This window comes from Nonomuraea sp. NPDC049646 (genome assembly GCF_044465525.1).
Classification (GTDB): Bacteria; Actinomycetota; Actinomycetes; order Streptosporangiales; family Streptosporangiaceae; genus Nonomuraea.
In genome coordinates this window covers 55705-111022 of sequence record NZ_JBITLU010000022.1, presented here as the reverse complement: position 1 = coordinate 111022, position 55318 = coordinate 55705, and the positions used below count along the sequence as shown (strand labels likewise).

Genomic DNA, 55318 nt, shown 5'->3' with positions numbered 1-55318 from the left:
CGGGTTCTCCTACCAGAACGCCCTGCCGGTGTGGGACCTGCTGATCGACCGGCTCGGCGCCAGCGCGTCCCTGGCGGTCGGCGCGGCCCTGCTGTGGCTGGCCGTGGGCGTCACGGTCGGGGTGGTCTCGGCGCTGCGCCGGGGGAGCGCCCTGGACCGGACGCTGATGATCGCCACGCTGACCAGCGCGTCCCTGCCGGTCTACTTCGTGGCGATGGTGCTGCTCCTGCTGGCGGTACGGGTGACCGGGCTGCTGCCGTACCCGGCGTACGTGCCGCTCACCGACGACCCCGCCGCCTGGGCCGGCAACCTGATCCTGCCCTGGGTCACGCTGGCCGCCCTCTACGCCGCCATGTACGCCCGGCTCACCCGGGCGCAGATGATCGAGACGATGGCCGAGCCGTACATCAGGACGGCCCGCGCCAAGGGCCTGCACGAGCGGACGGTCGTCGCCAAGCACGGCATGCGCGCGGCCATGACTCCGGTCGTCACCGTCTTCGGCATGGACCTGGGCGGCCTGCTGGCCGGCGCGATGATCACCGAGACCGTGTACGGCCTGCCCGGCGTCGGCCGGCTCGCCTACGACGGCATCGTCAAGTCCGACCAGCCCGTGATCCTCGGCACGACGCTGCTCGCGGCCTTCTTCATCGTGCTGGCCAACCTGCTCGTGGACCTGGTCTACGCGGTCATCGACCCCAGGGTGAGGTACTCGTGATCCTTTCCGTGCGCGACCTGTCGGTGAGCTTCGGCGACGTCCGGATCGTGGACGGCGTGTCGTTCGGCGTCGAGCGGGGGCGGACCCTGGGCGTCGTCGGCGAGTCGGGGTCCGGCAAGTCCGTGACCGCGCTGTCGCTGCTGGGGCTGCACCGCCGGGCGACCGTCGCCGGGTCGATCGAGCTCGACGGGGAGGAGCTCGTCGGGGCGCCGGCCGAACGGCTGCGCCGGCTGCGCGGCAGCGCGGTGTCGATGATCTTTCAGGATCCGTTGTCGTCGCTGCATCCCTTCTTCACCGTGGGGGAGCAGATCGCCGAGGCGTACCGGCTGCACCGCGGGGCCGGCCGGCGGGCGGCCCGGGAGCGGGCGGTCGAGATGCTGGCCGAGGTGGGCATCCCGGAGCCGCGGCGGCGCGCCGGGGAGCATCCGCACCGCTTCTCGGGCGGCATGCGGCAGCGGGCGATGATCGCCATGGCACTGGCCTGCGAGCCGGGCGTGCTGATCGCCGACGAGCCGACGACGGCGCTCGACGTGACCGTCCAGGCGCAGATCCTCGACCTGATCGCGCGCATCCAGCGCGAGCGGGGGCTCGCGGTCGTCCTGATCACCCACGACCTGGGCGTGGTGGCGCGCATGGCCGACGACGTCCTGGTCATGTACGGCGGCCGGACCGTGGAGCACGCGCCCGCCAGGGAGATCTTCAAACGGCCGCTGCACCCGTACACGCGGGCCCTGCTGGACTCGGTGCCGGGCGCGGCGCCGCCGGACCTGGCGGACATGACGGCGGCGCCGGGCCGGGCGCGGCTGCGGGCGATCGCGGGGGCGCCGCCCTCGCTGCTCGCGCCACCGCCCGGCTGCCGGTTCCACCCGCGCTGCCCGGCCGCCCTGGACGTCTGCGCGACCGCGCGCCCGCCGCTCACCGGCGACCCCCACCGGGTCGCCTGCCACCTGGAAGGAGCCGACCACTGATGCTCTCCGTGCGCGACCTGCGGATGACCTTCTCCGGACGCCGCGGGCAACGGGTCCGGGCGGTGGACGGCGTGAGCTTCGACGTGCCGGAGGGCCAGGCGCTCGGCCTGGTCGGAGAGTCGGGCTGCGGCAAGTCCACCACCGGGCGCATGATCGTGCGGCTGCTGGAGCCCACCGGCGGGACCGTCACCTTCGACGGCCACGACATCACCCATCTGGGCCCCCGGGCCCTGCTGCCGATGCGTGGCCGGCTCCAGATGATCTTCCAGGACCCGTACGCGTCGCTCAACCCGCGCCACACCGTCCGGCAGATCGTCGCCGGGCCGCGCCGGACGGTGGACCGGGACGGCGTCGTCGAGCTGCTCCGGCTCGTCGGCCTGGACGCCGAGCACGCCGACCGCTACCCCCACGAGTTCTCCGGCGGCCAGGCGCAGCGGATCGGCATCGCCCGCGCGCTCGCCTCCCGGCCGCGTCTGGTCGTCTGCGACGAGCCGGTCTCGGCGCTGGACGTGTCCATCCAGGCCCAGATCGTCAACCTGCTCGCCGACCTGCGGGCCGACCTCGGGCTCGGCTACCTGTTCATCGCCCACGACCTGTCGGTGGTGCGGCACATGTGCGAGACGGTCGCCGTCATGTACCTGGGCCGGATCGTGGAGACCGGCTCGTCGGACACCGTCTACGCCGATCCCGCCCACCCCTACACGCGCACGCTCCTGTCGGCCGTGCCGGTGCCCGATCCGGAGGTGGAGGCCGCGCGGGAGCGCATCGTCCTGCAGGGCGACCCGCCCAGCCCGCTCGCGCCGCCGCCCGGCTGCACCTTCCATCCCCGCTGCCCGAAGGCGCAGCCGTTGTGCCGGACCGAGCCGCCCGTGCTCACGACGGTCAGGGGGCGGCAGGTGAGCTGCCACTTCCCGGAGGAGTGAGCAGGCTCGCGTAGAGATCCCGGAAGGCGGCGACGGCCAGAGCGGTCGTCGCCGCCAGTACTTTCCTCTCATCGTGAACCGCCGGAGCGGAGGGACGCGACAGAGAGGCATGACACCGATGAACGGGCTCCCGTGAGCGAGCACGAGACGTGGCAGGACGCCCGGCTGCTGGCCGCCGTGGCCGACGGCGACCGGCGTGCGCTGGAAGTCCTCTATGCCCGGCACGCGCCCTGGCTGCTCCTCCGGCTCACCCGCCGCTGCGCCGACCCGGCCGTGGTGGACGAGGCGGTCCAGGACACCTTCGTCGCGGTCTGGCGTACCGCGCGCAAATGGAACGGTCGGGGCGAGGTCGCGGCCTGGATCTGGGGGATCGGCGTGCGCCGCCTGCTCGACCAGCTGCGCCGCCGCCCCGCGGCGGCGCTGCCCGCCCACGAGCAGGTCATGGTCTCCGCCGAGGAGCAGGTGCTGCACGGCATCGAGTACGGCGAGCTCGGCCGGGCGCTCAACCAGCTCTCCCCGGAGCTGCGCGCCGTGGTCCAGGCGACCGTCCTGGACGGCCTGACCACCCGCGAGGCCGGGCGCCTGCTCGGCATCCCGGCCGGCACGGTCAAGACCCGGATGATGCGCGCCCGCGCGCTGCTGAGGGAGGAACTGGCGTGAGCGCCTGGCACATGGACGACGGCATGGCCGCGGCGTACGCGGCGGGCGAGCTGGCCGCGACGCCCGCCGCCTCCGTCGAGGCCCACCTGCTGGCCTGCGAGCAGTGCCGGCTCCTGCTGGCCCCGCGGGTGCCGCAGGCCCGCCTGGACCGGGTCTGGGACGACATCGCCGACGCCGTGGACGCGCCCGCGCCCCGCCCGGTCGAACGGCTGCTGCGGGCCGCCGGGATGCGCGAGCACACCGCCCGCCTGCTGGGCGCCACGACCTCGCTGCGGCTGCCGTGGCTGGCCGCGAGCGCCGTGGCGCTGTTCTTCGCCGCGCTGGCCTCGAGGGAGACGACCCGGTGGGGGCTGCTGACGTTCCTCACGCTGGCGCCCGTCGTGCCGGTGGCCGGGGTCGCCGTGGCCTTCGGGCGGGACGGCGATCCGGCGTACGAGATCGGGCTGGCCGCGCCGTACTCGACGTTCCGGCTGATGCTGATGCGGGCCGCCGCCGTGGTGGCGACGTCGTCGGCGCTGGCGCTGGCGGCCGGGCTGACCCTGCCGGGCGGCGGCTGGGCGACGGCCGCGTGGCTGCTGCCCTCGCTCGCCCTGACCTCGCTGACCCTGGCGCTGTCCAGCCGGTACGACCCGCGCCGCTGCGCCGTCGCGGTGACCGTGCCCTGGGTGGCCGCGGTCGTCGCCACGAACGTGCGCGAGCCGGACCTGGCCATGTTCGGGGCCGCCGGGCAGGCCGGCTACCTGGCCGTCATCGTGCTGTCCGTCGTGCTGCTCGCCGTCCGCCGCAGGGAGTTCTCATGATCGAGGCAGTCGGCCTGGTGAAGACCTACGGCCGCCACCGGGCCCTGGACGGGCTCACCCTCAGCGCGGGCAAGGGCGTCACCGGCCTGCTCGGCCCGAACGGCGCGGGCAAGAGCACCCTCGTACGGGTCATGGCGACCGTCCTCGCGCCGGACGGCGGCGAGCTGCGGCTGCTCGGCCGCGACCCGGGCACGGGCCGGCTGGAGATCCGGCGGCGGCTCGGCTACCTGCCGCAGGAACTGGGCTTCCAGCGCGGACTCACCGCCTTCGAGTTCGTCGACTACGTGGCGGTGCTGAAGGAGATGACACACCGCCGGTCCAGGCACGACGAGGTGCGCCGGGTGATCGAGGAGGTCGGGCTCACGCCCGTGAGCGGCAGGCGCGTCCGTACGCTGTCGGGCGGCATGCGGCGGCGGCTCGGCATCGCGCAGGCCCTGCTCGGCGAGCCCGAGCTGATCCTCCTGGACGAGCCCGCCGCCGGCCTCGACCCGGAGCAGCGGCTGCTGTTCGGCGAGCTGGTCGCCCGGCTCGGCCAGGACCGCGCGGTCGTGCTGTCCACCCACCAGACGGAGGACGTCGCCGCCCTCTGCGACCGGGTGGTCGTGCTCAAGGGCGGCCGGTGCGCGTTCACCGGCACCCCCGCCGAGCTCCGGGCGCTGGCCGACGGGCAGGTCTGGGTGTCGGCGGAGAAGGTCGGCGGCCGCTCGCGACGGACCGGCGACGGCCTGTACCGCGGCCTCGGCCCCGCCCCCGGGGACGCCCGCCCCGCCGACCCCACCCTGGAGGACGGCTACCTGCTGCTCCTCACCGGCGCGACCACGGAGACGACGGCATGACCCGCCACGTGAGCCCGGTCGCACCGGGCGGATCCGACGAGCTGGAGAACGGCGGGGGCGCCGCGCACCTGCTGCCCTCGCTCGCGCTGGCCGAGACCCGGCGGCTGATGCTGCACCCGCTCGCGATCACGGGCCTGGCCCTGTACCTGGTCGGCCTGGCCACCACGGAATGGGCGCCCCGGCCCGCCTACAGCGCGCTCACCAACGAACTCGTCCTGCCGCTGGGCGTGCCGGTGTTCTTCGCCGCGACGCTCACGGCCTCGGCGACCAGACGCGCGGGCACCGACGAGCTGCTGGCCGCCACCCCCGCCGGACGCGACCTGCGCACCGCGGCCTCCTGCCTGGCCGCGCTGGGGCCGTTCCTGCTGGCCTGCGCGATGCAGGCCGTCCTGGCGACGGTCTGCGCGGTCGCCGGCGTCGAGCTGGAGCGCTTCCCGAGCCCGTACGAGATCGCGGCCGGGCCGCTGTGCGTGCTCGGGGCCGGCACGCTGGGGGTCGCGGTGGCCCGGTGGCTGCCGTGGCCGGGGGCGTCCGTCCTGGTGATGCTGGCGCTGGTCGCCGTCAACGGGGTGGTGGAGCCGCTGCACTCGACGCTGACCATGCTGGGCTTCTACGTCGAGTTCGCGCGGTGGGGGCCGCCGCCGTACCTGGAGGCCGTGGGGTTCGTGTCCGGTTCGCCCGACTGGCACGCCCTCTACCTGCTGGCGCTGAGCCTGGGGGCCGGGGCGCTGGCGATGACCCGCGACTCCGCCCGGCGCGGGCTCTGGCTCGGCGTCGGGGCCGTCCTGCTCGCGACCGCGGCCGTCGCCGCCACCAGGCAACTCCCATGACCCTCGTGCGGGCGCCCGGCGCGCGGGGCCGGCCGCGTGCGCTGCTCGTGCCGGTGTCTGGTGTGCGGGGCCGGGCGCGTGCGCTGCTCGTGCCGGTGTCCGGTGTGCGGGGCCGGGTGTTCGCGTTGCTGGTCCGGGTGCCCGGGGTGCGTGGCTGGGCGGGGGCGTCGCTGGTCCGGCGGCTGCGGCGGGCCGTCGCCTCCACCGGGCCGCAGGCCGCGCTGGCCGCCGTGGTCGAGCTGGTACGGGACGGGCTGCCGGCCGCCGGGGTCGCCGTGGAGCTGCCCGGCGTCCGGATCGCGGCGGGCGAGCCAGGACCGGTGGCCTGCGACGTGCCGCTCGTATGGCACGGCCGGGCGGTGGGCCGCCTGCTGATCACCCCGTCCGCCGACCCGCGGGCGGTCGCCGCGATCACCCCGTACGTCGCCGGCGCCGCCCACAGCATGGCCGTCACCGCGGACCTGCGCCGGGCCGGGGAACGCGTGCTCGCCATCCGCGAGGAGGAACGTCGCCGCCTCCACCACGACCTGCGCGAAGGGCTCGGCCGGGCCCTGCGCGACCTGGCCGGGACGGTCGACGCCGCCGCCACCGGCCACCGCACCGACCCGGCGGCGGCCGACCGGCTCCTGCACGACCTGAGCGCCGCCATGAACACGATCAGCCAGGAGATCAGAGCCCTCCTCCAGGACCCGGGCCCGCGCCCCTGGGTGCCGTCGCCGCGGCCGGTGACCGTGGCCCGCGCGCCGAGCGCCCGTACCGAGACGGCCAGGGCCCACCCGTCGCTGACCGCGATCAGCACGATCACCAGGTAGCGTCGGCCGCCCGCTCATGCCCGCCCGACCGGCCGGCCGGCGGTCATCGCTTCGGGGTCACCCGTACGACGGCGCGGCCGCGGTCGAAGGAGAGGAAGCGCAGGACGACGTCGTTCAGGGTGAGCGTGGTGACGCCCCGGATGTAGCCCGAGCAGCCCCCGCCCTCGTCGAACTTGCAGGTGGACGCGCCGCCCTGCTCGCCCTGGGAGCTCATGTCCCCGCCCCCGGTGAAGTCCGCCTCCCACGTGACCTTGTCGCCCTGGACGCTCCCGACGGCGAACCGCGAGACCCCGTGACGCTGCCCGAACTTCAGGACGTCGCCGGCCCGGAGGGTGACCTCGCACCGGGCGTCCGCGCACCCGCCGACCTCCCGCCCGCCATCGCCCGCGGCGGCACCGGAAGACGACCCGTCCGGCGCGGACCCGTCCGGCGCGGATTCGGACGCGGCGGATCCGGGCGGCGCGGACGCGGACGGCGACGTGCGCCCGGTCGTACCGACGGGACCGGCGCATCCGGTCAGCGAGCAAGCCAGCAGGAGTACAAGCCACTTGACCATGGCAAACACCCTAGGCTCCGGGACGGACCTGGCCCCGGAGCCTCGCCCGGCGCGCCGCCGCACGACCTCAACGAGTGACGCGCAGGGCCCACTCGACCGAGTCCGGGGCCTGGACCCGTACCGTCATGGTCTTCCTGCGGCCCAGGTCGAGGCGGTTCATGACGGGGCTGATCAGGTCGTCGAGGCAGGTGAAGGGCATGTCGACGCCCGGCTCCAGGATGATCTCGGCCTTGCCCGCGCCCCGGCAGCGGAACAGCACCCACAGCTCGTCCCTGCCGGGCGGCACGTCCCCCACGACCATGCTGCCCTTCCTCGGCCCCGCCTTGAGCACGGTCGTGGTGCCGGCCTCCACCCCCGGCAGGCGCACGGCCTCGCGACGGGGTGAGGGCGTGCTCGACGGGGTGGTGTCCGGCCGCACCGCCGCAGGACCGGCCGGCGGCGCGGCCGTGCAGGCCGTCGCCAGCCACAGCAGGCAGCAGGAACCGACGAGAGAAGCCGTTTTGCGGATCGTCATGCCGAGCTCCCTCTTGTCTGGCGCACCGGCCGGCGCACGCGCGGGCCGGTGCGGATGGAACTGGGGCGGAACGGGATGGAACGCCCTGATTTACGTGAGGCATTCGTCGAAGTACTCGATACCCGCCGGCCGCACCGGCCACGTCACCGGGCGGCGCCGTTCTCCGGTGTCGCCGCTGGCGTTGCTCATCGCCGGTCAGGGGTTCTCCGGCTTCGGCGACCAGTTCTTCGTCGTCGCCCTTCCCGGGATCGTGCTGCTGCGGCACGGCACCGCGACCCTCGGCACGGTGCTGACGGTCTACGGGGTCTTCCGGCTGGCCGGGCTCGTGCTCGGCGGCCCGCTCGCGGACCGCTGGACGCCCAGGCCGGTCATGCTGGCGGCCGACGTCGTGCGGGCCCCGGCCGCCGGGCTGCTGTGCGCCCTGGCCTGGGACGGCGCGGACCGGCTCTGGGCGCTGGCGGCGGCCACGGCGGTGCTCGGCCTGGCCGGGGGCGCCTTCCTGCCGGCGAACTTCGCCGTCATCCCCGACGTCGTCGAGGAGTCGCGGGTCCAGAGCGCCAACAGCCGCAACTACGCGACCGCGCAGGCCGTCGCGCTGACCGGGCCGGTGGTCGCGGGCGTGTTCGTCGCCCGTCTGGGCCCCGGGCCGGCGCTCGCCGTGGACGCGGTCTCGTTCGTCGTGTCGGTGGCCACCTTGTGGTTCGTCCGGCCGCGCCCTGACCGGGTGCGTCCGGAGCGGGGCCGCGGCGGGCCCGGCATGTGGGCCGTCGTGCGCGGGTTCCCGCTGTTCAGGGTCATCCTGACGCTGGCCGCCGTCGGCAATCTCGGGTTCGCCGGGATCCTGGAGGTCGGGCTGCCGGCGCTGCTGCACGAGAGCGCGCCGGCCACGTTCTCCACCGCGTACGGGATCGTGCTGGGCGCCTTCGGCCTCGGCGCGCTCGCGGGCAGCGTCACGGCGGGCCTGCTGCGCGCCCCGCGCAACCCGGTACGGGCGGCGGTCCTGCTGATGCTCCCGCAGGCCGCGCTGCTCGGCGCGGTCGGCCTGGTCGAGGGCCGGGTCTGGCCCGCGGCGCTCTTCCTCGGCGCGGGCGCGGCGAACGCGGCGGGCAACGTGCTGCTGATCACCGTCGTGCACACCACGCTGCCCGCGGAGGTCCGCGGGCGCGTGTCCGGGGCGCTGCTGGTGGCCTCGTTCGGGCTCTTCCCCGTGGGCGCGCTGCTCGCGGGACTCCTGGCTTCCGCGGCCGGTCCGAGGTCGGTGTTCCTCTTCGGCGCCGCCCTCGTGGCCGCGGCAGGTGTGGCCGGTCTCGTCTCCGGGCCGGTCCGGGCATTCGCGAGAGGGGGTGAATCGCATGACGTACGAGATGAACGACCTGGGCACTGAGGCGCCGGTCGAGGTGAGCTGGATCATTTTCTGATCCCGGCGACAGGCCGCGGCAAGCGGCAGTCAGCACGAGGGCATCCGGGGGGAACGGCCGGCCCCCGGATGCCCGTCCGGCCGTTTCCGGCCCCACAGCGCAGAAGGACGAAGGAAGATGCCCGTTTCGCTCGACAGACTCATCCGCGTCAAACCCATCTACCCGGTGTACCGCCTGGACGGCGCCCGCTTCCGGATCGGCGCCCAGGCGGGCGTCACCGTCGACTTCACCGACCCGTACGGACAACTCTGGACCCTCGTCGAAGCGCTCGACGGCACCCGGACGCTCGGCGAGGTCGCCGCGGCGGTGGGCCGGGCGCACCCCGGCATCGGCGTCGAGGACGTGCTCGACGCGGTACGCGACCTGGACGGCCGCGGCTTCCTGGAGGACGCCCGCCCCAGCCCGTACGACGGCGGCGACGCCCGCCGCTACCAGGGCAACGTCAACTACTTCAGCCACTACGCCGGCCTGTCCGCCGCCCGCGAGCAGCCGCAGGACCGGCTGCGCGGCGCCCACTGCGTGCTGCTCGGCCTGGGCGGCGGCGGCTCGTACATCCTGCCCATGCTGCTGGCGGCCGGGTTCGGCCGGATCACGGCCGTCGACTACGACCGGGTCGAGCTGAGCAACCTGAACCGGCAGTTCCTCTACCGGGAGAGCGACCTCGGCGCGTACAAGACCGCGGTGGCCGCGCGGATGGCCAAGGAGGTGAACCCCGACGTCGAGTTCGCCGCCGTGCAGCGCAGGATCGGGTCGGCCAGCGACGTCGCCCGGCTCGTCCGGGGCGCCGACGTCGCGATCTGCGCGATCGACGAGCCGCCGTTCGTGGCGCAGCGCCGGGTGAACGCGGGCTGCGTGCAGGAGGGGGTGCCGTACGTGTGCGGCGGCTCGTTCGTCACCCGCGGCCGGCTGTTCTCGGTGCGTCCGCACGAGACGGGCTGCATGGACTGCCTGCACCTGTACTACTCGCGCGCCGACCCCAGCTACCTCGCCCAGCTCGCCGGGGCGCTGCGGGCCGAGCACGGCCGGGTGACCCTCGCCTTCGCCCCGCACATCGCGCTGGTCGCGTCGCTGATCACCGGCGAGGCGATCCGGCTGGTCACCGGCCACGCCGAGCCGATCGCCCTGGGCCGCCAGCTCGACGTGCACTTCGAGACCGGCGAGCTGGAGGTCATGTCCCAGTGGCCGCGCGACCCGGACGGCTGCCCGGTCTGCGGCGACGGCGCCGACGCGGCCTCGTTCGCGGTGTGGGCGGAGGCGGAGAGCGGCTCGCCTATGCTTCGATAGATGGACGTCATCCATCCCCCCAAACTCAAAGCGGGCGACGTCGTCCGCGTGATCGCGCCGGCCTGCTCGCGCGCGATGGTCATGGAGCACGACCACACCGCGATCATCGATGCCCGCTTCGCCGAGCTCGGCCTGACCCTCACCTACGGCCGCCACGTCGACGAGCAGGACGCCTTCAACTCCAGCAGCGTCGCCTCCCGCGTCGCCGACCTGCACGACGCCTTCGCCGACCCGTCGGTGGCGGCGATCCTGACGGTCATCGGCGGCTACAACAGCAACGAGCTCCTGCCGCACCTCGACTGGGAGCTGATCCGGGCCAACCCCAAGATCCTGTGCGGCTACTCCGACATCACCGCCCTGCAGAACGCCGTCCTGGCCCGCGCCGGGCTGGTCACGTACTCGGGGCCCCACTGGTCGACGTTCGGGATGCGCGACCACTTCGAGCAGACCCTGGAGTGGTTCGCCGCCGTCCTGTTCGGTGACGCGCCGGTCGAGCTGGAGGCGTCGAAGTTCTGGACCGACGACCCGTGGTTCCTCGACCAGGACGGGCGCGAGCCGATGCCCAACGAGGGCTGGTGGCCGCTGCGGCCCGGCGCCGCCGAGGGCCGCGTCGTCGGCGGCAACCTCTGCACCCTGAACCTGCTGCAGGGCACGCCGTACATGCCGTCGCTCGACGGCGCGCTGCTGATCGTCGAGGACGACCTGGAGTCGCACCCGGCGATCTTCGCCCGCAACCTCACCTCGCTGCTCCAGGTCCCGGGCGCCGAGACCGTCCGCGGCCTGGTGATCGGGCGGTTCCAGCAGGCCAGCCGGATGACCCGGGCCCTGCTCGAGCAGATCGTCGAGACGCAGCCGGGGCTGCGGGACGTCCCCGTCCTGGCCAACGTCGACGTCGGCCACACCAACCCGCTGGCCACCTTCCCGGTCGGCGGCCGGGCCCGCCTGACGGTCGGCCCCGAACCGTCGCTGACCCTCACCAGCCACTGACCTCGACCGGCCACTGACCCTCGACCGGCCACTGACCCTCGACCGGGCGGTGACCCTCGACCGGGCGGTGACCCGCCGCCGCTAGGACGCGGCGGCGGGCTCGCGGCGTGGGGCCGTGGCCTCGGCCAGGGCCTTGCGCTCGGCCTCGACCAGGGTGCGGCATTGCGCCGCCTCGGCCTCCACCCGGGCCTCGTCCCAGCCGAGCAGCCCCGCCATCAGCCGGGCCACCACCGGGGCCGCGTCGAGCGCGGCGGGGATCGCCTCGATGAGCATCCTGGTCCGGCGCGACAGGACGTCCTCGGCGTGCAGCGCGCCCTCGTGCGTGACGGCGTACACCACCTCGGCCCTGATCCACGGGCAGCCCTCCACCAGCGGCTCGCCGAGCGAGCGGTCGTCGTCGACCAGGGCGAGCACCTCCATCGCGAGCGCGCCGTAGCGCTGGACGAGGTGCTCCACGACATCGGCGTCCACGTCATGGTCCTCGGCCAGCCGCCGTACGGACGCGCGCACCGCCGGCAGCCCGTCCGCGCCGATCAGCGGCAGCCGGTCGGTGACCGACCCCGGCACGTCGAAGCCCTCCAGCGCCGCGTCGACCACGTCCTTGGCCATGACCCGGTACGTGGTGAACTTGCCCCCGGCGATCGTGGCCAGGCCCGGCGCCGGCACGTCCACGACGTGCTCGCGGGACAGCTTCGTGGTCGCCGAGCTCTCGTCGGCCGCCACCAGCGGGCGCAGGCCGACGTAGACGCCCACCACGTCGTCGCGGGTCAGCGGCCGGGCCAGCACGGCGTTGGCGTGGTCGAGGATGTAGTCGATGTCCTCGCCGGTGGCGGCCGGCTCCTCGCGGTCGCCGTCGTACTCGGTGTCGGTGGTGCCGACGATCCACCGCCGCCGGGTCCACGGGATGATGAACAGCACGCTCTTCTCGGTCGGGATGATCATGCCGGTGGACGAGGCGATGGCCTCGCCCGGCACCATGACGTGCACGCCCTTCGACATCCTGACCTTGAAACCGGCCGGAGCCGAGCCGGGCAGCCCGTTGATCGGGTCGGTCCACACGCCCGCGCACACCACCACGGCGTCGGCCCTGACGTCCAGGTCGCGGCCGGTCTCCTCGTCGTGCACGCGGGCCCCGACGACGCGCTCGCTGACCTGGTCGCGCAGCATCTCGACGACCCGCGTCCGGGTGGCGACCACGGCGCCGTGCGCGGCGGCCGTCCTGGCCAGGGTGAGGGTGAAGCGCGCGTCGTCCACCTGGGCGTCGAAGTAGATCATGCTGCCCGACACCGCGTCCGCGCGCAGGCCGGGCGCCATCCGGCGCGACTCCTTGACCGACAGGTACCGGTGCCGGGGCATCGGCCGGCGCATGCCCTCCAGCGTGTCGTACAGGGTCAGCCCGGCCCCCACGTACGGCCGCTCGATGATCCCGTGCTGCAGCGGGTACAGGAACGTGACCGGCTTGACCAGGTGCGGGGCCAGCCGCGAGACCAGCAGGTCGCGCTCCTTCAGCGCCTCGCGGACCAGCTTGAAGTCGAACTGCTCCAGGTAGCGCAGGCCGCCGTGGATGAGCTTGCTCGACCTGCTCGACGTGCCGGCGGCCAGGTCGCGGCTCTCCACCAGCGCGACCCGCAGCCCGCGGGAGGCGGCGTCCAGCGCGGCGCCCGCGCCGGTCACGCCGCCGCCGATCACCAGCACGTCGAAGGACTGCTCCGCCAGCCGGTCGATGGCTGCCTGACGGTTCCTGGCGTCCATCGCCCCGGTCATGTTCATTGATCCCCCGAACAACACTTTGTGCTCATACGCTCACGATCCGTATACCTTTCCCCGATCGGGGAATGGCACACAACGCCGACACCACGAAAGCGGGGGCAGCGGTGGTCGAACGTGTCAAACGACTGGAACTGGCCGGTGAGCTCATCGCCGAGTTCGCCGGCACGATGGTGCTCATCCTGTTCGGGGTGGGCGTCGTCGCCCAGGTGGTCGCGGCCGGCATCGGCAATCACGACAGCATCGCCTGGGCGTGGGGGATCGGCGTCGCGCTCGGCGTCTACGTCGCAGGCCGCGTCACCGGCGCCCATCTCAACCCGGCCGTCACGCTCGCGTTCGCGGCCTTCCGCGGGTTCCCGTGGGCCAAGGTGCTGCCGTACTCGCTGGCGCAGACCGCAGGGGCGTTCGCCGGGGCGCTGCTGGTGCGCTGGAACTACACCGAGGTGCTGAACAAGGTGGACCCCGGGCACACGCTGAAGACCCAGACCGTCTTCTCCACCCTGCCCGGCAACGGCTCGCTCCCGGTCGGCGCCTGGGGCGGGTTCCGCGACCAGGTCATCGGCACCGCCATCCTGATGTTCGTCCTGTACGCCCTGTCCGACTCGCACAACCTCGCGCCCGGCGCCAACCTCGGCCCGGTGGTCATCGGCCTGCTCATCGTCGGCATCGGCATGGCGTGGGGCGCCGACGCCGGCTACGCGATCAACCCGGCGCGCGACTTCGGGCCGCGCCTGGCCAGCTTCCTCACCGGCTACTCCGGCGCCTGGCGCGACCAGTACGGCGACCTGTACTTCTGGGTGCCCATCGTCGGCCCCCTGCTCGGCGGCCTGGCCGGCGCGGGGCTCTACCAGCTCATGATCGCCCGGTTCCTCCCCGAGCCCGAGCCCGACATCGAGGACGCGGGCCGCGTCTGACCCGAACGGAGGAGAACGACCATGCCCGATTTCGTGGGGGCCGTCGACCAGGGCACCACCAGCACCAGGTTCATGATCTTCAATCACAGCGGCCTGGAGGTGTGCAAGTTCCAGCTCGAACACGAGCAGATCCTCCCCAGGGCGGGCTGGGTGGAGCACAACCCGATCGAGATCTCGACCAGGACCTCCGCGGTGATCGAGACCGCCCTCCAGCGCACCGGGCTGCACGACACCGACCTGGCCGCCGTGGGCATCACCAACCAGCGCGAGACCACGGTCGTGTGGAACCCGCGCACCGGACGCCCGTACTGCAACGCCATCGTGTGGCAGGACACCCGCAGCGCCAGGATCGCCGCGCAGCTCGAACGGGACGGCCGCGGCGAGGTCATCCGCAGGAAGACGGGCCTGCGGCCGGACGCCTACTTCTCCGGCGGCAAGATCCAGTGGATCCTGGAGAACGTCGAGGGCGTGCGCCAGGCGGCCGGGCGGGGCGAGGCGGTCTTCGGCAACACCGACACCTGGACCCTGTGGAACCTGACCGGCGGCTCCCGCGGCGGCGTGCACGTCACCGACGTGACCAACGCCAGCCGCACCATGCTGATGGACCTGGAGACGCTGGAGTGGGACGACGAGCTGCTGTCCTTCTTCGGCATCCCGCGCGAGATGCTGCCGGAGATCCGCCCGTCCTCCGAGCCCGCCTCCTACGGCACGACCAGCCGGTACGGCGCGTTCGGCGGCGAGGTGCCGATCACCGGCATCCTCGGCGACCAGCAGGCGGCCACCGTCGGCCAGGTGTGCTTCGCGCCGGGCGAGGCCAAGAACACCTACGGCACCGGCAACTTCATGCTCCTCAACACCGGCACCGACCTCGTACGCTCCGATCGCGGCCTGCTCACCACCGTCGCCTACAAGTTCGCCGGCCGGCCGGCCGTGTTCGCGCTGGAGGGCTCGATCGCCGTGACCGGGTCGGCCGTGCAGTGGCTGCGCGACCAGTTGCACATCATCCGCTCCTCCGCGCAGAGCGAGGACCTGGCCCGGCAGGTGGACGACAACGGCGGGATCTACTTCGTCCCGGCGTTCTCGGGGTTGTTCGCGCCGTACTGGCGGCCCGACGCGCGCGGCGCGATCGTCGGCCTGTCCCGCTACAACAGGGACGCCCACCTGGCGCGCGCCACGCTGGAGGCCATCTGCTACCAGAGCCGGGACGTCGTGGAGGCCATGCAGCAGGACTCCGGCGTGGTGCTGGACGTGCTCAAGGTCGACGGCGGCGTCACCGCGAACAATCTGTGCATGCAGCTCCAGTCCGACATCCTGGGCGTGCCGGTCAGCCGTCCCGTGGTGGCCGAGACGACCGCGCTGGGCGCCGCGTACGCCGCCGGGCTGGCCGTCGGCTACTGGAAGGACACCGACGAGCTGCGCGCCAACTGGGCCGAGGACCGGCGCTGGAACCCGGAGTGGAGCGACGAGCAGCGCGAGAAGGGGTACGAGGGCTGGAAACGGGCGGTGAGCCGCACCCTCGACTGGGAGTCCTGACCGCCCCCGAAGGCGCGTGACGCCCTTACCGTGCGCTTACCGGGGCCGCGCCCAGAATGGGGTCTCCAGCGGAAGGAGACAGCGTGCGATTACCGTCCCATGCCGGCCGGACCCCTGGTGGCCACGCTCCGCCCGGCAGGGCCGCGGCGCTGTTCGGAAAGCTGGGCATCCGCGCCCGCCTGACGTTCACCTACGGATCCATGCTGTTCGTCGGCGGGACGCTCCTCCTCACCGTCGCCTACCTGCTGCTGCGCGCGGTGCTCGACGGCGTGGAGTTCTCGCTGGACGTGCCGCCGGGCACCCCCGACGAGCTGGTGACGGTCTGGCGGCACCAGATCGAGATCCAGGCCGTCAAGCTGGACGAGCAGATCCTGCGCCGCATGGTCCAGCAGTCCGTGCTGATCCTGCTGGGCGTCGGCCTGTTCGCGCTCGTCTTCGGCTACCTGGTCGCCGACCGGGCGTTGCGGCCCGTCGCCAAGATGACCGCGACGGCCCGCAAACTGTCCGAGAGCACGCTGGCCCACCAGCGCATCGACCTCCAGGGCCCGGACGACGAGCTCAAGGAGCTGGCCGACACGTTCGACTCGATGCTGACCCGGCTCAACAGCGCCTTCAACTCCCAGCGCCGCTTCGTCGCCAACGCCTCACACCAGCTCCGCACGCCCCTGACCATCAACCGCACGGTCCTGGAGATCGCGCTCTCCGACCCGGCGGCCTCGCCCGACCTCAAGGCCCTCGCCCGCACCCTGCTGGAGGTCAACGCGCGCAACGAGAAGCTCATCGAAGGGCTGCTGCTCCTGGCCAGGAGCGAACGGGAGCTCGCCCGCAGGAAGCCGGTGGACATCGACGACGTGGCGCTGACGGCGGTGGAACAGCTCACGCCCGTCGCCGACCAGCGGGGCGTGACCGTCGTCTCCCGCCTCGGCGGCACCACCATGGCGGGCGACCCCGTCCTGCTGGAACACGCCGTGGGGAACCTGGTGGACAACGCCATCAAGTACAACCTCCCGCAGGACGGGCAGGTCTGGATCAGCACGGAGGAGACGCTGAGCGGCGAGGTCGTCGTCAGGGTGGCCAACACCGGGCAACCCGTGCCGGCGTACGAGGTGGGCAGCCTGTTCGAGCCGTTCCGGCGGCTCAACGCCGATCGGGTGGACTCGGCGAACGGCTCGGGGCTCGGGCTGTCGATCGTCCGCGCGGTCGTCCAGGCCCACGGCGGCGAGGTGACCGCGACCCCGCGCGAGGGCGGCGGCCTGACCGTGACGATAAGCCTTCCCGGCCGCTGAGGCGGCCCCGCCCGGCCCCCGATCCGGGCGCGGGCCGCCCCGCGGGCGGGTCGATCACATGCCGGACGGCGGGTACGCCTCCGGGTGCTCCTTCGGGTCGGGCATCTGGTCCCAGGACGGGTCGTCGATCACCTTGCAGGGCTTGGCCGGCCCGTCGACCAGGAAGCCGCTGAACTGCCACAGCACCCTGGGCTTCTCGGGGCCGGAGGTCTGGTCGGCGTTCTCGGTGAACTCCAGAACGGCGGTCTGCCCCGCCTTGATCCGCTTGGGGTCGATCCGCACCCGGCCGTCGCCCATCCGGAACGTCTTCGCGTTGGGGCTGTTGTCGAACGCGTCCTTGATCTTCTTGCGGACCGCGGGGTCCTTGCTCTGGAGCTCTTCCTTGGTGAAGGACGGGCCGGCGTCGGCGGGGGCGCGGTCGGGGGCGCAGCGGGTGCCGGGCTTGAGGTAGGAGACGTCGGCGGGCACGCCGAGCGCCGCCAGGTCCTTCTCCACCTGGGCGGGGTCGCGGAACTCGTTGATCTGCAACGTGATCGTGCCGTCGGTGTTCTTGGTGAGCGCGTAGGCGGGGGCGTCCGAGCCGTTGAGGAACGGCGTCACGACCGCCGCGGCGGCCGCGACGGCGGCCACCGCCGCGCCGGTGAGCAGGCGCCCCCTGGTGCGCCGGCGCCGTACCCCGTTGCGGGCCTCGATCTCGGCTTTCAGTTCCATCAGTACGTGCTCCTTGAAGTTCATCGCATTCCTTCCATGACGAAGGGAGCCATCTCCGGCACGTCCATGAGCGCGTGGCGGGCGCGGTGCAACCTGGCCCGGGCGGCTCCCTGCCGGATGCCCAGGGCGGCGGCGGCCTCGCTGATCGTGAGCTGGTCGATGACGACCAGTTCGAGCATCGCGCGGTCACCGTCGGGCAGTCCGGCCATGGCCTGGAAGGCCCGTCTGGCCAGGTTCTCGGCGTCTATCCGCGCCACGAGCTCGGCCACGTCGTCGGAGTCGAGATGCCGTCGGCCGCCGACGCGATCGGCCAGCCTCAACTCCTTGTACGCCCGCCGCCGCTCGGCCGAGAGCGTGTTGCGCGCGACGCCGTACAGCCAGGCGATCTCACTGCCGCGGCCGGGCCGGTAGGTGTGGGCGGAGTCGAGCACCGCCATGAACACCTCCGCCACCAGGTCGGCGGCGGTGTGGGGATCATCGACCCGGCGGGCGAGGAACGAGGTGACCGCATCGACGTGGCGCCGGTAGAAGGCCTCGAAAGCGTCCGGATCTGTAGCGATATCCGGCTGTTTGCGACGCACCGGCCGTGCTCCCTTCGTCGATTACACCCCTTCTTGGTCAGTAGCCGAGAAAACGTTATGAGAGCCAACAGAACAGACGTCTCGCCCCGGCTCTGACGACGCCGGGCGCGGTCTTGCTACGTTGCCCGGCATGGGCCACGGAACGAGATCACTGAGCCGCGCGGACGTCACCACGGCGCTGGTCACCACCCTCGACGCCGCCGTCGCCGTTCCGCTGCCTGCACGCTCCCGCCTGGCTCCCGGGGAGCGACCAGTACTTCGCCAGGTTCGCGGTGAACGGGGTGGAGGTCGAGCTCAGCACCGTCGAACGGCAGGCCGGCTCGGACGCCCTGGAATGCGTCGGCGAGGGGCCGTGGCGGCATCACGTCCTGGTCGCGTGCGGTCCGCACCAGGTGCCGGCGGTACGGCTGGAGATCCGGCTGGCCACCGAGCTCCTGCGCGAGCGCGCCGACCGGTACGGGCCGCTCGTCGGCCACCTGCGCACCCACGGCTTCGACCCCGCCCTGCTGCGCCGCGCGATGGACGCCGCCGGCGTCCCGGACGCGCGGCGGCGTCAGATCCTGGAGGGCCTCCGGGCTCAGGACCGCGAGAACTTCTTGAACAGGAAGAAATAGAGCTTGATGTACTGCCCGACGAGGATGCCGTTGATGATGGTCCCCTCGCGGATGAACTGCGGGCCGCCCAGGAAGATCAGCCCGATCGCCGCGGAGACCACCAGCAGCGTGCAGTCGAAGCCGGTCTTGAGGTTGCCCCACTTGAAGCCGGTGCGCTTGAAGACCGTGTTGACGAACATGTCGACCGGCATGAGCACCAGATTGGCGCGGATCATCAGGAACAGGCCGAACGCCAGCGTCGCGTCCGCGACCACCAGGAGCACGAACTTGGCGGCGTACGCGTCCAGCGCGATCCAGCTCGTCAGCATCAGGTTCAGATCGAGGAACGTGGCCAGCACCAGGGCCGGGATCAACGACAGGAAGTTCCTGAGCTTGAAGTCCTTCGGCAGGACGAGATAGGTCAGCAGCAGCATCAGCAGCTCAAGGGCGAAGTTGAACGTCCCCTGGCTGATCGAGGGAAAGACCAGGGTCATCGTCCGGGTGAGGCTGCTCTGCGGCGAGATGCCGATCCCCGCCCTGATGGCCAGGCTGACCCCCAGGGTCAGCAGGTAGATGCCGGCGCCGTAGGTGATCCAACGCCGCACCAGACTTCCGGTGTCGACGACTCCGGCCTCTTTTTCATGCTGTAGCACAGTTGCCTCCTTGACTGTTGGCTGTTCCGGCCGGAGCCTGCCGGACGACGTGGTGCCCGCTTCTCAGAGCAAGGCTCAGACCATGAACCCGAAGCGGTCGAGTGAGATGAACAGGGTCAGGAGCTTGTTGACGACCGGCTCGCCCTCGTTGTGGTTGCCCAGCTTCTCCAGGGCGGCGTCGATCGACCGGGTCGCCTCCACCAGCTCGGCCAGGCTCATGTCGGCCATCACGCCGTAGATGTCGAGCGGCAGCGCGGCCCGCACCTGCCCGTCCTCGGTCACGAGGCAGCCGCCGACGAAGGCGTCGAGCTGCCGGAGGTTGTCGCACATCTCGGCGCTGTCGCTGCCGACCACCACGAAGTAGGCGAACGGCGCGGGCCAGAACGTCGACACGGCGCCCCGGTCGATCGAGACCCCCTTGAACAGCCCGTTGACGACGTGCCGGGTGCCGTCCGCGTAACGCTGGACGACGGAGATGCGGTTCAGCCTGACACCGTCCACCTCGGGCACGACGGCGCCGTCCGCGTACGGCACCCAGACCTCCTGGGAGAACTTCAGGTGGCCGCGTCCGTAGACGTCGAAGAGCAGGACCTTCGCCCTGGTCCCGTCCTCGGAGAGCTCGATGGGCGTGAGGTCGAGCTGGTCGGGGGCCAGGTCGGCGAGGCCGGGCCGGGGCTCCTGCACCATGACCGAATAGTCCAGATCGACCGGCTTGAGGAGCTTGCGGTCCTTGGCGACCAGCTCGCCGCCCTTGAACACGTACAGCGGGTTGATCTTCGACAGGCTGTCGGTCAGCACGATGTCGGCGAAGCGGCCCGGGGCGAGGGAGCCGAAGTCGTGATCCATGCCGAAGGAGCGCGCCGAGTACAGCGTGCCCATCTTGATCGCCTGGATCGGGTTGAGGCCCATCTCGACGGCCAGGGAGATCACCCAGTCGATGTGCCCCTTGGTCAGCACCCGGTCGACCGAGATGTTGTCGGCGCACATCTGGAAGTTCTCGGCCGGCCAGCGGCGCCTGACGATGGCCCGCAGCATGGTCCTGATCACCTCGGGGCTGCCGACGCCGAACTTGATCTGGGTCTGGAAGCCGTACCGGATGCTCTTCTCGATGTCGTCCTCGTTCCAGACATCGTGGTTGTTGTGCGCGCCGATCGCGGGCATGTAGTTCAGCAGCATGTCGGGCAGCGCCGTCACGCCCCAGTGGCTGTTGACGAAGCCGCCGTTGGCGCGGCCCAGCGCCGACTTGCGGAAGTCGTCCTCGTTGCCCGTCATGTAGGACAGGTGGGCGAGCTCGCCCAGCCCGATCACCGGGTCCATCTTCAGCATGGCGTCGGTGACCTCGACCGACGTCTTCTTGCCCGGCGCGAAGGCGTAGATCCGGTAGGGCAGCTTCTCGTAGTCCTTGAACAGCGCCGCGGCGGCCTCGACGGCCTCGTCCCCGGCCGCGCTGGCGAAGTCCAGGGTCTCGGCGAAGATGGTGGTCGTGCCGCTCGGGACGATCGCCTCCCCGAACGCCGCCGGATGGGCCAGCTGGGCGTCGAAGTGCAGGTGCGCGTCGATCAGCCCCGGGATCGCGTACAGGCCCTGGCCGTCGAACACCTCGCGGACCCGCACGATCGACTCGTCCGGGTTCAGCGCGATGATCCGCTCGTCGTAGACGAGGATCGAACCCTGGAAGACGCTCTCGCTGTGCACATCCAGCACGCTGAGGTTGCGCAGCAGCAGGTCCGCCTCCCTCTCCCCGCTCAGGATGTCGAAGACCGCCCGCACGTGGTCGTAGTGGACCGAGACCCGGTCCGTCCCACCGGCCTGGCCCGTCTTCTCCTGCTGGAGCATGATTTTTCCTCGCTTCATTGCTCGGCTGTTGGATTCCGCTCGCGGAACGAGACCCGAGGACGCGGCTCCGGGATGCCGGCGGCCGGTCGCGGAGTTTCATCAGAGGGCCGCCGTGGCCGTGTCGCTCGTACGCGCTGTGGCTATGAAATGGCACAGCACCGTTGCTGACAAGCAGCCGTTTTCGCACGGACTGTACTCTTTTCGCGCACGGTCCAGCCCAGGGAGGCCCCATGCTCCACTCACGCGTGCTGCACTACATCGACGAGGTCGCGCGGTACGGCTCCATCCGGGCCGCCGGGGCGCGGCTCCACGTCGCCCCGTCGGCCATCAACCGGCAGATCCTGATGCTTGAGGAGGAGCTCGGCGAGCCCCTGTTCGAACGCCTGCCGCGCGGCATGCGGCCCACCCCGGCGGGCGAGGTCCTCCTCGCCCACGTGCGCAGGACCCTCCAGGAGTACCGCGAGGCCGTGACGGAGATCCGCGACCTGCAGTCACTGCCGAGCGGCGAGGTGGTGATCGCCACGATGACCGGCCTGGCCAGCAGCATCGTCTCCACCGCCACCGTGAACTTCCACGCCCGCCACCCCGAGGTGCGCATCTCCATCCGCGCCCTGTCCACCCACGAGATCCTCCGCGCGGTGGCCGACAGCGAGGCCGACCTGGGCCTCGGATTCAACGTCCCGTCTTCGCCGCAGCTCGAACTGTGCTGGCAGATGGACACCCGGCTCGGCGCGGTCATCGCCCCCGCCCACCCGCTGGCCCGCCTGGAGTCCATCCCCCTGGCCCAGTGCGCGGCCTACCCGCTCATCTTCGCCGACCGCTCGATGGTGATCCACGGCATCATCGCCGACACCTTCGCCGAGGCCGGCCTGAAGGTCGAGCCCGCCTTCCACACCAATTCGATCGAGACGATGAAACGCCTGGCCGCCGCGGGCGAGGCCATCGCCTTCCTCAGCCGGTTCGACATGGCCGAGGACCACCACAACGGAACCCTCGCCTTCCGGCCGGTCCGCGACCGCGCCTTCAGCAACAACATCCTGTCGCTCGTCCGCCGCGAGAAACACGGCCCCGGCCCCGCCGCCCTCCTGTTCGCCGAGGAAATCATCCAAACCCTGGAATCCGTGGCCCAACCCTCCGACGAACTCGTCAGGGACGTTCGGCGGGCGTGAACTCGTCCATGAAGCGGCCGAATTCGAGGTCGTAATAGACCCGTGCGATGGGCTCCTTTGTCTTCACGTCGGCCCGGCGGAGGTGCACGGTCCCGAAGGCGTTCAGCCGGCCCACGAGACTGCGGTACTCGCCGGCCATCAACCCGTCGATTCCGCGAAAAGGGTCAGCGTACGATCACGCCGGGATGTGCGGCCTCGAAGGCGGCGAGGCCGTCGGCGGTGAGCCGGAGGTGCAGGCCGCCGGCGACGTCCACCGTCAGGGGCTTGTCCTTGCCGTAGAACACCAGCGAGACATCCAGCTCCAGGTAGGTGTTGTCGTGCGTCTCCTCCATGAAGTTGCGCTCGACGATGTTGGCGTTCCGCGACGCGGCCTCGTCCGCCGTCTTCACGCTGCCGCCGACGCCGCCGAAGCCGAGACCACCGTCCTGCGCCCCGGCGGACCCGCCTGCCCGCGCCGCCACGCCCCGGCCCTGCTCCTGGCCGTGCCCGACCGTGCTCATGGTCTGGGCGTAGACACGCTGCTTGACCAGCGCGGTGGTGATCTCGCGGGCTCCGGTGACGTCGATGCCCACCCTGCCGATCCCCGGGATCTCGTACTCGTGCGCCAGCAACTGCTCCAGGTGGGCGCGCATGGTCCGTTCCTTGGCGGCCTCGGCGAGTGACATGCCGGCCGGACGGGAGAGCTCGAACCCGTCGGGCCGGTCGGCCAGGGACGGGACCTCCTCCCGCAGCCTCGGCGGCACCGCGCTCACCGGCGCCCATTCCTCGACCAGCGAGGCGGCCGGGAACGCGACCTGGCTGACGTCCCCCCTGGGCACGCCGTCGCCCAGGGTGGCGGACATCCGGTTGGGCCCCGCCGCGTCCGTCCAGCGCGGATCCGCCGCGACGACCGGCGTACGCCCCGCGACCGGCGTGCCCTGCGGCACCTCCGTGGTGAGGTGGCCCGGCACCAGGACGCCGACCTCGCCGTCCACGACCGCCCGGGACGTCGAGGTGACCCCGGCGTGCCGGTCGAACAGCCTCCCGGCGCCGTCGTGCCCGGTCACCTCGCCCACCTTGAGCAGCACGTTGCGGGCCACGTTCTGCACGGGCTCCAGGAGCGGGCGGACCGGGACGTGTTCGATCGTGATCTCGTACCGGACCGGATGCCTGAACTCCTGCGGGGCCTCGCGCGTCTGGTAGCGGTTGATCTCCTTCGCGATCGTCCCCTGCCCGTCCACGGTGTGGGAGTCGCGGGAGTTGGCGAACCCCACCTCGCCTCCCCGGAGCTCGCCGTCCGAGGACTCCATGTAACGTCCTATCGCCTCCGCGCCACGGTCCGTCCCCGACTCGCGCACGCTCAGGTCGCCGCTCAGGCGCTCGTTGCGCAGCATGAGGCCGGCGTCCGGACGCTCGCCGACGTGCACGCCCTCGCCGACCTCGGCCGTGACCCGGATGCCCACGCGTTCGGTGACCCGGCCGTTCTCGTCCGTGACGAACAACCAGGAGGACACGCCGTTCCCGCGAAGCTCGCCCAGTTTGGTGCCGAGCGCGCCCTGGCCGTAGTTGCCGCGCAGGTGCTCGGCCACCGGGTGGTTCGTGAGCTCCTGGCCGGGCGGGAGGAGGCCGTCGCGGCGCAGCAGCTCCACGATCTGCGGCAGCACGCCGTCCGCGTCGAGGTGCTGGACGTAGGCGGTGTTCAACGCCGCCTCGGGCGCCGCGTAGGCCCGCGTCGTGTCCCCGGCCGGCCTGGGCTCCACGGTCTCCGGGCCGTCGAGCCCGTGCCGGCGGGCCACCTCGTCGGGCAGCACGAGGTCCATGATGTCCTCCACCCGGACGTACGTGGTCGGGCCCTGCTCGACCGTTCCTCCGCTGGTCCGGCTGGGGGTGACCTCCAGGACCAGGTCCGCGCGGTACCAGTGGGAGGTGCTGCCGTCGGAGTAGGTGACCCGGGCCACGTCGCTGCTGCCCAGGTAGGAGCTCTCCACGGCACTGCGCTTGGCGGCGCCGTGCACCCCGGCTCGCGCCACGACCTTGCGCTCGGTGCCGCCGGCTTCCCCGGCTCCGTGCGCGGTCCCCGCGGCCTCGCCGTCGCTCAGGGTGACGCGCAGGCCGGTCCTGGCGTGGCCGCCGACCGAACGCCTGCCGCGTTCGCCGTCCAGCGCCCTGGAGTTGCTGCTGGTGTAGCTCTCGTGCTCCACGCCGGTCTCCGACTTGACGTGCCGCACCCCGGCCACATGGGCCTTGACGTGCACGTCGTGCCGCGAGCCCGCACGGTCCGACACGGTGTAGTGCAGGCCGTCGGGATGAGACGTGATCATGGTCTCCAGGTTGATCACGTCCGTGGCGGTCTCGAACACCGGCGGCACGTCCAGCCGCTCCGCGGCCGCCGGCAGTCCCGCCCACCGGTTGTAGGCCCCGGCCAGCGTCGCGGGAAGGTCGGGCATGGCCCCCATCCGGACGATGGCCGACAACTCGTCCGCGCCGGGCCGCCACAGGTCGGCGGGCCGCTCGGCCGACGACTCGACCCGTCCCAGATGGGCGACGTCCTGCGCGAGCACCGGCCGCTGCGGCAGGTGGACGTCCGGCACCAGGACCTCCGCCCTGCTGCCGTGCACCTCCCACGAGCTGTTCATCGTCTCCGTGCCGTCCCGCGAGATCCTCATCCTGACGTCGAAGGACAGATCCCGCGTGATCGTGAAGCCGCCGCTGGTCTCCGTGCGGTCGTACCTCGTGTGACCCGAGGAGAAGCCGGTGCTCTCCGACTTCGTGCCGCTCCCGCTCAGTGACAGGTTCACGGGGTCGATCTTCAGCCGTTCCGTCACGTCGAGGCGCGCGACACCACGCACCTCCGCACGGCCCGTGCGGGAGCTCTCCCGCTGGCTGGTGTCGGTGCGCGAGGTGATCCGGCGTTCGTTGACCGTCAGGTCGGACGCGCCGACCTCGTGCCGCCGGCCCAGCGTGCCCTCGGCCAGGATCTCGAAGGTGTAGCCGCCGATCGTCTTGTCGTACCTGATGCCGTGCAGGGCGTGCGTCAGGTCGGCCTCCAGCGCCACGCCGCCGAAGCGGCTCTCGACGTCCCGCATGACCTGCCGCCGGATCTCCGGCGGGAGGTCGGGCAGCGCCTGGTCGACCGCCTGGCGGATCTGCGCGCTGAGCAGCGTCTCGTCATGGACCCGGACGCCGCTGCCGAGCCCCGTGCCCCGGCCGGCCGCCAGCGTCTCCGGCTCCAGGACGTGCGGGTCGTAGCCGCGGTTCGGATGCTCGCCCCTGGCCGGGTACTCGCCGACCGGTTCGGTCAGCGCGAACTCCGTCCGCACGTCGTCGATCTCCCGGTGGAGATCGGCGAGTTTGCGCTGGATGTCGTTGAACTCGCCCAGCGGGCGCAGATCGTGCCCGAAGACGTCCTGCTCCATCCGGGACGCGTCGCGGGTCGGGACGATCAGCTCGGCGTTCACCTCCACCTCGAAGGCGCCGAGCCTCTCGGTCTCGACCTGCAGCCGCATCCGGGCGTCGTACATGGTGACGTCACCGAGCCGGGTCAGGACGGTGTGGTTGCCGTGCGCCCGGTTGGTGGAGGTGACGTGGTCCGTCCCGTAGCCGACCCCGCCGACGGCCCGCGCGACGACCTCAGCGCGGTCGCCCAGCGGCAGCCCGATCTTGCCGCCCGCGTGGACGCCGACGCTCGCGCCCTGCCGGTGCGACGTGCCCTCGCTCTCGCGCCGGCCCATGTCGTCCCGGAACATCGTCTCGACCGGCGCGCGCCCGCTTCCGTCGATGGGCTCGACCCGCGTGATCTCGCCGCTGATCCGGACGGAGTCCTCCTCCGACCGCAGCAGCGAGGTCTTGTACCGGATCGCCTCGGAGGAGACCCCGCTCGACAGCATCGACTGGCTGCGGTTCTTCATCCCCTGCTCACTGAGCAGGCTGGAGGTGAGATGGTCGGTGATCTTGACCACCTCGCCCGCGGGCAGCCCCGCCGCCAGCCCCCGGCGCTGCACCTCCAGCACGAGAGGCGTGACGTCCAGCCCGGTGATCGCGATCCCGTGGTCACGGAACTTGTGCCCCGCTCCGTCCGGCACCTCGTGGCGGGGGAGCGGCGAGGGGTGGTCGGTGCTCAGCAGCGGCCCTTCCCGGGTGAACTGCTTCGGGAACGGGATGGTCAACGAGAGGTCGGGCACCGCCGCGGTCTGCGTGACCCTCTCGCCGTTGCGGTAGACGTCGAGGGCGATGTCCGTGGCGAAGTAGTCATGGGCGGGGGAGATGGCCTTGTGCCCGCTGATGACCTCCACGCCGTTCGTGTGGGTCGTCCGGGCCGTGCTGGTGACGCCCGAACGGGGCAGGGCGTTCGCCTCGGCCTCGTCCGGCGAGTGGTAGAGCCCCTTCATCAGCCCCACGGTCCGATCCAGCGAGGAGCCCCGCGAGGACTTGCCCTCCACACCGTCCCCGCCGAAGGCGACCGGCTTCTCCGGGGCCAGAGCCGGCTGCTCCACGTGCGTGAACTCGCTCGGCCGGAGCTTGAGGTAGATCACCTTGTCGCCGACGCCGAGCGTCACGCCCCTCTGGAGGTGGTTGGTCCAGACCTCGCGGTCGCTGCTGGCCAGCGCCTCGGTCAGCCAGAGGCGGATCACGGCTCGTTCCCGCGGGACGATCCCCGTGATCCCGGCGGCCATGGCGTGCGCCGCCGCCCTCGGGTCCACCGGCACCCTGACGTCGTGCACGGCCGTCTCGCCCAGGGCCCCCATCTCGACGACGCGCGGCGGATGGATCTCCGGCTTCGGCAGCCCCGCGTCGGCGGACGCGAGCTGGGACGTCAGCCCTTGAAGCGCCTCGGCCGGCATGTCGGGGCTGTGCCAGGCGGGCGACTCGATGGTCCGCTGGTTGTGGTTCACCGCCGCCAGAAGCGTGTCGGCGCCGCTCTTGGGCCCGTGCCCGGCCCCACCGTCCGGTCCGGACGGCGCACCTCCGTCCGGCCCGGAAAGCGGATGCCCGGACGAAGAGGACGAGTGAGGCGCGGACGGGCCGTCGGCGCCGTGCGGCAGGGGCGAGGCCAGGTGCTGCCCGTCCGCGCCGAGCGCGCTGGACGTGATGCCCTTGGCCAGCAGGTCCCAGCTGAAGTTGCCCTGGGCCAGCATGGAGCCGGCCGTCGTGATCCCGCCGGTCACGGCGAACTGCGCGGCCTGGCCGTACAGCGACGAGTGCGCCGCCGCCAGCAGCTTCTCGGCCGTGGACATCTCGGCCCTGGTCAGACCGGCCCGCAGCGTGGGCGTGGCCAGGCGACTCAGCCCGCCCGAGGCCAGCCCCATGAGCCCGCCCATGGCGCCGCCGCTCACCGCCGAGATCACGAGCTGCCGGACATCGATGTCGTCCCTGCGGCCCTGCAGCATCTGGGTGCCCTGGATGCCCAGGTCCATGCCGGCCACGATCCCGGCGAACAGCAGGATGTTGCGCCGGCACTGCCGGGCGATCTGCCCGACCGTCAGCCGGGCGAGCTGCAGCCGCGGTGGAACGAGCGCCAGACTCGCCCCGCCGGTGGCCAGGGCCGCGGCCAGCAGATACCCCAGTTGCACGATCAGCAGCCAGACGGTGACCTCGATCATGTACTTGGCGTACTGGATCTGCACGCCCACGCCGTTGAGCGCCACCGCGGCGTCCACGAGCCGCTTGACCGCGAGGGCGACCTGACCGCCCGCCACCTTGTCGACGTGGGCGGCGAAGGCGAGATGAGCCTCCCCGTCCCAGTCCTTGCCGATCCTGCGGGCGCTGCCCGGCAGGTCGGCGCGCGTGCCCTCGACGATCCGGTGCGCGGCGATCACGCACGCGTCGGCCAGCCGGAAGCAGCCGGTCTCGTCACCTTCCGGCCAGTCCATGCCGACCACCCAGCCGACGTACGGCTTGGCGAAGTCGGGCACCAGGAACCCGTCGAACCCCATGGACGATCAGTTCCGCGTGACGGCGGGAGTGGGCTCGGCCGCCTTGTAGTTACGGGCGCTCGCGTTCAGCCCCGAGGCGACGTTCTCCAGCTCGTCGATGAACGCCGTCAGGGCGTCGAAGATGCCGCGTTCCATCTCGGGCAGCTTCTTGGCCAGCTCCGCGCCGTACTCGTCGTCGCCGAGGGTGTTCCGGTCCCGGTTGAAGGCCGCGCGGAGGTCGGCGCGCACCTGCTCCACGTTCCCCGCGATCAGCTCGTACGTCCTGGCCTCCCGGTACAGCGCCTCCCGCTGCACGTAATAGCCGCTGTAGCCGCTGTAGCGGCTGTGGTCGCTGTGGTCGCTGTGGTCGCTCACGGGGCCGGTTCCACGGGGCCGGGGAAGAACGCGTCGAGCGTGGCCCGCTCCCCGAAGACGTCCTCGTAGGGCAGGTTGTCCGGCATGAGGGGGTCGAGCAGCTGCCTGCTCTGCTCGGAGACCGCGGCGGTGGCCGCGTTGGCCTGCTGCATGATGGCGTCGGCCAGTTGGGTGGGGGACAGGTTGCGATAGGCCCGGGGGTTCAGCTCGATGCCGCGCAACTGGCCGTGGCGGCCGACGGTCACGGTCACCATCCCGTCCGCCGACCGTGCCGTGTGCTCCAGGGCGGAGAGCTCTCCGAACGCTTCGCGTACGCGGGCCACCTGCTGGTTGATCTCGCCCGCGAGCGCACTGACCTCCGCCTCGAACGCGTCCGCCACAGAAGCACCTTTCACCCGCCTATTACCGCAACGCATCATACGACACCCTTTTTTACAGGATTGGGGGTGTCCGCATCGTTTACCTTCCGTTAACAAAAGTGTCACGAGGTGTCTGAGTAACGTCCGCCGTAGCGCACAAAGACCAGCCAATCCCCCAGGAGCCCGACGCAACCGGCCCCCGCCCCAGCCCCATGCCCCACACCCCACCCGCGCCGACGTGCCACCATCCCATCCGCCAGCGCCCCTCCCCGCCACCCACCACCCCGGCTGCTCCCACGACCGAGCCATTTCGAGACAGCGACATACGCATAAATGCAGCAGCCGAGAAATAGGACGCCGGCGGCCCGACCCACAAGAGCCAGTGCTGCGAATATGGGTCTCCGGCGAGTGCACCCAATGCCTATGGCGTCAACCTCAAGGCGTCTCGTCGTCGCGCCTTGGATAGATCCGCACACGGCGGCCATCGGTGTTGTCGATGACAATTCTTCCGGCGAGAGATCGCTTCAGTCTGAACGTCACGGGATGCGAGTAGCCGATCAGGTTGGAGTACACGGGCTCCTCCCAGGGCCATGGCCGGGGGCAGTCCTTCTCCACCAGGATTCCGATCACCACTTGTGCGGAGGATTCGTCCAGCTCGGTGTCCGTCACTCTCTCACAGAGTTGAGGGGATCCTTCGGGGGCCCCGAACATCAAATCGACCGTCAAAGTACGCTCGTCCGCCGACAGGTACGCGATGCCGATCTCATGCCAGGAGGAGGTCGCGCAGCCGGACAGGGTTAACGCCGCGCACACCAGAATGAGGAAAGCCTTGCCAAGATGCATGGGCGCACCCTAGTTAATCATCCGTGACCCCACCACGCATGGCGGATCGTAGGACTGCATCTGGGTGGTCGATCGCCCCAGCCGCCTTCGTCCGGCCGGTCAACGGCAGGCGGTTGTGAGGGCGGCATGTGGGCGACACCGTGTGGCCCGCTTCATGCGGCAGGAAAGTCCCACTGTTGCCGTGCTTACCTTTCCGATATTTTCAATATTCACCACGAAACCATGGAGTCAAAGACGTATGAACGGTCTCGCGAGAGCTTGTGCAGTCTTCACGGCAGGCGTTGTCCTGGCCTCCTCGTTGGCCGGCTGTGGAGCAATGTGCGAGGCGCAAGCAAAGCAGGACATCGACGAACTCAAGCAGATCGTACTGGAGCTTCTCCCGCCGACTGTCGCAGAAACTGTCATGGAAGACGATGACTGCGATTCCGCAAGTGGCGGTTTCCTTACCTTCAGAGCGGATCGCACGATGACTAGCGAGCAGATATTCGAGAAGTTTCTCGCCAAAGGGTGGAGCCGAATCGATGATCCACAGGATGGGTGCTTCCGTTGCGTCGACGGGCTCGACGGCGTAAGCGCCGAGTGGGATGGCGACGACGTCTATCTGAAGATCAGCAACTCGGAAGACGGCTCCATGGATATCTTGGCGGCGTTCGCATGATGCGCGGCTCGAGTGGCGCTCACTCTCGGTCTTCGGCAATGGAAAGCCCATCGCCTGCGCTGGAAGACGCGGACCTCAAACAAGGGGACATCCATGTCTCCCCGCCAGCAGGCGGGCATCGCGGGGAAGCCCAGCCCGTCCGCGCACACCCACGACAGGCCGGCGGCACAGGCGGGCAGTACCGCCCCCCGGTGGGCGCCCACAGTCTGCCGGGCGTCGCCGCAGCGACGTCCTTGTGTGCCCGGCCGCCTCTCCCTCAAAGGGACGTGACACACCTGCACCCTCGTCACCACCGAGGCCGGCCACCGCGTCCACAGCACTCGCCCGGCCGAGTTCCAATCCGCGATCGAGGAATTCCTCCGCGCCTGAGCCGGCCGGACAACGCCTGGCATGTTGCACTGGATCACACGGCCGAAGGCGACCGGACGCCGCGTCAAATGGCGCACCAGCACGCCGAAGAGCAACCAGCGGCGTGTCTGCGCCGCACAGAACAACGTCGAGAAGTACGGGTCAGACAGGGGGTGGAGTGGTAGGGCGCCCGGGGCTCGAACCCGGAACCTACGGATTAAAAGTCCGCAGCTCTGCCAATTGAGCTAACGCCCCTCGCACGAGCAAGGGTACAGAGATTACCGCCCCGCCCGCGACGCCTCCATCACCGATATGCGGGCAGCCCCGTCAGGGCCTCCCCCAGCACCAGTGTGTGAATCTCCTGGGTCCCCTCGTACGTCAGCACAGACTCCAGATTGTTCATGTGCCTGATCACAGGGTACTCCAGGGTGATCCCGTTTCCCCCCAGGACGGAACGGGCCTGCCGGGCGATGTCCAGGGCGGCCCGTACGTTGGCCAGCTTGCCGAAGCTGATCTGCCGGGGCTCCAGCCGTCCCTCGTCCTTCAGGGCGCCCAGGTGCAGGGCCGTGAGCTGGGCCTGGGCGGCGCCGACGTACATCCAGGCCAGTTTCTCCTGGGTGAGCTGGAACGCGCCGATCGGCTTGTCGAACTGGACGCGGGTCTTCGCGTAGTCGACCGCCGACTCCAGGCAGGCGCGGGCGGCCCCGACGACCCCCCACAGGATGCCGAAGCGGGCCTCGGACAGGCACGACAGCGGCCCCTTGAGGCCGGTGACGCCGGGAAGCACGGCGGAGGCCGGCAGGCGGACGTCGTCGAAGTACAGGGACGAGGTGACCGAGGCCCTCAGGGACAGCTTCTTGTGGATCTCAGGGGCGGAGAAGCCGGGGGTGGAGGTGGGGACGACGAAGCCGCGGACGCCCTCGTCCGTCTGCGCCCACACCACGGCGACGTCGGCGATCGAGCCGTTGGTGATCCACATCTTGGAGCCGTTGAGCACCCAGTCGGAGCCGTCCCGCTTGGCGTACGTGCGCATGTTGGCGGGGTCGGACCCGTGGTCCGGCTCGGTCAGGCCGAAGCAGCCGATCGCCGTGCCGGCCGCCATGCGCGGGAGCCATTCCTCCTTCTGCTCGTCGGAGCCGTACCGCCAGATGGGGAACATGGCCAGCGAGCCCTGCACCGACACGAACGAGCGCAGGCCCGAGTCGCCCGCCTCCAGCTCGCGGCAGGCCACGCCGTAGGAGGTGGCGTCGGTGCCGGCGCACCCGTACCCCTCCAGGTGCATCCCGAGCAGGCCGAGCGAGCCGAGCTCCGGCGCGAGCTCGCGCGCCGGGAAGACGGCCTCCTCGAACCAGTCGCCGACGTGCGGAAGGACGCGGTCGGAGACGAAGGACCTGACCGTGTCGCGGATCAGCCGCTGGTCGCCGTTGAGGCGGTCGTCGAGGCGCAGCAGATCGTCCATGGCGGGTCCTCTCCTCGCGTAAGGGGTTACCAGGGTTCTACCAGGGACAATCCTGATGTGCTAACACCGGCCCCAGGGGCAGTCTTGAGACATGAACGAATACAGCGAGCACAACGTCAAGAAGCTTCGTCGCACCAACAAGGGCCGGGTCGTCGCGGGTGTCTGCTCGGGCATCGGTGAGTACGTCGGCATCGACGCGAACCTGATCAGGGTCGCCCTCGCCATCGCCACCCTGTTCGGCGGGGTCGGCGTCGGCGTGTACGCGATCGGCTGGCTCCTGCTGCCGGACGAGGAGCGGGACACCTCGATCGTCCAGGACCTGATCAGCAAGCAGCAGCAGCGCAACGCCACCGACTGGACCGGCGAGCACAAGCCGCAGCAGTGATCAGGCCGGCGCCTGGGCGGGCAGCTCCTGGGCATCACGGTCGTCCCGGGACTCGGTCCACATCAGGGCGAGCACGGCCGCCGCGATCACTCCGGTGATGCCGGAGAGCGCGACCACCAGCTCAGGACCGAGTCTCTCCGCCGCGAACCCGCCGACCAGGATCCCGATCCCCTGCACGGCCATCAACCCCGACTGCACCAGCCCGAACGCCTGGCCGCGCCGCTCCGGCGGCACGTTCTGGACGAACGCCGCGTTCGCCGCAAGCTGGTACGCCCCGCCGATCCCCGACAGAACCCACGCGGCCAGCACCACCGCGAGCGGCGGCCGGAGCGCCGTCACGGCCAGGGGCGCGCAGCTCAGCATGGCCATCCACCCCATCAGCCGCAGCCGCCGCGCCGGGGTCACGAACCTGCTGAACAGGAACGCGCCCACCACCGTGCCCGTCGGCATCGCGGCCATCAGCAGACCGGTGATCACGGGCACCGGCAGCGACCCCGTGGCGAGTTCGGCGGCATAGGGCACGGCGATGCCCTCAGGAAGGATGTAGAAGCCGCACAACCACGCGAACAGGACAAGCGTTCGCAACCTGCGCGAGCCAAAGACGAGCTGCGCACCCGCCCTGGTCATCGCCCACATCGACGGCTTCGCCCCGTCCTGGCCGGCGGCCGGCCGCGGACGCACCCCGGAGACCAGGATCAGGGCCGAGGCGAGGAACGTGGCCGCGTCGAGCGCGAGCGCCCGGTAGGGGCCCAGGGTGGCGATCATCGCTCCGCCCGCGGCGAAACCCAGCATCTGCACGGCCTGGTTCGTCATGTTCTGCAACGCCGAGCCGACGACGTACCGGTCGCCTTCGAGCACCTCGGGCAGCAGCGCCGCGCGCGCCGCCGAGAACGGGGCGCTGAGCAGCACCACGAAGAACACCAGCACGCACAACGCCCAGAACGGCATGAATGGCAGCGCCATCACGCCGACCAGCACCGCCCGGACGACGTCGCACGTCATCATGACGCCCCGGCGCGCGAACCGGTCGGCCAGCCCCGCCAGCAGCGGCCCGCCGACGATCGACGGAAGGTACGTCAGCGCGTAGACGGCCGCGGTGGCCAGGGGCGACCCGGTGCGGGAGTAGACGAGGACGGCGAGCGCCACCTGGGCGAGCTGGTCACCGAGGAGGGAGAGGCCCTGGCCGTACCAGAGTGCCCGGAACTCCCGGATGGCGATGACCTCGCCGTAGGTGGCCTGGTCTGTCTCGGCACGGCGATGCCGTCCCGGCGGCCTACCTGACTGCATGGCCCCCATTGGACTCCGCTGTGCCTGACTCACCGTGTTCGCTATGTGACCTAAGGTGCCCGATCATGAGGCAAGGCGCAACCCAAAGAAGTCAACGAGCTGCAAAGGGTCACCAGCCCAGTTCGTGAAGTCTGTCATCACTGATCCCGAAATGGTGTCCCACCTCATGGACAACGGTGATGCGCACCTCGTTAACGACTTCATCTTCTGTCTTGCATATCTGACATATGGGATTGCGGTAGATCTCGATCCGGTCGGGCAGGACACCTGAGTACCAGTCGCCGCGCTCCGTGAGGGGGACACCGGTGTACAGGCCGAGCAGGTGGGGCTCTGGCGGATCATCGACGACCGTGACGACGACGTTGCTCATGACGCGGGTGAGCTGGGCGGGGATCGTGTCCAAAGCCTCGGCCACGAGTTCCTCGAACTTCTCCCGCGAAACCTCGATCACGCATGCCATTCTGCCCCGTCAGTCAGGTATGCAAGAAACTGTATGAAGTTCGTTGACAGGTCGAAAGCAGTCATTCGGTCACGTGCAACGAGGGCCGTGGCGGTGCTTCTGGTGGCCGCCGCCGGCGCCTGGCTGGGCATCTTCCTGAGCGGCACCGTGCACGCCCAGGTCGGCCCGGTCGAGACGGGCATGTCGCTCAGGCCCGCCTGGAACGGCGAGACCGTCGTCGACGCCAGCCCTCTCGGCACGCTGACTTTCCGAACCCACGACGCCCCGCTCAGGCTCCGCATCACCCTGGAGAACATCGACCAGGAGCGCGCCAAGGCGCTCATCGAGGACCCCAAGCTGGCCGACCGCCTGCCGGGCCTCATCGAGAGCGACCTCCTGGACGGCGTGCGCGCCCTGGCGATCCGCAGCATGCTCTGTGCCGGGGCGGGGGCCCTGATCGCCGTCCTGATGGTCTACAGGCGCCCCAGGACGGCTCTGGTGGGGCTTCTGGCGGCCTCTGTGGGCCTGGCGGCCACCGGGGCGCTGGCCGCCCTCACGTTCCGTCCCAGCTCGCTCGTGGAGCCGCGCTACTCGGGTCTGGTCGCCGCGGCGCCGTCGCTGGTGGGCAGCGCGGAGTCGATCGTGACGAAGTTCGAGTCGTACCGGTCGCAGCTCACCAAGCTCGTCACGAACGTCTCCAAGCTGTACGACACCGTCTCGACCCTGCCGCTGTACGACGCCGACCCCAATTCCATCCGGGTCCTGCACGTCTCGGACATCCACATCAACCCCATCGCCTGGAACGTCATCCGCTCGCTCAAGGACCAGTTCGCCGTCGACATGATCATCGACACCGGCGACATCTCGGACCACGGGACCAAACCGGAGAACAAGTTCGTCGACGAGATCAGCCGCCTCGGCGTGCCGTACGTGTACGTACGGGGCAACCACGACTCGATGATCACCCAGAGGGCGGTCGAGAGGCAGAAGAACGCCGTGGTCCTGGACGACCGGGTGGAGAAGGTCGCCGGCCTGCGCATCTACGGCCTGGGCGACCCCCGGTTCACCCCCGACAAGTCGGTGGCCGTCGACTCCGACCCGGACGCGCTCGACCAGTTCGCCCGCTCACACCTGTCCAAGGTGGACAAGGCGGACTTGGTGGCCGTCCACGACCCCGTCGTCGGCCGCGGCTTCAGCGGGGCCGCGCCCATGATCCTGGCCGGTCACACGCATGACCGGTCGACGTCCATGCTGCCGTCCGGCACCCGCATGCTCGTCCAGGGCTCGACCGGCGGCGCCGGCCTGCGGGCGCTCGAACACGCCCAGCCCACGCCCGTACAGGCCTCGGTCCTGTACTTCGACCGGGAGACGCGCCGCCTGCGTGCCTGGGACGACATCACGCTGGGCGGCCTGGGGGAGCAGTCGGTGTACATCCAGCGTCACGTGGAGGCCGACCCACAACGTATGATTTCTCCGGAGCCAACGAACGCCCCGTCTCCAACGGGAACGATCACTGGCACCGCGTCACCGACCGCCGGTCAGCCACTTTGGCATCAAGGGCAATCGTCCCCTATGCTTCAGAGGTCTCCGACGGAAGGCGACAGGGAATCCTGAGCCCCCATCGTCTAGCGGCCTAGGACACCGCCCTTTCAAGGCGGCGGCACGGGTTCGAATCCCGTTGGGGGCACTTGCGAGTGTTTGGCGCACCGCGAACCGGCTGGTCGAAAGGCCACCGGAGAGCTGGTAAGCTAAGCAAGCGCAAACAGAAAGAAACGCAAGAAACGCAAGGTCCTGTAGAGCAGTTTGGAGTGCTCGCCACCCTGTCAAGGTGGAGGTCGCGGGTTCAAGTCCCGTCAGGACCGCTCTGGGTCAGGTAGCTCAGTTGGTACGAGCGTCCGCCTGAAAAGCGGAAGGTCGGCAGTTCGACCCTGCCCCTGACCACCAGCCTTTGAATAGCAAGGAAGCCTCGAACGGATTATCGTTCGAGGCTTTTTTGATGTCCGCTGACAGCAACGTCGCCTCCCGGTTTCGGACGGAAGGCCAGGTAGCGGTTGGCCGAATACGGCAACGGGCTGCCTGTGGGGGATCGAATACTGCTCGGGCTTTCCCGCCCAACCTCTCCCCGCGGGCAAGGTCGATCTCGGCAGGCGGCCGCCGCGGAAAGTGAGCACGTACGACTGCGTGTGGGAGGGGGGCGGCGATCCACACGCCGCCGGCCCCGTCCGCGCCGACGGCAGGCAGCCAGGTCTTGTACAACGGCAGGTTCAGCCACCTCCACGCGGTGCCGTCCCAGCGCACGATCATGCCGCGGTTGGGCAGCTCGCAGGACTTGGACCGCTCGAAGGCGGCCTGTGTCATCAGCCAAATGTCGTCGTGGGCGCGGGCCGCCATGCCGTGGAGGCCGCAGGTGGGGAAGGAGGGCAGCCCGGCGCGGGAGGGAGGGGAGCGGTGACCCATGCGGAGCCGTGTTCGTAGAGGGGCTTCGTCGGTGTGTGTGTCAGGGGTGGAAGAGGGTGTTGAGGTCGGTGAAGTCCAGGGAGTGGGTCCGCCGGCGACGGCCATCGCGTTGACCGGGAGCGGGGACTCGGCGCAGAGGGTGGCCAGCGCGTCGAGGTCGAGGAGGCCGGGGACGAAGATGCCGTCGGCGCCGGCCTCGGCGTACGCCGCCGTGCGCTTGAGGACTTCGTCCAGGCGGTCGGCGGAAGGGCCGATGGCGAAGAGGAAGACGTCGGTGCGGGCGTTGACGAAGAGTTCGGAGAGACCCGCTGCGGACGCCGCTTCCCGGGCGGCGTGCAGCCTGGCGATCTGGTCGGCGAGGTCGAACAGCGGGCCGCCGACGGCCTGGGAGTCCTCCAGGTTGACGCCCACCGCGCCGACTGCGGCCACGGCTCGGATGGTGTGCGCGACGTCCTCGGGGGCGGGGCCGTAGCCGCCTTCGATGTCGACCGTCACGGGGAGGTCTACGGTGTTCACGATGCGCCGGGCGGCGTGCAGCATCTCGTCGCGGGTGAGGTGCTGGCCGTCGCCGTGGCCGAGGGACCAGGAGACGCCGCCGCTGGTCGTGGCGATGGCTGTGGCGCCGGCTGCGGCGATCACGGCGGCGCTGGCGGCGTCCCAGGCGTTGGGGAGGATCAGTACGGAGTCGGCGTTGAGCTTTCTGAACGAATCAGCCTTTTTCGTCGTCGTCGCATCGGTGGAGGGGAAGTTATCCACAGACATGTGGGTGACCGCCTTCGGGGTGTTCGGAATCCGGCACCATGGCTCGGTGGGCGCCTGGTCCGGGATGTTGCCGGGCCGTGAGGTAGGCGTCCATTGATTAAGCTCTGACCGAATCGTGGGCCCGCGGGAGGCGGCATGAAGGCGCGGCTGGCCTTTTCGGTGAACGATCTGGCCGAGACCCGGTTCGCCGTCTCGGCCATGTGGGAGGTCGTCACGAGTTGCCGGGCGCTGGCCGGGGCCACGGTGCCCGATCCGCATCGCGGGTGGGCCGGGCAGGTGCGTCCCCGGCTCGCGGCGGCGGGGCTCGATCGTGGCTGGCTGGCCGACATGGTGGCGCCCGTCGGCCATTTCCCGGACTTTCTCAATCCGACGACGGCGTCCCATGAACTGCCCGACGAGCTGGCGGCCATCGAGGCCACCGACCCCGAGCAGGTGCGGCGCGACCTCGACCTGTTGTCCGCTGAGCGGGACGGCCGGCTGCCGCCCCGGTTACGGAACCTGCACCGCAACCCCCGGGCGTACCTGCCCAAGGTCGTCGCGGAGATCGAGACGTACTGGGAGCTCGCGATCGCGCCCTACTGGGCGCGCATCCGGTCGGTGCTGGACGCGGACGTCTTCCACCGGGGGCGGCAGGTGGCCGAGCACGGCACGGCGCGCACGCTCGACCAGCTCCACCACACCGTGCGCTGGGAGAGTGGCGGCCTCCAACTGGCGCAGCGGCACTGTGCGATCACCAGGATCGAGACCGGCGCGGGGCTGCTTCTCGTGCCGTCGGTCTTCGCGTGGCCGCGGGTGCTGACGCGGTCCGTCGCGTCCGAGCCGCCTCAGCTCGCCTACCCGGCGCGTGGCATCGGCGCGTTGTGGGAGTCGCGGAGGCATGCGCCCATGGACGCGCTCGCCGCCGTGATCGGGCGTTCCCGGGCGTTGATCCTGGCCGAACTCGACTCACCGGCCTCTACCACGGAGCTCGCCGAGCGGTCGGGGATGTCCGCGGCGGGGGTGTCGCAGCATCTCACCGCGCTGCGGGCTGCTGGGTTGACCAGCACTCATCGGGCGGGGCGCACGGTGTTCTACGCCCGTACGGGGCTCGCGGACGCCCTGCTCACGGCTCAGGTGTGACTCAGGGGCACGCTGGGTTTTCGTGGGGTTGGGGCTGCTGGCCGTTGCATTGGCGGGGTTGCGGGTGATCATTGGGCGGTTTGGGTGACAGGCCGGACGGGGGGGCTGTTCGGGCCGTATGCTCGCTGCTGCGCTGTGGGGGCGGTTCTGGTCCTGTGCTGCTGGGGCTGGTCGGGCGCGTCCACGCGGTCGGTTGGTCGGGCGGGTTCGTGCAGCTGGCTGTCGGGTGGCTTCGCGCCCCCCGGTAACGGAGCCTGGTCAGCCTGAGGTTGGGTCTGGTAGCTCGAGGTGGGGTCTGGTCCACCTTAGGTGGGCTGTGCGGCGGCGGTGATCTTTTTTGTCTCGATCATCCTGACTATTGTGATCCCCACTGTTCGGGGGGAAGGCGGGCGATGGACGAGGGTCGGGCCGAGGCGTTCCTGGGCAGCCGGTACGTGCTGCTCGACGAGATCGGCGCCGGGGCGATGGGGACCGTCTGGCGGGCGCGGCACCGGGAGACCGGCGAGATCGTGGCGGTCAAGCTGTTGCGCAGCAACCTCGCCGGCGACCAGGACCTGGTGCTGCGGTTCGTGCAGGAACGCAATGTGCTGCGCACCCTTCGCCATCCCCACATCGTCACGATGCGCGATTTCGTCATCGAGGGGGAGCGGCTCGCGCTGGTGATGGACCTCGTCGAGGGCGGGGATCTGCGCGGCCTGCTCCAGCAGCACGGCACGCTGCCGCCGGCCATGGCCGCCGAGCTGATGGCCCAGGTCGCCGAGGCGCTGGCGGCGGCGCACGCGACGGGCGTCGTCCACCGGGACGTCAAGCCGGGGAACGTGCTGATCGACGGGCCTTCGGGGCAGGTGCGGCTGACGGACTTCGGGGTCGCCAGGATCGTTCTCGGGCCGGGGCTGACGCAGACCACCTCGATCATCGGCACGCCCACGTACCTGTCGCCCGAGGTGGCCGACGGTGGTGCTCCCACGCCGGCGGTGGACGTCTATGCGGCCGGGTTGATCCTCTACGAGCTGCTGGCCGGGCGTCCGCCGTTCGTGGGCGAGCATCCGATGGCCCTGCTCCGGCAGCATGCGATGGCCATGCCGCGGCGGTTGCCCGGGATGCCCGACGCCCTGTGGTCGGTGATCGCGGCCTGCACGGCGAAGGATCCGGGGGCGCGTCCGGCGGCAGGGCAGGTGGCGGTGGCGCTGCGGGAGGCGGCGCCGGTGGTGGCGGGGCTGGCCGCCTTGCCGCGGGTCGGCAGGGCCGACGCCCCGTCTGCGACGTCAGAGCCGCTCCCGGGGCCGCCGGAGTCGGTGCCGGGCCTGCCGTCAGGTCCGCCGCTGGGGTCGCTCCCGGGGGCGGTGCCGGGGCCGCCGCCAGGGGCGTTCCCAGGGGCGGTACCGCCGCCTGGTTCCTCGTCGGCCGCCGTCGCTGGGGCGCCCGGTGAGCCCGTTCGGGCCCCTGATCCGCGCGCGGCCTCTGGGGATGTCGCAGGGGCTGGGGCGGCCTCGGGCGTCGCTGGTGGGGACGGCACGGTTCCCTCCGCAGGGCGGGGTGCCGCTCAGTTCGGCACGGTTCCTCCCGCAGGGCCGGGTTCCCCCCAAGTCGGCACTGCTTCTTCTGCAGGGCAGGGTTCCGCCCAGGTCGGCGCGAATTCTCCCGCAGGGCTGGGTGCCGCTCAGTCCGGGGTGGTTCCTTCCGCAGGGCAGGTCGGCGCCGTGCAGGCGGGTACGGGGGCTGGGGGGTCGCCTAAGCGATCCCGTCGGCGGCTGGTGGTCATCGCGAGCACCACGACGGCGGTGGCGTTGACCGCGGTGGCCGTGGCCGTCATGGCCCCATGGCGGACGCCGGGGGCGGGGGCCGTGAACGACGCGTCCGGGCTCTCGGTGTCCAGGTCGGCTGAGGCGGTAGGCACGCCGACGCCCGTCGGGTCCGGGACGGCGAAGGAGAGCCCCGTCCCGTTGGAGGCGGACGAGGAGACGTCCGGCACCGCGGACGAACCGCTCAAGTCGTCAGCGAAGAAGACGCCGAAGGAGCCGGTCCGCACGCCGGGCACGGCCGTCCAGGAACGGACGCCGAGCACGACGACGGACCCTACGGCGACCCGTACCGCAGACCCCCGCCGGACGTCGGCCGGCCGGAGGACGGAGGCCCCGCACACCGTGGACCCCGGGACAGAGGGTGACGGCGCCCCGCCGCGCAGCTCCCAGCCCGACTGGAAATGCCGTTCGTGGATCACCGTGGGCGGCGGTAGCGGCGTGGAGATGTCGCCCTGCATGGCCATGGTGGGCGACGTCTTCTACCTGATGGGACGCGTCCGGGGGGCGAGCTCGGTCCGCTCGGACGTGCACGTCCAGCTCTACAACACCGACGCGGACCGCAACGTCTCCCAGCCCTTCACGTGCTCGGGGGTGTCCCCGCGGAACGACGGCGAGGTCGCCACCTGCGGCCCCTTCACCACCACCGCGCCGCCCATCCAGGCCAAGCACGACGTGCGGCAACGGTGGCGGCGGACGGGGACGGCGGCGTTCGGCGGCGGCGCGGAGAGCCCCTGGATGTTGTGGTGACGACCAGGGCGAACCGGAAGGCCGCCGCCGCGCACCCGGCCCCGCTCACGCGTCCCTGGTCAGGGGCGGGGAGAGGGCCGGGCCACGGGCCGGGGAAAGAGGGCCAGGGTAGGGGCAGGGCAGGGCAGGGCAGGGCTGGGACAGGGCAGAGGTAGGTGCGTAGGCCGGCGCGCCGCACATCGAGGTCGCGGTGGACCGGGAGAAGGCGGCGGCCGAGGGGCTGTCGGAGGGGCAGGTCGGCCAGGCGGTGGGGTCCGTGGTCAGGGGCGGAGAGAGGGGCGGGGGTGGGAGGGCGGGTTACGGTTTGGTGGTGCAGGTGGTCCCGTTGAGGGTGAAGACGGCGGGCAGGAGGTTCGGGCCGGCGTAGTTGCCGACGAATCCGATCGTGGTCGAGGCCCCCGTGGCCAGGGAGGCGTTGCCGGGCTCGCTGACGGCCTTGACGTTCGAGCCCGTCTGGGTCCAGGTGGCGCTCCAGCCGCTGCCGAGGCTCTGCCAGGCCCTCGGCCAGGTGAAGCTCAGGGTCCAGCCGTTGACCGGGGCGCCGTTGTTGGTGATCTCGACGGCGCCGACGTAGCCGCTGCCCCAGTCGGTCTGGTCGGTGAGCCGTACGGCGCAGGAGCTGGTCGCCGGCGTGCCGGTGGTGAAGGTCAGGGGCGGTGAGGCCCAGGAGACGCCGCCGCCGCTGTCGCGGGCGATCACGTTGACCGTGTAGGTCGTGCCGGGTTTGAGGTTGCCCACCGTGTAGGAGGTGCCGGCGGTCTCGCCGAGCTGCTCGCTGACGGCGCCGTTCTGGCGGTGGAGCTCGTACTTGACGATCGGGCGGGCGCCGGGGGCGGCGGCGGGCCAGGAGATGACGGCGGCCCGGTCGGTGACGTTCGAGGCCGCCGGACGTCCCGGCGCGCCGGGAAGGCCGGCCTGAAGTGCGGCGGGACGCACGACGACGGTGGTCAGCGAGAGCGGCGGCAGGGTCTGGCTGGTGGCGGTGCCGGTGGTCGCGGTGGTGATGGCGGTCGCGCCGTTGACGTGGGTCAGCACGGTGGGCGCGCCCGCGGCCGGCGTGAAGCCCGCGTAGTCCACGGCGACCGGGTACGACGTGTCCGGCGAGGTGTTGATCAGCATGACCGCCAGGTCGCCGTTCGGCCGCCGGACGGCGTGCGCGCTGACCTTGGGCTGGTCGGTCGCCGCCGTGACGAACTGGTCACCGGCCCGGGCGAACGCGCTGACCATGCGCAACGCGTGGTACGGCGCGAACGGCGTGTTCAGCGGCGGCTCGCAGACCCCGGAGGAGTTGCAGACCCCGCTGGACAGCAGCCCGAAGTCCCCGTAGTCGGTGTGCCCTTCGACCTCGGTGACGTTGCCGATGCCGTTGTGCACGTTCCACCAGTCGACGGTGAACACGCCGTTCGCCAGCAGGGTCGCGTAGGCGTCGGCGGCGGCCAGGGCGCCGGGCTGGGTGTTGGTGCCGTTGCTGCTGGAGCCGGTGTTGAACTCGGTCATCGCGATGCCGATCCGGTCCGAGCCGGGCCCGGCGTACGCGGCGAGCTGCTGCCGGGTGAGCCGGATCATGTCGGGGACCTGTCCGGCCTTGTCCAGGGCGCCGGGGTACCAGTGCAGGATCACGAAGTCGATCTTCGGCCCGGCGAGGGACAGGACGACCTTGTTCCAGCTCCCGTCGTCGCCTTCGGCGGTGATGGCGTCGGGCCAGTTGGCTGGGGTGGTCAGCACCGCACCGATCTTGATCGTCGGGTCGGCCGCCTTCATGGCGTCGGCGTAGGCGACGACGTGGCGGGCGTACTCGGCCGGGCTCTTGTCGGCGTGGTTGTCGGCCTCCCAGGCGCTGCCGTAGTGCCCGTTGCCGTAGTTCTCGTTGCCGATCTCCCAGTACTTGACGCCGTAGCCCTTGGTGACGTTGGCGTGCCGGACCCAGGCGGCGGCCTCCTCGGCGGTGCCGGTGCCGTAGTTGGCGGTCACCATGGCCTGCGCGCCGGTACGCCGTACGCCGCGCATGAAGGTGTCGAAGTCGGTGTTCGGGGCGACGTACCCGCCGGGGGCGGTGTGGTCGGCCCAGTGGTAGATGTCGGAGTAGGAGCCGCCGGGGTAGCGCAGCAGCTTGACGCCGGCGTCCTTGAGGAGGTCGGCGGTCTGGTCGGTGCCCAGGTTCGCGTCCCAGATCGCATGGTTGGAACCGATGCCGGTCTCGGGGGCGGTGGCCAGGGCGGCGCGGGCGTTGACGGTCACCGTGACGGGGGTGACGTCGTCGGCGCGCGCCGGGGGAGCGATCAGCGTGGTGAGGGTCAGGAGGGCCGCGGTCGCGGCCCTGGGCAGGATCTTGCCAGGCATCGGGGTACCTCGCCGTGGGTAGCGGTATGGCTCGACGCCCCCTCCTGACCAGGAGGCAAGCATGATCATGCGACGTGGGGTCCGGCCCGTCAATCGGCGCTGAAACTTTCACGGCGGCCAGGCGGGCCTGAGCGGGCCCCGGCCGGTCAGGCGGGCTTGAGCAGGCCCCTGTCGTAGGCCGCCGCGACGGCCGCCGCCCGGTCCTTGACCTCCAGCTTGGCGAAGACGTGCAGCAGGTGGGTCTTCACGGTGGCCTCGGTGACGAACAGCTTCCTGGCCACCTCGCGGTTGGTCGCGCCGCGGGCGATGAGGCCGAGCACTTCGAGCTCCCGCGGACTGAGCGCGCGCTGCTCCGGGGGGTGGACGTGCCGCGTCAGCACCCCGGCCACGGCCGGCGACAGCACGCTCTCGCCGCGGGCCGCGGCCAGCACGGCCCGGCGCAGCTCGGCGCGCGGCGTGTCCTTGAGCAGGTAGCCGGTGGCGCCCTGCTCGATCGCGGGCACCACGTCGGCGTCGTCGCCGAAGGTGGTCAGCACCAGCACGTGCGTGCCGGGGCACTGCGCGCGCAGCCGGCGGATGAGCTCGGCGCCGCTCGGCCCCGGCATGCGCAGGTCGAGGAGCACGACGTCGGGGGCGGTGCGCAGGGCCACCGCGAGCGCCTCGGCGCCGTCGGCCGCCTCGCCGACCACCTCGAAGCCGTCGGTCTCGAAGATGCCGCGCAGCCCGTCGCGGACCACGGGGTGGTCGTCGACGATGATCAGGCGTACCGGCATGGGCTCACGTTCCCGGGTCGGCGGGGATGGCCGGAACGGTAGCGGAGATCCCCGTGCCCTGGCCAGGGGCGCTCTCGACGGCGAGGGTGCCGGCCAGGCGGGTGACCCGCTGCCGCATCGCCACCAGCCCGAACCCGCCGTCCGGGCCGCCGGCGGAGCCCGGGGTGAAGCCGGTCCCGTCGTCGCGGACGTCGAGCGCCACCACGTCCTCCATGTACGACAGCGTGATCCCCACCCGGGAGGCCCGCGCGTGCTTGCCCACGTTGGCCAGCGCCTCCTGCGCCACCCGCAGCAACGTGCTCTCCACCTCGGTGTGCAGCGGCCGGGCGTCGCCCGTGACCGACACCGAGGCCGGCACCTCGCAGGTTCGCGACCAGACCGCCGCCACCTCCGACAGGGCGGTCCCGAGCTGCGCCGCCGTCGCCAGCGGCGCCGGGCGCAGCGCCTGGACCGAGCGGCGCGCCTCGGTCAGGCTCTCCCTGGCCAGCTCCCGTACGGTCGCCAGCCGCGCACGCACCGCGGGCACCGCCATGGCGTTCCCGGGAACGGCCCGGGCGACGGCCTCGTCGGCGGCCTCCAGTTGGGTGAGGATGCCGGTCAGCCCCTGGGCCACGGTGTCGTGGATCTCCCGGGCCAGCCGTTGCCGCTCGCCCAGCACGCCCGCCTCCCGGGCCTGGACCAGCAGCCGGGCCTGGAGGTCGGCGTTCTCCTCGGCGAGCGCGGCCAGCCTGGCGCTCTTCTCCTTGAGCTGCGCGTTCTGCTCGGAGACGGTCTGGAAGACCAGCCCGGTCATGGACGCCACCAGCACCCCGACCACGAACGAGGCCAGCAGTTCGACCGGCGTGCGACCGGCCGGCGGACGGGCGGCGACCAGCGTCCCGACCGTCACCGCGATCCCGGCGTACGCCCACAACCCCGGCAGCAGCGCGAAGCACTGGACGAACACCCCCACCCCGGTCACGGTGAAGACCGGGTCGATCCGCACCAGCGCCGCGACCACCGCCAGCAGCACCACGAAGTACCCGGCCGCCACCCACGCCCGCGCCGTCCAGCCGGGACGGAAGGCCACCACGAACCAGTGCCAGGCCGCCGCGAACAGCGCGAGGGCCAGCACCTCGACCCGCCACGTCCGCAGCAGCGAGAACAGCGCGGGAAGCAGCACCAGCAGGTACGGCAGCGCCGCGGTGGCCCGCTCCCACCGGCTCACCACCGCAGGGCCTTCACCGCGAGGCCGCCCGCGACGGCGCTGACCGCCACCATGATCCCGAGGGCGAGCGGCGGGAGCGCGCCGGCCGACCAGCCGTCGCGGATCGCCTGGACGGCGGGCGCCATGGGCGTCAGGTCCCCGATCGCCCGCATCGAGCCCGACATGGTCTCGCGCGGGATCACCGCGCCGGACAGGAACACCATCGGGAAGAACAGGGCGAGCCCGATCACCGTCGCCGCCCGCCCGCTGGGGGCCAGCGCGCCCAGGAGCAGCCCGACCGCGCCCAGGCTGAGCGCGCCGAGCAGCCAGGCCAGCAGCACGCCGGGCAGGCTGGCGGGCGCGCCCAACCCGTAGCCGGCCACGCCCAGGACGACCAGCAGCACGCTGCCGAGCACCGCCAGCAGCATGTGCGCGGCCCACTGGGCGCCGCACAGCATGAACGGCGTGGCGGGCGTGGCCCGCAGCCGCTTGAGCACCCGGCGCTCCCGGTACTGGGCCAGCGTGGCGGGCAGGACGACCAGCGCGGCCAGCCCCACGACGAAGACGGTCAGCATCGGCACGGTGGCGTCGACCAGCCGCTCGCCGCCGGGCAGCGGCCGGTCGCCGCCGCGCAGCTTGACCCAGAGCATGACCAGCGGGAAGCCCAGCGCGAAGTACGCCGACATCGGGTCGCGCAGCCCCAGCCTGAGCTCGACGGCGACGACCCTCGTGAAGCCCTTCATGCCTCGGCCCTCCCGGTCAGCGTGAAGTAGGCGTCCTCCAGGGAGGCGGCCCGCGCCCGGCCGATCAGCTCGCGCGGGCTGCCCTCGGCCACGACCCGGCCGCGGTCGACGACGGCGATCCGGTCGCACAGCGCCTCGGCCTCGTCCATGAAGTGGGTGACCAGGACGACGGTGATCCCGCGGTCGCGCATGGCCCGGATCAGCCCCCAGGTGGTGCGGCGGGCGTCGGGGTCGAGGCCGGTGGTCAGCTCGTCGAGCAGGACCACTTCGGGGTCGCCGACCAGGGCCAGCGCGATGAACAGGCGCTGCTTCCAGCCGCCGGACAGGCCGCCGAAGCGGGCGTCCTTCCTGTCGGTGAGGCCCCATTCGTCCATGATGGCCCGCCAGTCGGCCGGGTGGTCGTACAGGGAGGCGTAGAGCCGCAGGGCCTCGCCGACCTTGATGCCGTCGGGGAGCGCGGCCTCCTGCAACTGGGCGCCGACGCGCTGGAGCAGCGCGCGCCGGTCGCCCTGCGGGTCGAGGCCCAGCACCCGTATGCGGCCGCCGTCGGGACGCCGCAGCCCGGACACGCACTCCACGACCGTCGTCTTCCCGGCGCCGTTGGGCCCGGCGAGCCCGAAGATCTCGCCGCGTCCCACGCTCAGGGAGAGGCCGTCGAGGGCCCGGGTGTGCCGGTAGCTCTTGCGCAGGTCGTCGATCTCGATGACTGTCATGAGCCGAGCATCACGCGGGAGCGGCGTCCCGCCCATCCACCGATCGGGGGATGGGCGGGACGCCGCCTCGGGTCGTCACTTCGACAGGTAGAGGGTCTTCCAGGTGCCGGCGTACAGGCAGTTCAGGGACGGCTTGGAGCCCTTGCCCTCGGCGCAGACCTTCAGCTCGACCTGGTAGACGTCGTGGTACTCGAAGGAGAACGGCTTGGCGGAGCTGTAGGAGCAGTTGCGGACGCTGCGCTCCTTGTTGGGCAGGTTGCTCCCGTCGCGGTAGGTGATGCGGAAGACCGCCCAGCCGCAGGAGGAGTCCTTGCGGGTGCGGTCGGTCAGCTTGCCGGAGATCCGCACCACGTCGGCGGTCGGCAGGTCGGCGTGGTCCTCGCCGGTCGCGCTCAGCGAGCCGGTCGCCTTGGCGGCGTGACCGGGGGCGTAGTAGGGGCCCCATGGAGCGGCCGAGGCGGCCTGGGCGGGGGAGGAGGCGAGCGTGACCAGGGCCGCGGCGGCGACACCGGTCAGGACGGCGGCGGTACGGGAGGCGGTCATCGAGGGGTTCCTTCCTCTCTGGGATGACCACACAGTGCATTGGCCCGATTTCAACCGGCTTGCGGGGCCGCTTGCAAACTAGTTGTATTTGTACTGCCGGGTCGCGACCCGGTGGGAGCCGTTGTAGACCGACGCGCGGTACATGCTGATCGACTGGTCGCCGTGCTCGGCCTTGCCGCAGGTGTTGAGGCCGGCGAGCTGGTGGATCTCGTAGCGGGCGGTCGGGTCGCCGGCCACGAAGTACTCGGCCCGCGCCTGGTACTCGTCGGCCCTGGTGTCGCAGGCGAAGACGTACGTGTCGCGCTCGTGGAAGCACACGCTCGCCCCGCCCTTGGTGTACGAGCACAGCTCCGCACGGCCCCGCGCGGCGGCCGGGGTGACGCCGGTGTCGCGCTTGACCGGGTATTTGGTGAGGTTCCGGACGGTCTTCCAGCGGCCCACCCGGACGCGGTGGTTGCCCTCGTAGACGGCGGCCCGGAACGTCACGGTCCTGCCGATCTCGCGGTTGCCCCGGATCTCGCCCTTGCCGCCCAGGTTGTGGATGACGTACTTGGTGCCCAGGTACTCGTTCAGGTGGTACTCGACGGCGGCGTGCAGCTTGTCGTTGCGGGTGTCCTCGACCCAGATGCCGGGCCGGTCGCTGCCGTCCGGGCCCACGCACACCTCGGCGCCCTTGATCCGCATGCAGGCGGGCTCTGCCGCGGCGGGGGTGCTGGTCAGCGGGGTGGTGGTCAGAGAGGTGGTGGTCACCGGGGCCGGCTCCCGGACCGTGGCGGCGGCCGGGCGGGACTCACCCCGGGCCACGGCCCCTCCCGTGGTGAGCGCGGCGGCCGTCATCACGGCCATGGCTACGAGTTTGCGACCTGACGCCACTTCGGTCTCTCCAGTCTCGTGGATCACACACCGGGCTGTGCAGAGTGTGACGCGAGAAATGCCGGAGTGGTTCGTAAATATGCGATTTGGGCCTTCGGTAGGTTGGACGGATGGCGGACCGGCATGCGTGACGAACGGCTGCGGGAGATCGCGGCGAAGCTGACCGAGGTGCCCGGCGTGGTGGCGGTCGCGCTCGGCGGAAGCCGGGCGCGCGGCACCCACCGGCCGGACTCCGACATCGATCTGGGCCTGTACTACCGGGGGCCGCTCGCCGTCGGCGACCTGCGCGCCCTCGCCCTGGAGACCACCGGCGAGCCGACCGAGGTGACCGAGCCCGGCGGCTGGGGCCCGTGGGTCGACGGCGGCGGCTGGCTCACCGTCGAGGGGTGGCGGGTGGACTGGATCTACCGCGACCTCGACCGGGTGCGCCGCGTCTGGGACGGCTGCCGCGCCGGACGGTACGAGATCGGCGTCCAGGCGGGCCACCCGCTGGGCTTCTACTCCCACGCCTACGCGGGCGAGGTGGCGCTGTGCAAGGTGCTGGCCGACCCGTCCGGCGAGCTGGCGGCCCTGCGCGCCGAGACGGCCGCGTACCCGCCCGCGCTGCGCGAGGCGCTGGTCCAGGGGTTGTGGGAGGCCGCCTTCTCGCTGACGATCGCCGAGTACGGCGCCGCCGGACGCGACCCGGTGTACGCCGCCGGGGCGCTGTTCCGCGCGATCGGCGTCGCCTGCCACGCGCTGCACGCGGCCGACGGCGCCTGGCTGATCAACGAGAAGGGCATGGTCGCCGCCGCCGGCCGGCTGCCCTCGGCGCCGGCCGGGTTCGGCGAGCGGGCCCAGGCGCTGCTCGCCGGCGTCGGCGGCACGCCGGAGGAGATCAGCCGTACGGTGGCCGCCGCCGAACGGCTCGTCGCCGACGTGCGGGCCGCCTGCGGGGTGTGATCAGGCGTTCTCCCTGGCCCTGGCGGGGGCCAGCGTGGTCAGCAGCAGCAGGAGCGCGCTCTGGGCGAGCATGCCGGGCGCGAGCGGCGGGGCCGGGCCGACGGACTTGGTCAGCGCGTACCACCATTGGGTGAGGGGGGAGAGGGTCTGCCAGGTGTCGGCGTAGCGCGGGTCGAAGGCGCCCATGTCATGGTTGGCCGAGATGTGCGCGTACACGCCGTAGGCGGAGGCGAGCAGCACCACCAGCGCGATCCCGCGGACGACCTTGAGGGTGAGGCGCGAGGCGTCCAGGGCCAGCAGCACGAGCGCGGACCCGAGCGCCAGCAGCGCCACCCAGGGAACCAGCTGCTGCCAGGACTGCCAGTGGCGTTCGAAGGCCAGCTCCAGGCCGGCGCCCAGGATGCCCAGCGCGACCAGTCCGAAGAGCCCCAGACGTACGGTGACGGCGCCGAGCCGTCCGATCTGTGTTTGCGCGTTCGTTGGAGGCACGGGCACCACGTTGTGCCTCCGGTCTCAGAGACATCTCAGGAATAAATGAACGTTCAATGAGAATCGCGATGGGCGTCCCGTTTCCGGACAAGTGTGACTTAAGGGATCATGGGGACGTGAGCGTACTCGCGGTCGTCTCCTCGGTCCTCGCCCTCGTCCTGAACGGGCTGATGGCGGGCGTGTTCTTCGCCTTCTCCACCTCCGTCATGCCCGGCCTGGACGCCGTGGGGGAGGAGGGCGCGGCGGCCGCCATGCGCAGCATGAACAGGAAGATCCTCAACCCGGGGTTCCTGTCGACGTTCACGCTCGCGCCGGTGGCCTCGCTGCTGGCCGGGGTGTTCCTGCTGATCGGCGGGGACGGCGGGCCGGCGATGCTCGCGTTCGCGGCGGCCGTCGTCTGTTTCCTGGGCTCGATCGCCGTCACGGCCGCGATCAACGTGCCGATGAACAACGCCCTGGAGGCGGGCGACCTGGCCTGGCGGGCGTACGCGCCGCGCTGGACCCGGTGGAACACGCTGCGCGGCTGGGCCTCGGCGCTGGCCGTGGCGTTGCTCGGCGTCGCCCTGTACGTCTGGGCCTGACCCCGGCCGGATGCATCCCGATGGACGAGCACCGGGATGCGCATCCGCGCGACGGGATCACATGTTGATCATGTGGCCCGCGAGGCCGTGGATCGCCTCCTTGACCGCTTCGCCGAGCGTCGGGTGCGCGTGCACGTTGCGCGCGACCTCGTGCACGGTCAGGTCCCACTGCTGGGCCAGCGTCAGCTCGGGCAGCAGCTCGGTGACCTCGGGGCCGATCAGGTGGGCGCCGAGGAGCTCGCCGTGGGTGTTGTCACTGATGATCTTGACGAACCCGGCGGTGTCGCCGAGGCCGTGGGCCTTGCCGTTGGCCGTGAAGGGGAACTTGGCCACCTTGACGTCGTAGCCCAGGTCGCGGGCCTGCGCCTCGGTGTAGCCGAAGCTGGCCACCTGCGGCTGGCAGTACGTGGCCCGCGGGATCATCACGTAGTCGAGCTCCATGGTCTCGGCCTCGCCGATGGTCTCGGCGGCGATGATGCCCATCGACTCGGCGGCGTGGGCCAGCATGAGCTTGGCGGTGACGTCGCCGATGGCGAAGATGTGCGGCACGTTCGTGCGGCAGCGGCCGTCGACGGCGATGGCGCCGCGCTCGGTGAGCTGCACGCCGGTCTTCTCCAGGCCGTAGCCGTCGACGCGCGGCTGGAAGCCGATGGCCTGCATGACCTTGTCGGCCTCGAGAACCTGGGTCTGGCCGTCGCGGGTGACGGTGACCTTGACCGAGCCGCCGGTGTCCTCGATGCCGTCGACGCGGGTCGAGGTCAGCACCTCGATGCCGAGCCGCTTGTAGCGCTTGGCCAGCTCGGCCGAGACCTCTTCGTCCTCCAGCGGCACGACCCGGTCGAGGAACTCCACGATCGTCACCTTGACGCCGTAGTTGTGCAGCACGTACGCGAACTCCACGCCGATCGCGCCCGCGCCCGCGATGATGATGCTGCGCGGCAGGTCCTCGGTGAGGATCTGCTCCTCGTACGTCACCACCCGCTCCGACAACTGCGTGCCCGGGATCAGCCTGGTGGTGGCCCCGGCCGCGATGATGCAGTGGTCGAACGTGATCGTCTCATCGTTGACCTGCAGGGTGTTGGCGTCGAGGAAGGTGCCGCGCCCGTCGTACTCGGTGATGGCGTTCTTCTTCATCAGGTAGTGAACGCCCTTGACCCGGCCGTCGGCCACCTTGCGGCTGCGCTGGAAGGCCGCGCCGTAGTCGAAGCTCACCTCGCCGCTGATGCCGAACGTCTTGGCCTCGTTGTGGAAGATGTGGGCCAGCTCGGCGTTGCGCAGCAGCGCCTTGGACGGGATGCAGCCCACGTTCAGGCAGACGCCACCCCAGTACTTCTCCTCGACGACCGCGGTACGCAGCCCGAGCTGGGCGGCGCGGACGGCGGCCGTGTATCCTCCCGGACCCGCGCCGAGAACGACGACGTCATAGTGAGTGCTCATGACTCGGACCATACCGCCCGCCCCAGGCCACCCTTGACGCTAGACCTCCACCTTGTACGACAGCGTCAGCTCGTCGGCCGGAACGCCCCGGATCCCCCAGTTCACCTTGGGCATCTCGATGATCGTGATCTCCACATCCTCAGGGTCGTATCCCGACTTTTCGTAGATCGACCGGATCAGCGCGCGCTTGGCGTCGTCGCTGCGTCCCGTGAAGCACACGACCTCGATGATCAAATAGTTCGCGCTGCGCCCGGGGCAGACGAAGTCGTCGGCGTCCAGCAGCAGGAACCGGTGGAACCGCTTCTCCTCGGGCACGCCCCAGGCGCTCACCAGGCACGACTGCAGCAGATCGGAGATCTCCCGCTGCCGTCCGCCCCACACGTCACGACGCCCGTAAACCTTCACCTGTGCCATGTCGGCAATATAGAGGGCGTGATCCGCGTACTCCTCGCCGACGACGAGGCCATGATCCGGGCCGGGGTCAGGGCGATCCTCGACTCCGACCCGTCCCTGGAGGTGGTCGCCGAGGCAGGCGACGGCAGACAGGCCGTCGACCTGGCCATCGGCCACCGTCCCGACGTCGCGCTGCTCGACATCCGCATGCCGCGCCTCGACGGCCTGGCCGCCGCGGCCGAGCTGCGCCGCGTCGCGCCCGCCACGGCCGTGGTGATGTTGACCACGTTCGGCGAGGACGACTACATCGCCAGGGCGCTGGAGGTGGGGGCCGCCGGGTTCCTGCTCAAGTCCGGCGACCCGCGCGAGCTGATCGCCGGCATCCACGCGGTCGCCGACGGCGCGGCGTACCTGTCGCCCAAGGTGGCCCAGCGGGTGATCGCCCAGCTCGGCGGCGGCCGGATGGCCCGCGAGGCGCAGGCCCGCGACCGCGTCGGCCTGCTCACCGACCGCGAGCGGGAGGTCCTCGCCCTGCTCGGCGCGGGCCTGTCGAACGCCGAGATCGCCAAGCGGCTGCACATCGTGGAGGGCACCGTGAAGGCGTACGTGAGCACGATCTTGACCCGGCTCGACGTGCGCAACCGCGTCCAGGCCGCGATCATCGCCCACGAGGCGGGATTGGTAGCCTGACCCGTGATGTATCGCCTCGTGTTCTCGCAGGTCTTGCGGCGTTTCGACGCCGAGGCCGTGCACCGTCTCACCGTCAAGGGCCTGGCCGTGCTCGCCCGGCTGCCCCTGCTCAAGCGACTGCTCCACCGAGCGTTCGCCCCGCACGACCCGGTCCTGCGGGTGACCGCGTTCGGCGTGCACTTCCCCGGCCCGTTCGGCCTGGCCGCCGGGTTCGACAAGGACGCGGCCTGCGCCGAGGCGATCGCCGCGCTCGGCTTCGGCCACGTCGAGGTCGGCACCATCACCGCGCACGCCCAGCCCGGCAACCCGCGGCCGCGCCTGTTCCGGCTGGTGGGGGAGCGGGCGGTGATCAACCGGATGGGCTTCAACAACTCCGGCGCCCGCGCCGCCGCCCGGCGGCTGCGCCGTACGCGCGGGGTGCCGGTCGTGGTCGGGGTGAACATCGGCAAGACCAAGGTGGTGCCGGAGTCCGAGGCGGTGGCCGACTACGTGACCGGCGCCAGGGAGCTGGCCCCGCTGGCCGACTACCTGGTGGTCAACGTCAGCTCGCCCAACACGCCCGGCCTGCGCAACCTCCAGGCGGTCGAGCTGCTGCGCCCGCTGCTGGCCGCGGTCAAGGAGGTCGCCGACGCGACGCCGCGCCGTACGCCGCTGCTGGTGAAGATCGCCCCCGACCTGGCCGACGAAGACGTCGACGCGGTCGCCGACCTGGCCGTGGAGCTGGGCCTCGACGGCATCATCGCGACCAACACCACCATCAGGCACGGTGGCGAGACCGGCGGCCTGTCCGGGCGTCCGCTCAAGGGGCGCTCGCTGGAGGTGCTGCGCCGGCTGCGCGCCAAGGTCGGCGACCGGCTCACGCTGGTCTCCGTGGGCGGCGTCGAGGACGTCGACGACGTCTGGGAGCGCCTGCTGGCCGGGGCCACCCTGGTCCAGGGCTACACCGGCTGGATCTACGGCGGCCCGCTGTGGGCCGCCCGCATCCACCGGCAGCTCGCCCGCCGGGTCCGCCGCCACGGCCTGTCCTCCGTCACCGAGGCGATCGGCCGCACTGCCTAGGGCGCTCTATCGTGGAATCGTGATCAATGCCGAGGTGAAGCTCACCGACGACGTCGTCATGCGCGCCGTCGCCAGGTCCGACGCACAGGCGCTGGCCGACGCCTACCGCCGCAACCGCGACTTCCTGCGCCCCTGGGAGCCCCGCAGGCCGGCCGACTTCTTCACCACCGCGGGCCAGGCCGCACGCCTCGAACGACTGGCCGAGGACCGTGCGGCCGGCTTCGTGATGCCGTGGGTGCTCACGGACGGCGACCGCGTCGTGGGCCGGATGAACCTTAACAGCATCATCCGCGGCGCCGCCCAGAGCGCGTCGCTGGGCTACTGGGTGGACGCCGCCTACAACGGGCGCGGGCTGGCCACCAAGGCGGTGCTGGAGGCGTGCCGGGCCGCCGACGAGGACCTGAGCCTGCACCGGGTGGAGGCCGGCACGCTCGTGCACAACAAGGCCTCGCAGGCGGTCCTGCGCAAGGCGGGCTTCGAGGAGTACGGCCTGGCACCCCGCGCCGTCAGCATCGACGGCGAGTGGCAGGACCACGTGCTGTTCCAGCGCATACTCAACGACCGCCCCGCGCCCATGTGACCGCCGCTCAGACGCTCGGCCTGGTCGACTCCGCGTCGTGCGTCATGGCGTCGATGCGCTCCATCACCTCGTTCACCTTCACGCCGCTCGGCCGGTGCGGACGCCGCCGCTGCCACGGGTGCGGGCCCGCCGCCGGCCGGTACTCCACGCCGATCGCGTCGAGCCGCGGCAGGTGCTCCGCCAGCCGCCCGGCGAACCCCTCGCCGCCCGAGCCGGCCCAGGCCACCTCCGCCAGCGCGCACGACCGCGGCCAGAGCCGGTAGTCGACGGTCCGCGGGTCGGGCACCCGCTCGGTCCAGAGCTGGGCCTGCACGCCCATGACGCGCGCCCGCTCCTCGTCCGTCCAGTCGGCGGGGGCCGGGTCGAACGCGGCGACGTCGGCCACCGTGGTGGTGTCGCCGATGGCCATCGGCTCGTCGGCGGAGGCCGCCTCGGCGTAGTCGAAGTAGAGCGGGAAGACCGGGGTGGCGACCACGTCGTGGCCCGCCGCGGCGGCGCGCCGCCCGACGCCCATGCCGCGCCACGGCATGACGACGGTGTCCTGGCGCAGCCCGCCGCTGACGAACGCCTCGTCCCAGACCACGGCCCGCGCGCCGCGCTCGGCGAGGGCGTCGGCCAGCTCGCGCAGGAAATACGCCTGCAGGTCGGGCACCGTGGACAGCCCCAGAGACTCGCGGTAGGCGGTGATCTGCGCCGACT

Annotated in this window: 52 protein-coding genes, 4 tRNA genes and 1 pseudogene (2 of these 57 running past the window's edge); 29 read left to right on the top strand and 28 right to left on the bottom strand. The window is 71.5% G+C overall.

The genetic code is table 11. The features are described 5' to 3' along the window. From ACIBQ8_RS44325 to ACIBQ8_RS44290, 8 genes are all read left to right on the top strand, one after another. Positions 1–715, top strand: partial view of an ABC transporter permease gene (locus tag ACIBQ8_RS44325; protein WP_358296429.1) — the 3' portion only. It extends 251 nt beyond the left edge of the window; the window shows 715 of its 966 coding nt (coding positions 252–966); the start codon falls outside the window, past its left edge; it ends in the stop codon at positions 713–715. Next, positions 712–1683 carry an ABC transporter ATP-binding protein gene (locus ACIBQ8_RS44320; protein ID WP_397179188.1) on the top strand — a complete coding sequence of 324 codons (972 nt, stop codon included), beginning with the start codon at positions 712–714 and terminating at the stop codon, positions 1681–1683. The genes ACIBQ8_RS44325 and ACIBQ8_RS44320 overlap by 4 nt, the downstream gene beginning before the upstream one ends. Continuing rightward, positions 1683–2606 carry an ABC transporter ATP-binding protein gene (locus ACIBQ8_RS44315; RefSeq protein ID WP_397195142.1) on the top strand — a complete coding sequence of 308 codons (924 nt, stop codon included), beginning with the start codon at positions 1683–1685 and terminating at the stop codon, positions 2604–2606. The genes ACIBQ8_RS44320 and ACIBQ8_RS44315 overlap by 1 nt, the downstream gene beginning before the upstream one ends. 132 nt (positions 2607–2738) lie before the next feature. Then, entirely contained in the window at positions 2739–3266 is a 528-nt protein-coding gene (locus tag ACIBQ8_RS44310; protein WP_397195141.1) for an RNA polymerase sigma factor, read from the top strand. After that, positions 3263–4066, top strand: a complete 804-nt coding sequence (locus ACIBQ8_RS44305) for a zf-HC2 domain-containing protein (protein WP_397195140.1) — start codon at positions 3263–3265, stop codon at positions 4064–4066. Before ACIBQ8_RS44310 ends, ACIBQ8_RS44305 begins: the two co-directional genes overlap by 4 nt. Beyond that, a complete protein-coding gene (locus ACIBQ8_RS44300) occupies positions 4063–4902 on the top strand; it encodes an ATP-binding cassette domain-containing protein (RefSeq protein ID WP_397195139.1) in 840 nt (279 codons plus the stop codon). Before ACIBQ8_RS44305 ends, ACIBQ8_RS44300 begins: the two co-directional genes overlap by 4 nt. After that, positions 4899–5732, top strand: coding sequence for a hypothetical protein (locus ACIBQ8_RS44295; protein WP_397179193.1), 834 nt, complete (start codon positions 4899–4901; stop codon positions 5730–5732). Before ACIBQ8_RS44300 ends, ACIBQ8_RS44295 begins: the two co-directional genes overlap by 4 nt. Continuing rightward, a complete protein-coding gene (locus ACIBQ8_RS44290; RefSeq protein ID WP_397195138.1) occupies positions 5729–6544 on the top strand; it encodes a hypothetical protein in 816 nt (271 codons plus the stop codon). The genes ACIBQ8_RS44295 and ACIBQ8_RS44290 overlap by 4 nt, the downstream gene beginning before the upstream one ends. Positions 6545–6587: 43 nt before the next feature. On the opposite strand, the gene ACIBQ8_RS44285 is transcribed toward ACIBQ8_RS44290, so the two are convergent. Then, positions 6588–7100 (bottom strand): hypothetical protein, encoded by a 513-nt coding sequence (locus tag ACIBQ8_RS44285; protein ID WP_397195137.1) that lies wholly within the window; start codon positions 7098–7100, stop codon positions 6588–6590. A gap of 67 nt (positions 7101–7167) precedes the next feature. Then, positions 7168–7614 (bottom strand): hypothetical protein, encoded by a 447-nt coding sequence (locus tag ACIBQ8_RS44280; protein WP_397195136.1) that lies wholly within the window; start codon positions 7612–7614, stop codon positions 7168–7170. Between the two features lie 94 nt (positions 7615–7708). On the opposite strand from ACIBQ8_RS44280, the gene ACIBQ8_RS44275 reads away from it, so the two are divergent. From ACIBQ8_RS44275 to ACIBQ8_RS44265, 3 genes are all read left to right on the top strand, one after another. Next, positions 7709–8998 carry an MFS transporter gene (locus ACIBQ8_RS44275; protein WP_397195135.1) on the top strand — a complete coding sequence of 430 codons (1290 nt, stop codon included), beginning with the start codon at positions 7709–7711 and terminating at the stop codon, positions 8996–8998. A 151-nt stretch (positions 8999–9149) separates the two neighbouring features. Continuing rightward, positions 9150–10316, top strand: coding sequence for a HesA/MoeB/ThiF family protein (locus ACIBQ8_RS44270; protein ID WP_397195134.1), 1167 nt, complete (start codon positions 9150–9152; stop codon positions 10314–10316). Then, positions 10317–11303, top strand: a complete 987-nt coding sequence (locus tag ACIBQ8_RS44265; protein ID WP_397179199.1) for a S66 peptidase family protein — start codon at positions 10317–10319, stop codon at positions 11301–11303. It begins immediately after the preceding gene. Positions 11304–11384: 81 nt separating this feature from the next. Here the strand turns inward: ACIBQ8_RS44265 and glpD are convergent, their stop codons facing one another. Further along, complete coding sequence (gene glpD, locus ACIBQ8_RS44260; RefSeq protein WP_397195133.1) at positions 11385–13067, bottom strand: glycerol-3-phosphate dehydrogenase; 1683 nt, start codon at positions 13065–13067, stop codon at positions 11385–11387. A 110-nt stretch (positions 13068–13177) separates the two neighbouring features. On the opposite strand from glpD, the gene ACIBQ8_RS44255 reads away from it, so the two are divergent. The 3 genes from ACIBQ8_RS44255 (at position 13178) to ACIBQ8_RS44245 (ending at position 16803) form a co-directional block, all read left to right on the top strand. After that, entirely contained in the window at positions 13178–13984 is an 807-nt protein-coding gene (locus ACIBQ8_RS44255) for an MIP/aquaporin family protein (RefSeq protein WP_397179201.1), read from the top strand. Positions 13985–14005: 21 nt separating this feature from the next. Then, positions 14006–15517: a glycerol kinase GlpK gene (gene glpK / locus ACIBQ8_RS44250; RefSeq protein ID WP_397179202.1), complete on the top strand. Its 1512-nt coding sequence runs from the start codon at positions 14006–14008 to the stop codon at positions 15515–15517. An 83-nt stretch (positions 15518–15600) separates the two neighbouring features. Continuing rightward, complete coding sequence (locus ACIBQ8_RS44245) at positions 15601–16803, top strand: sensor histidine kinase (RefSeq protein ID WP_397195132.1); 1203 nt, start codon at positions 15601–15603, stop codon at positions 16801–16803. A gap of 54 nt (positions 16804–16857) precedes the next feature. Here the strand turns inward: ACIBQ8_RS44245 and ACIBQ8_RS44240 are convergent, their stop codons facing one another. Further along, positions 16858–17514 carry a hypothetical protein gene (locus ACIBQ8_RS44240; protein WP_397195131.1) on the bottom strand — a complete coding sequence of 219 codons (657 nt, stop codon included), beginning with the start codon at positions 17512–17514 and terminating at the stop codon, positions 16858–16860. A gap of 20 nt (positions 17515–17534) precedes the next feature. After that, on the bottom strand, positions 17535–18095 hold the full coding sequence (locus tag ACIBQ8_RS44235; RefSeq protein ID WP_397195130.1) for an RNA polymerase sigma factor: 561 nt from the start codon (positions 18093–18095) through the stop codon (positions 17535–17537). A 272-nt stretch (positions 18096–18367) separates the two neighbouring features. Between ACIBQ8_RS44235 and ACIBQ8_RS44230 the strand changes: the two genes are divergently transcribed. Further along, on the top strand, positions 18368–18709 hold the full coding sequence (locus ACIBQ8_RS44230) for a hypothetical protein (RefSeq protein ID WP_397195129.1): 342 nt from the start codon (positions 18368–18370) through the stop codon (positions 18707–18709). Here the strand turns inward: ACIBQ8_RS44230 and ACIBQ8_RS44225 are convergent. Together ACIBQ8_RS44225 and ACIBQ8_RS44220 are read right to left on the bottom strand one after the other, a co-directional pair. Beyond that, a complete protein-coding gene (locus ACIBQ8_RS44225) occupies positions 18673–19341 on the bottom strand; it encodes a DUF6198 family protein (protein WP_358296484.1) in 669 nt (222 codons plus the stop codon). The genes ACIBQ8_RS44230 and ACIBQ8_RS44225 overlap by 37 nt on opposite strands. 75 nt (positions 19342–19416) lie before the next feature. Beyond that, complete coding sequence (locus ACIBQ8_RS44220) at positions 19417–21177, bottom strand: adenine deaminase C-terminal domain-containing protein (RefSeq protein WP_397195128.1); 1761 nt, start codon at positions 21175–21177, stop codon at positions 19417–19419. 230 nt (positions 21178–21407) lie between these two features. Here ACIBQ8_RS44220 and ACIBQ8_RS44215 point away from each other — a divergent pair, with 230 nt between their 5' ends. Further along, positions 21408–22346, top strand: coding sequence for a LysR family transcriptional regulator (locus ACIBQ8_RS44215; RefSeq protein WP_397179207.1), 939 nt, complete (start codon positions 21408–21410; stop codon positions 22344–22346). Here the strand turns inward: ACIBQ8_RS44215 and ACIBQ8_RS44210 are convergent. The 5 genes from ACIBQ8_RS44210 to ACIBQ8_RS44190 all read right to left on the bottom strand — a co-directional run bounded on the left by ACIBQ8_RS44210 (position 22324) and on the right by ACIBQ8_RS44190 (position 29814). Beyond that, on the bottom strand, positions 22324–22485 hold the full coding sequence (locus ACIBQ8_RS44210; protein ID WP_397195127.1) for a hypothetical protein: 162 nt from the start codon (positions 22483–22485) through the stop codon (positions 22324–22326). The two genes, ACIBQ8_RS44215 and ACIBQ8_RS44210, sit on opposite strands and share 23 nt — an antisense overlap. A 25-nt stretch (positions 22486–22510) precedes the next feature. Further along, entirely contained in the window at positions 22511–28258 is a 5748-nt protein-coding gene (locus ACIBQ8_RS44205) for a hypothetical protein (protein ID WP_397195126.1), read from the bottom strand. A 6-nt stretch (positions 28259–28264) separates the two neighbouring features. Beyond that, positions 28265–28612 carry a hypothetical protein gene (locus ACIBQ8_RS44200; RefSeq protein ID WP_397195125.1) on the bottom strand — a complete coding sequence of 116 codons (348 nt, stop codon included), beginning with the start codon at positions 28610–28612 and terminating at the stop codon, positions 28265–28267. Further along, positions 28609–28992 (bottom strand): YbaB/EbfC family nucleoid-associated protein, encoded by a 384-nt coding sequence (locus ACIBQ8_RS44195; RefSeq protein WP_397179211.1) that lies wholly within the window; start codon positions 28990–28992, stop codon positions 28609–28611. The genes ACIBQ8_RS44200 and ACIBQ8_RS44195 overlap by 4 nt, the downstream gene beginning before the upstream one ends. A 414-nt stretch (positions 28993–29406) precedes the next feature. Then, positions 29407–29814 (bottom strand): hypothetical protein, encoded by a 408-nt coding sequence (locus ACIBQ8_RS44190; protein ID WP_397195124.1) that lies wholly within the window; start codon positions 29812–29814, stop codon positions 29407–29409. 238 nt (positions 29815–30052) lie between these two features. Here ACIBQ8_RS44190 and ACIBQ8_RS44185 point away from each other — a divergent pair, with 238 nt between their 5' ends. Further along, positions 30053–30472 (top strand): hypothetical protein, encoded by a 420-nt coding sequence (locus ACIBQ8_RS44185; protein ID WP_397195123.1) that lies wholly within the window; start codon positions 30053–30055, stop codon positions 30470–30472. A gap of 527 nt (positions 30473–30999) precedes the next feature. Here ACIBQ8_RS44185 and ACIBQ8_RS44180 read toward each other — a convergent pair. Then, positions 31000–31075 (bottom strand) — tRNA-Lys (locus ACIBQ8_RS44180). A gap of 49 nt (positions 31076–31124) precedes the next feature. Beyond that, on the bottom strand, positions 31125–32279 hold the full coding sequence (locus ACIBQ8_RS44175; protein WP_352360961.1) for an acyl-CoA dehydrogenase family protein: 1155 nt from the start codon (positions 32277–32279) through the stop codon (positions 31125–31127). A 91-nt stretch (positions 32280–32370) separates the two neighbouring features. On the opposite strand from ACIBQ8_RS44175, the gene ACIBQ8_RS44170 reads away from it, so the two are divergent. Beyond that, positions 32371–32664 carry a PspC domain-containing protein gene (locus ACIBQ8_RS44170; RefSeq protein WP_397179214.1) on the top strand — a complete coding sequence of 98 codons (294 nt, stop codon included), beginning with the start codon at positions 32371–32373 and terminating at the stop codon, positions 32662–32664. Here ACIBQ8_RS44170 and ACIBQ8_RS44165 read toward each other — a convergent pair whose 3' ends face one another. Together ACIBQ8_RS44165 and ACIBQ8_RS44160 are read right to left on the bottom strand one after the other, a co-directional pair. After that, the gene (locus ACIBQ8_RS44165; protein WP_397179215.1) at positions 32665–33951 is read right to left on the bottom strand and encodes an MFS transporter; all 1287 of its coding nucleotides are present in this window, start codon (positions 33949–33951) and stop codon (positions 32665–32667) included. Between the two features lie 109 nt (positions 33952–34060). Then, positions 34061–34411 (bottom strand): metallopeptidase family protein, encoded by a 351-nt coding sequence (locus tag ACIBQ8_RS44160; protein WP_397179216.1) that lies wholly within the window; start codon positions 34409–34411, stop codon positions 34061–34063. A gap of 87 nt (positions 34412–34498) precedes the next feature. Between ACIBQ8_RS44160 and ACIBQ8_RS44155 the strand changes: the two genes are divergently transcribed. The 4 genes from ACIBQ8_RS44155 (at position 34499) to ACIBQ8_RS44140 (ending at position 36334) form a co-directional block, all read left to right on the top strand. Then, positions 34499–36004, top strand: coding sequence for a metallophosphoesterase (locus ACIBQ8_RS44155; protein ID WP_397179217.1), 1506 nt, complete (start codon positions 34499–34501; stop codon positions 36002–36004). Further along, positions 36005–36077: transfer RNA gene (locus ACIBQ8_RS44150), tRNA-Glu, on the top strand. Positions 36078–36177: 100 nt separating this feature from the next. Then, positions 36178–36252, top strand: a tRNA-Asp gene (locus ACIBQ8_RS44145). A 5-nt stretch (positions 36253–36257) separates the two neighbouring features. After that, a tRNA-Phe gene (locus ACIBQ8_RS44140) sits at positions 36258–36334 on the top strand. Positions 36335–37000: 666 nt separating this feature from the next. Here the strand turns inward: ACIBQ8_RS44140 and ACIBQ8_RS44135 are convergent. Continuing rightward, a pseudogene (locus tag ACIBQ8_RS44135) lies at positions 37001–37609 on the bottom strand (isocitrate lyase/phosphoenolpyruvate mutase family protein); the annotation flags it as partial. Between the two features lie 135 nt (positions 37610–37744). Between ACIBQ8_RS44135 and ACIBQ8_RS44130 the strand changes: the two are divergent. Together ACIBQ8_RS44130 and ACIBQ8_RS44125 are read left to right on the top strand one after the other, a co-directional pair. After that, positions 37745–38728, top strand: a complete 984-nt coding sequence (locus ACIBQ8_RS44130; protein ID WP_397195122.1) for a DUF5937 family protein — start codon at positions 37745–37747, stop codon at positions 38726–38728. A 392-nt stretch (positions 38729–39120) separates the two neighbouring features. Further along, on the top strand, positions 39121–41277 hold the full coding sequence (locus ACIBQ8_RS44125; protein WP_397195121.1) for a protein kinase: 2157 nt from the start codon (positions 39121–39123) through the stop codon (positions 41275–41277). A 297-nt stretch (positions 41278–41574) separates the two neighbouring features. Here ACIBQ8_RS44125 and ACIBQ8_RS44120 read toward each other — a convergent pair whose 3' ends face one another. The 7 genes from ACIBQ8_RS44120 to ACIBQ8_RS44090 form a co-directional block, all read right to left on the bottom strand. Then, positions 41575–43617, bottom strand: a complete 2043-nt coding sequence (locus ACIBQ8_RS44120; RefSeq protein ID WP_397195120.1) for a cellulose binding domain-containing protein — start codon at positions 43615–43617, stop codon at positions 41575–41577. 146 nt (positions 43618–43763) lie between these two features. Continuing rightward, a complete protein-coding gene (locus ACIBQ8_RS44115) occupies positions 43764–44390 on the bottom strand; it encodes a response regulator (protein ID WP_397195119.1) in 627 nt (208 codons plus the stop codon). A 4-nt stretch (positions 44391–44394) separates the two neighbouring features. Continuing rightward, positions 44395–45600 (bottom strand): sensor histidine kinase, encoded by a 1206-nt coding sequence (locus ACIBQ8_RS44110; RefSeq protein ID WP_397195118.1) that lies wholly within the window; start codon positions 45598–45600, stop codon positions 44395–44397. Continuing rightward, positions 45594–46319 (bottom strand): ABC transporter permease, encoded by a 726-nt coding sequence (locus ACIBQ8_RS44105; RefSeq protein ID WP_397195117.1) that lies wholly within the window; start codon positions 46317–46319, stop codon positions 45594–45596. Before ACIBQ8_RS44105 ends, ACIBQ8_RS44110 begins: the two co-directional genes overlap by 7 nt. Continuing rightward, the gene (locus ACIBQ8_RS44100) at positions 46316–47032 is read right to left on the bottom strand and encodes an ABC transporter ATP-binding protein (RefSeq protein ID WP_397179224.1); all 717 of its coding nucleotides are present in this window, start codon (positions 47030–47032) and stop codon (positions 46316–46318) included. The genes ACIBQ8_RS44105 and ACIBQ8_RS44100 overlap by 4 nt, the downstream gene beginning before the upstream one ends. A 75-nt stretch (positions 47033–47107) precedes the next feature. Next, complete coding sequence (locus ACIBQ8_RS44095; protein WP_397179225.1) at positions 47108–47575, bottom strand: hypothetical protein; 468 nt, start codon at positions 47573–47575, stop codon at positions 47108–47110. A gap of 78 nt (positions 47576–47653) precedes the next feature. Beyond that, the gene (locus ACIBQ8_RS44090; protein WP_397179226.1) at positions 47654–48421 is read right to left on the bottom strand and encodes a hypothetical protein; all 768 of its coding nucleotides are present in this window, start codon (positions 48419–48421) and stop codon (positions 47654–47656) included. A gap of 150 nt (positions 48422–48571) precedes the next feature. Between ACIBQ8_RS44090 and ACIBQ8_RS44085 the strand changes: the two genes are divergently transcribed. Further along, entirely contained in the window at positions 48572–49390 is an 819-nt protein-coding gene (locus tag ACIBQ8_RS44085) for a nucleotidyltransferase domain-containing protein (RefSeq protein ID WP_397195116.1), read from the top strand. Here ACIBQ8_RS44085 and ACIBQ8_RS44080 read toward each other — a convergent pair whose 3' ends face one another. After that, a complete protein-coding gene (locus ACIBQ8_RS44080; RefSeq protein ID WP_397179228.1) occupies positions 49391–49879 on the bottom strand; it encodes a hypothetical protein in 489 nt (162 codons plus the stop codon). Between the two features lie 116 nt (positions 49880–49995). On the opposite strand from ACIBQ8_RS44080, the gene ACIBQ8_RS44075 reads away from it, so the two are divergent. After that, a complete protein-coding gene (locus tag ACIBQ8_RS44075) occupies positions 49996–50460 on the top strand; it encodes a DUF1772 domain-containing protein (protein ID WP_397179229.1) in 465 nt (154 codons plus the stop codon). 57 nt (positions 50461–50517) lie between these two features. Here ACIBQ8_RS44075 and lpdA read toward each other — a convergent pair whose 3' ends face one another. Continuing rightward, on the bottom strand, positions 50518–51897 hold the full coding sequence (lpdA, locus tag ACIBQ8_RS44070) for a dihydrolipoyl dehydrogenase (RefSeq protein ID WP_397179230.1): 1380 nt from the start codon (positions 51895–51897) through the stop codon (positions 50518–50520). Positions 51898–51936: 39 nt separating this feature from the next. Continuing rightward, positions 51937–52311: a tautomerase family protein gene (locus tag ACIBQ8_RS44065; protein WP_352361002.1), complete on the bottom strand. Its 375-nt coding sequence runs from the start codon at positions 52309–52311 to the stop codon at positions 51937–51939. Between the two features lie 18 nt (positions 52312–52329). Between ACIBQ8_RS44065 and ACIBQ8_RS44060 the strand changes: the two genes are divergently transcribed. From ACIBQ8_RS44060 to ACIBQ8_RS44050, 3 genes are read left to right on the top strand one after another with little or no spacing between them, the layout of a single operon-like run. After that, positions 52330–52980, top strand: a complete 651-nt coding sequence (locus ACIBQ8_RS44060; RefSeq protein ID WP_397179231.1) for a response regulator — start codon at positions 52330–52332, stop codon at positions 52978–52980. A 6-nt stretch (positions 52981–52986) separates the two neighbouring features. Continuing rightward, positions 52987–54039, top strand: a complete 1053-nt coding sequence (locus ACIBQ8_RS44055; protein WP_397179232.1) for a quinone-dependent dihydroorotate dehydrogenase — start codon at positions 52987–52989, stop codon at positions 54037–54039. 19 nt (positions 54040–54058) lie between these two features. Beyond that, positions 54059–54619 (top strand): GNAT family N-acetyltransferase, encoded by a 561-nt coding sequence (locus ACIBQ8_RS44050; protein WP_397179233.1) that lies wholly within the window; start codon positions 54059–54061, stop codon positions 54617–54619. Between the two features lie 7 nt (positions 54620–54626). On the opposite strand, the gene ACIBQ8_RS44045 is transcribed toward ACIBQ8_RS44050, so the two are convergent. Then, on the bottom strand, positions 54627–55318 hold the end of the coding sequence (locus ACIBQ8_RS44045) for a beta-N-acetylhexosaminidase (protein ID WP_397195115.1). It continues 901 nt past the right edge of the window; only the last 692 of its 1593 coding nucleotides appear in the window; the start codon falls outside the window, past its right edge; it ends in the stop codon at positions 54627–54629.

Excerpts from the sequence above, each read along its gene's own strand:
- ACIBQ8_RS44105 (WP_397195117.1), bottom strand. The coding sequence starts at position 46,319 with ATGAAGGGCTTCACGAGGGTCGTCGCCGTCGAGCTCAGGCTGGGGCTG.
- ACIBQ8_RS44315 (WP_397195142.1), top strand. The coding sequence starts at position 1,683 with ATGCTCTCCGTGCGCGACCTGCGGATGACCTTCTCCGGACGCCGCGGG.
- ACIBQ8_RS44205 (WP_397195126.1), bottom strand. The coding sequence starts at position 28,258 with ATGGGGTTCGACGGGTTCCTGGTGCCCGACTTCGCCAAGCCGTACGTC.
- ACIBQ8_RS44170 (WP_397179214.1), top strand. The coding sequence starts at position 32,371 with ATGAACGAATACAGCGAGCACAACGTCAAGAAGCTTCGTCGCACCAAC.
- ACIBQ8_RS44055 (WP_397179232.1), top strand. The coding sequence starts at position 52,987 with ATGTATCGCCTCGTGTTCTCGCAGGTCTTGCGGCGTTTCGACGCCGAG.
- lpdA (WP_397179230.1), bottom strand. The coding sequence starts at position 51,897 with ATGAGCACTCACTATGACGTCGTCGTTCTCGGCGCGGGTCCGGGAGGA.
- ACIBQ8_RS44295 (WP_397179193.1), top strand. The coding sequence starts at position 4,899 with ATGACCCGCCACGTGAGCCCGGTCGCACCGGGCGGATCCGACGAGCTG.
- ACIBQ8_RS44160 (WP_397179216.1), bottom strand. The coding sequence starts at position 34,411 with ATGGCATGCGTGATCGAGGTTTCGCGGGAGAAGTTCGAGGAACTCGTG.
- ACIBQ8_RS44085 (WP_397195116.1), top strand. The coding sequence starts at position 48,572 with ATGCGTGACGAACGGCTGCGGGAGATCGCGGCGAAGCTGACCGAGGTG.
- ACIBQ8_RS44215 (WP_397179207.1), top strand. The coding sequence starts at position 21,408 with ATGCTCCACTCACGCGTGCTGCACTACATCGACGAGGTCGCGCGGTAC.
- ACIBQ8_RS44210 (WP_397195127.1), bottom strand. The coding sequence starts at position 22,485 with ATGGCCGGCGAGTACCGCAGTCTCGTGGGCCGGCTGAACGCCTTCGGG.
- ACIBQ8_RS44290 (WP_397195138.1), top strand. The coding sequence starts at position 5,729 with ATGACCCTCGTGCGGGCGCCCGGCGCGCGGGGCCGGCCGCGTGCGCTG.
- ACIBQ8_RS44100 (WP_397179224.1), bottom strand. The coding sequence starts at position 47,032 with ATGACAGTCATCGAGATCGACGACCTGCGCAAGAGCTACCGGCACACC.
- ACIBQ8_RS44220 (WP_397195128.1), bottom strand. The coding sequence starts at position 21,177 with ATGCTCCAGCAGGAGAAGACGGGCCAGGCCGGTGGGACGGACCGGGTC.
- glpK (WP_397179202.1), top strand. The coding sequence starts at position 14,006 with ATGCCCGATTTCGTGGGGGCCGTCGACCAGGGCACCACCAGCACCAGG.
- ACIBQ8_RS44130 (WP_397195122.1), top strand. The coding sequence starts at position 37,745 with ATGAAGGCGCGGCTGGCCTTTTCGGTGAACGATCTGGCCGAGACCCGG.
- ACIBQ8_RS44300 (WP_397195139.1), top strand. The coding sequence starts at position 4,063 with ATGATCGAGGCAGTCGGCCTGGTGAAGACCTACGGCCGCCACCGGGCC.
- ACIBQ8_RS44120 (WP_397195120.1), bottom strand. The coding sequence starts at position 43,617 with ATGCCTGGCAAGATCCTGCCCAGGGCCGCGACCGCGGCCCTCCTGACC.
- ACIBQ8_RS44175 (WP_352360961.1), bottom strand. The coding sequence starts at position 32,279 with ATGGACGATCTGCTGCGCCTCGACGACCGCCTCAACGGCGACCAGCGG.
- ACIBQ8_RS44095 (WP_397179225.1), bottom strand. The coding sequence starts at position 47,575 with ATGACCGCCTCCCGTACCGCCGCCGTCCTGACCGGTGTCGCCGCCGCG.
- ACIBQ8_RS44280 (WP_397195136.1), bottom strand. The coding sequence starts at position 7,614 with ATGACGATCCGCAAAACGGCTTCTCTCGTCGGTTCCTGCTGCCTGCTG.
- ACIBQ8_RS44190 (WP_397195124.1), bottom strand. The coding sequence starts at position 29,814 with ATGCATCTTGGCAAGGCTTTCCTCATTCTGGTGTGCGCGGCGTTAACC.
- glpD (WP_397195133.1), bottom strand. The coding sequence starts at position 13,067 with ATGACCGGGGCGATGGACGCCAGGAACCGTCAGGCAGCCATCGACCGG.
- ACIBQ8_RS44185 (WP_397195123.1), top strand. The coding sequence starts at position 30,053 with ATGAACGGTCTCGCGAGAGCTTGTGCAGTCTTCACGGCAGGCGTTGTC.
- ACIBQ8_RS44240 (WP_397195131.1), bottom strand. The coding sequence starts at position 17,514 with ATGGAACTGAAAGCCGAGATCGAGGCCCGCAACGGGGTACGGCGCCGG.
- ACIBQ8_RS44125 (WP_397195121.1), top strand. The coding sequence starts at position 39,121 with ATGGACGAGGGTCGGGCCGAGGCGTTCCTGGGCAGCCGGTACGTGCTG.
- ACIBQ8_RS44265 (WP_397179199.1), top strand. The coding sequence starts at position 10,317 with ATGGACGTCATCCATCCCCCCAAACTCAAAGCGGGCGACGTCGTCCGC.
- ACIBQ8_RS44165 (WP_397179215.1), bottom strand. The coding sequence starts at position 33,951 with ATGCAGTCAGGTAGGCCGCCGGGACGGCATCGCCGTGCCGAGACAGAC.
- ACIBQ8_RS44115 (WP_397195119.1), bottom strand. The coding sequence starts at position 44,390 with ATGCCGGTACGCCTGATCATCGTCGACGACCACCCCGTGGTCCGCGAC.
- ACIBQ8_RS44270 (WP_397195134.1), top strand. The coding sequence starts at position 9,150 with ATGCCCGTTTCGCTCGACAGACTCATCCGCGTCAAACCCATCTACCCG.
- ACIBQ8_RS44090 (WP_397179226.1), bottom strand. The coding sequence starts at position 48,421 with ATGGCCGTGATGACGGCCGCCGCGCTCACCACGGGAGGGGCCGTGGCC.
- ACIBQ8_RS44065 (WP_352361002.1), bottom strand. The coding sequence starts at position 52,311 with ATGGCACAGGTGAAGGTTTACGGGCGTCGTGACGTGTGGGGCGGACGG.
- ACIBQ8_RS44285 (WP_397195137.1), bottom strand. The coding sequence starts at position 7,100 with ATGGTCAAGTGGCTTGTACTCCTGCTGGCTTGCTCGCTGACCGGATGC.